General features: G+C 36.6%; 46 protein-coding genes and 1 tRNA gene (1 of these 47 cut by a window edge). 32 read left to right on the top strand and 15 right to left on the bottom strand.

All coding sequences use genetic code 11. The features are described 5' to 3' along the window. Positions 1-161 precede the first annotated feature (161 nt). Together GGR22_RS06390 and GGR22_RS06385 are read left to right on the top strand one after the other, a co-directional pair. On the top strand, positions 162-902 hold the full coding sequence (locus GGR22_RS06390; RefSeq protein ID WP_182492984.1) for a LytTR family DNA-binding domain-containing protein: 741 nt from the start codon (positions 162-164) through the stop codon (positions 900-902). A 100-nt stretch (positions 903-1002) separates the two neighbouring features. After that, complete coding sequence (locus tag GGR22_RS06385) at positions 1003-1542, top strand: hypothetical protein (protein ID WP_182492983.1); 540 nt, start codon at positions 1003-1005, stop codon at positions 1540-1542. Positions 1543-1602: 60 nt separating this feature from the next. On the opposite strand, the gene GGR22_RS06380 is transcribed toward GGR22_RS06385, so the two are convergent. Next, on the bottom strand, positions 1603-2958 hold the full coding sequence (locus tag GGR22_RS06380) for a hydroxymethylglutaryl-CoA synthase family protein (RefSeq protein ID WP_182492982.1): 1356 nt from the start codon (positions 2956-2958) through the stop codon (positions 1603-1605). 196 nt (positions 2959-3154) lie between these two features. Here GGR22_RS06380 and GGR22_RS06375 point away from each other — a divergent pair, with 196 nt between their 5' ends. The 6 genes from GGR22_RS06375 to GGR22_RS06350 all read left to right on the top strand — a co-directional run bounded on the left by GGR22_RS06375 (position 3155) and on the right by GGR22_RS06350 (position 11616). Then, positions 3155-4006, top strand: a complete 852-nt coding sequence (locus GGR22_RS06375; RefSeq protein ID WP_182492981.1) for a ChaN family lipoprotein — start codon at positions 3155-3157, stop codon at positions 4004-4006. Positions 4007-4235: 229 nt separating this feature from the next. Further along, on the top strand, positions 4236-5066 hold the full coding sequence (locus GGR22_RS06370; RefSeq protein ID WP_182492980.1) for a succinate dehydrogenase cytochrome b subunit: 831 nt from the start codon (positions 4236-4238) through the stop codon (positions 5064-5066). Between the two features lie 14 nt (positions 5067-5080). Continuing rightward, on the top strand, positions 5081-7090 hold the full coding sequence (locus GGR22_RS06365) for a fumarate reductase/succinate dehydrogenase flavoprotein subunit (protein ID WP_121375511.1): 2010 nt from the start codon (positions 5081-5083) through the stop codon (positions 7088-7090). Positions 7091-7098: 8 nt separating this feature from the next. Beyond that, complete coding sequence (locus tag GGR22_RS06360) at positions 7099-7860, top strand: succinate dehydrogenase/fumarate reductase iron-sulfur subunit (RefSeq protein WP_121375510.1); 762 nt, start codon at positions 7099-7101, stop codon at positions 7858-7860. 176 nt (positions 7861-8036) lie between these two features. Further along, positions 8037-10799 (top strand): GH92 family glycosyl hydrolase, encoded by a 2763-nt coding sequence (locus GGR22_RS06355; RefSeq protein ID WP_182492979.1) that lies wholly within the window; start codon positions 8037-8039, stop codon positions 10797-10799. A 52-nt stretch (positions 10800-10851) separates the two neighbouring features. Beyond that, the gene (locus GGR22_RS06350; protein WP_182492978.1) at positions 10852-11616 is read left to right on the top strand and encodes an amidohydrolase; all 765 of its coding nucleotides are present in this window, start codon (positions 10852-10854) and stop codon (positions 11614-11616) included. 2 nt (positions 11617-11618) lie between these two features. Here GGR22_RS06350 and GGR22_RS06345 read toward each other — a convergent pair whose 3' ends face one another. Next, positions 11619-13217 (bottom strand): Ig-like domain-containing protein, encoded by a 1599-nt coding sequence (locus GGR22_RS06345; protein WP_182492977.1) that lies wholly within the window; start codon positions 13215-13217, stop codon positions 11619-11621. A 90-nt stretch (positions 13218-13307) separates the two neighbouring features. Continuing rightward, a complete protein-coding gene (locus GGR22_RS06340; protein ID WP_182492976.1) occupies positions 13308-13988 on the bottom strand; it encodes a ComF family protein in 681 nt (226 codons plus the stop codon). A 303-nt stretch (positions 13989-14291) separates the two neighbouring features. Here GGR22_RS06340 and GGR22_RS06335 point away from each other — a divergent pair, with 303 nt between their 5' ends. From GGR22_RS06335 to GGR22_RS06310, 6 genes are all read left to right on the top strand, one after another. Further along, positions 14292-15167 (top strand): hypothetical protein, encoded by an 876-nt coding sequence (locus tag GGR22_RS06335; protein ID WP_182492975.1) that lies wholly within the window; start codon positions 14292-14294, stop codon positions 15165-15167. A gap of 63 nt (positions 15168-15230) precedes the next feature. Further along, positions 15231-16772: a glycine--tRNA ligase gene (locus GGR22_RS06330; protein ID WP_182492974.1), complete on the top strand. Its 1542-nt coding sequence runs from the start codon at positions 15231-15233 to the stop codon at positions 16770-16772. 426 nt (positions 16773-17198) lie between these two features. After that, positions 17199-18008, top strand: a complete 810-nt coding sequence (locus tag GGR22_RS06325) for a LytR/AlgR family response regulator transcription factor (RefSeq protein ID WP_121375503.1) — start codon at positions 17199-17201, stop codon at positions 18006-18008. Between the two features lie 304 nt (positions 18009-18312). Then, positions 18313-18534 (top strand): hypothetical protein, encoded by a 222-nt coding sequence (locus GGR22_RS06320; protein ID WP_182492973.1) that lies wholly within the window; start codon positions 18313-18315, stop codon positions 18532-18534. Positions 18535-18732: 198 nt separating this feature from the next. After that, on the top strand, positions 18733-20772 hold the full coding sequence (locus tag GGR22_RS06315; RefSeq protein WP_246336917.1) for an ATP-binding protein: 2040 nt from the start codon (positions 18733-18735) through the stop codon (positions 20770-20772). A gap of 4 nt (positions 20773-20776) precedes the next feature. Beyond that, positions 20777-21445 (top strand): response regulator, encoded by a 669-nt coding sequence (locus GGR22_RS06310; RefSeq protein ID WP_121375501.1) that lies wholly within the window; start codon positions 20777-20779, stop codon positions 21443-21445. Positions 21446-22582: 1137 nt separating this feature from the next. On the opposite strand, the gene thiL is transcribed toward GGR22_RS06310, so the two are convergent. Beyond that, positions 22583-23629 (bottom strand): thiamine-phosphate kinase, encoded by a 1047-nt coding sequence (gene thiL, locus GGR22_RS06305; protein ID WP_182492972.1) that lies wholly within the window; start codon positions 23627-23629, stop codon positions 22583-22585. Between the two features lie 165 nt (positions 23630-23794). Here thiL and GGR22_RS06300 point away from each other — a divergent pair, with 165 nt between their 5' ends. The 3 genes from GGR22_RS06300 to GGR22_RS06290 all read left to right on the top strand — a co-directional run bounded on the left by GGR22_RS06300 (position 23795) and on the right by GGR22_RS06290 (position 28971). Continuing rightward, positions 23795-24670 carry an ABC transporter ATP-binding protein gene (locus GGR22_RS06300; RefSeq protein ID WP_182492971.1) on the top strand — a complete coding sequence of 292 codons (876 nt, stop codon included), beginning with the start codon at positions 23795-23797 and terminating at the stop codon, positions 24668-24670. A gap of 1 nt (position 24671) precedes the next feature. Further along, positions 24672-28322 carry an ABC transporter permease/M1 family aminopeptidase gene (locus tag GGR22_RS06295; protein WP_182492970.1) on the top strand — a complete coding sequence of 1217 codons (3651 nt, stop codon included), beginning with the start codon at positions 24672-24674 and terminating at the stop codon, positions 28320-28322. Between the two features lie 157 nt (positions 28323-28479). Further along, complete coding sequence (locus GGR22_RS06290) at positions 28480-28971, top strand: DinB family protein (RefSeq protein ID WP_182492969.1); 492 nt, start codon at positions 28480-28482, stop codon at positions 28969-28971. Here the strand turns inward: GGR22_RS06290 and GGR22_RS06285 are convergent. Together GGR22_RS06285 and lepA are read right to left on the bottom strand one after the other, a co-directional pair. Further along, positions 28966-29928: a helix-turn-helix transcriptional regulator gene (locus tag GGR22_RS06285; protein WP_121375495.1), complete on the bottom strand. Its 963-nt coding sequence runs from the start codon at positions 29926-29928 to the stop codon at positions 28966-28968. The genes GGR22_RS06290 and GGR22_RS06285 overlap by 6 nt on opposite strands. Positions 29929-30023: 95 nt before the next feature. After that, positions 30024-31820 carry a translation elongation factor 4 gene (lepA, locus tag GGR22_RS06280; protein WP_121375494.1) on the bottom strand — a complete coding sequence of 599 codons (1797 nt, stop codon included), beginning with the start codon at positions 31818-31820 and terminating at the stop codon, positions 30024-30026. 350 nt (positions 31821-32170) lie between these two features. Here lepA and GGR22_RS06275 point away from each other — a divergent pair, with 350 nt between their 5' ends. The 3 genes from GGR22_RS06275 (at position 32171) to dusB (ending at position 35400) form a co-directional block, all read left to right on the top strand. Next, the gene (locus GGR22_RS06275) at positions 32171-33745 is read left to right on the top strand and encodes a L,D-transpeptidase family protein (protein WP_182492968.1); all 1575 of its coding nucleotides are present in this window, start codon (positions 32171-32173) and stop codon (positions 33743-33745) included. Positions 33746-33871: 126 nt separating this feature from the next. Beyond that, positions 33872-34321 carry a response regulator gene (locus tag GGR22_RS06270; RefSeq protein ID WP_182492967.1) on the top strand — a complete coding sequence of 150 codons (450 nt, stop codon included), beginning with the start codon at positions 33872-33874 and terminating at the stop codon, positions 34319-34321. An 86-nt stretch (positions 34322-34407) separates the two neighbouring features. Then, complete coding sequence (dusB, locus tag GGR22_RS06265) at positions 34408-35400, top strand: tRNA dihydrouridine synthase DusB (protein ID WP_182492966.1); 993 nt, start codon at positions 34408-34410, stop codon at positions 35398-35400. A gap of 54 nt (positions 35401-35454) precedes the next feature. Here the strand turns inward: dusB and GGR22_RS06260 are convergent, their stop codons facing one another. The 3 genes from GGR22_RS06260 to rbfA form a co-directional block, all read right to left on the bottom strand. Next, complete coding sequence (locus tag GGR22_RS06260; RefSeq protein WP_121375491.1) at positions 35455-36882, bottom strand: MATE family efflux transporter; 1428 nt, start codon at positions 36880-36882, stop codon at positions 35455-35457. A 162-nt stretch (positions 36883-37044) separates the two neighbouring features. Next, a complete protein-coding gene (locus tag GGR22_RS06255; protein WP_182492965.1) occupies positions 37045-38244 on the bottom strand; it encodes an ABC transporter permease in 1200 nt (399 codons plus the stop codon). Position 38245: 1 nt separating this feature from the next. Then, entirely contained in the window at positions 38246-38638 is a 393-nt protein-coding gene (gene rbfA / locus GGR22_RS06250) for a 30S ribosome-binding factor RbfA (RefSeq protein WP_121375489.1), read from the bottom strand. A 123-nt stretch (positions 38639-38761) separates the two neighbouring features. On the opposite strand from rbfA, the gene mce reads away from it, so the two are divergent. After that, complete coding sequence (gene mce, locus GGR22_RS06245) at positions 38762-39163, top strand: methylmalonyl-CoA epimerase (protein ID WP_182492964.1); 402 nt, start codon at positions 38762-38764, stop codon at positions 39161-39163. Positions 39164-39314: 151 nt separating this feature from the next. Next, positions 39315-39388, top strand: a tRNA-Ile gene (locus GGR22_RS06240). A gap of 438 nt (positions 39389-39826) precedes the next feature. On the opposite strand, the gene GGR22_RS06235 is transcribed toward GGR22_RS06240, so the two are convergent. From GGR22_RS06235 to GGR22_RS06225, 3 genes are all read right to left on the bottom strand, one after another. Next, complete coding sequence (locus tag GGR22_RS06235) at positions 39827-40096, bottom strand: hypothetical protein (protein ID WP_182492963.1); 270 nt, start codon at positions 40094-40096, stop codon at positions 39827-39829. 159 nt (positions 40097-40255) lie between these two features. Then, complete coding sequence (locus GGR22_RS06230) at positions 40256-40924, bottom strand: response regulator (RefSeq protein WP_121376237.1); 669 nt, start codon at positions 40922-40924, stop codon at positions 40256-40258. Positions 40925-40937: 13 nt separating this feature from the next. Continuing rightward, entirely contained in the window at positions 40938-42878 is a 1941-nt protein-coding gene (locus GGR22_RS06225) for a tetratricopeptide repeat-containing sensor histidine kinase (protein ID WP_182492962.1), read from the bottom strand. A gap of 574 nt (positions 42879-43452) precedes the next feature. On the opposite strand from GGR22_RS06225, the gene GGR22_RS06220 reads away from it, so the two are divergent. The 4 genes from GGR22_RS06220 (at position 43453) to GGR22_RS06205 (ending at position 48367) form a co-directional block, all read left to right on the top strand. Next, positions 43453-44340 (top strand): hypothetical protein, encoded by an 888-nt coding sequence (locus GGR22_RS06220; protein WP_121375484.1) that lies wholly within the window; start codon positions 43453-43455, stop codon positions 44338-44340. 1114 nt (positions 44341-45454) lie between these two features. Next, positions 45455-46921: a tetratricopeptide repeat protein gene (locus GGR22_RS06215; protein WP_182492961.1), complete on the top strand. Its 1467-nt coding sequence runs from the start codon at positions 45455-45457 to the stop codon at positions 46919-46921. Positions 46922-47238: 317 nt separating this feature from the next. Then, a complete protein-coding gene (gene aqpZ / locus GGR22_RS06210) occupies positions 47239-47937 on the top strand; it encodes an aquaporin Z (protein ID WP_182492960.1) in 699 nt (232 codons plus the stop codon). Between the two features lie 208 nt (positions 47938-48145). Continuing rightward, positions 48146-48367, top strand: a complete 222-nt coding sequence (locus GGR22_RS06205) for a hypothetical protein (RefSeq protein WP_182492959.1) — start codon at positions 48146-48148, stop codon at positions 48365-48367. Positions 48368-48387: 20 nt separating this feature from the next. Here the strand turns inward: GGR22_RS06205 and GGR22_RS06200 are convergent, their stop codons facing one another. After that, the gene (locus GGR22_RS06200) at positions 48388-48975 is read right to left on the bottom strand and encodes a riboflavin synthase (RefSeq protein WP_182492958.1); all 588 of its coding nucleotides are present in this window, start codon (positions 48973-48975) and stop codon (positions 48388-48390) included. Between the two features lie 60 nt (positions 48976-49035). Between GGR22_RS06200 and pdxA the strand changes: the two genes are divergently transcribed. From pdxA to accC, 6 genes are all read left to right on the top strand, one after another. Then, complete coding sequence (gene pdxA / locus GGR22_RS06195; RefSeq protein WP_182492957.1) at positions 49036-50082, top strand: 4-hydroxythreonine-4-phosphate dehydrogenase PdxA; 1047 nt, start codon at positions 49036-49038, stop codon at positions 50080-50082. 84 nt (positions 50083-50166) lie between these two features. Next, the gene (locus GGR22_RS06190) at positions 50167-50712 is read left to right on the top strand and encodes a YceD family protein (protein WP_121375478.1); all 546 of its coding nucleotides are present in this window, start codon (positions 50167-50169) and stop codon (positions 50710-50712) included. A 9-nt stretch (positions 50713-50721) separates the two neighbouring features. Then, positions 50722-50916 (top strand): 50S ribosomal protein L32, encoded by a 195-nt coding sequence (rpmF, locus tag GGR22_RS06185; RefSeq protein WP_082482157.1) that lies wholly within the window; start codon positions 50722-50724, stop codon positions 50914-50916. A 166-nt stretch (positions 50917-51082) separates the two neighbouring features. Continuing rightward, positions 51083-52081 carry a beta-ketoacyl-ACP synthase III gene (locus tag GGR22_RS06180; RefSeq protein WP_121375477.1) on the top strand — a complete coding sequence of 333 codons (999 nt, stop codon included), beginning with the start codon at positions 51083-51085 and terminating at the stop codon, positions 52079-52081. A gap of 24 nt (positions 52082-52105) precedes the next feature. Next, complete coding sequence (gene accB, locus GGR22_RS06175) at positions 52106-52597, top strand: acetyl-CoA carboxylase biotin carboxyl carrier protein (RefSeq protein ID WP_182492956.1); 492 nt, start codon at positions 52106-52108, stop codon at positions 52595-52597. A 105-nt stretch (positions 52598-52702) separates the two neighbouring features. Then, positions 52703-54049 carry an acetyl-CoA carboxylase biotin carboxylase subunit gene (gene accC, locus GGR22_RS06170; RefSeq protein WP_121375475.1) on the top strand — a complete coding sequence of 449 codons (1347 nt, stop codon included), beginning with the start codon at positions 52703-52705 and terminating at the stop codon, positions 54047-54049. A gap of 33 nt (positions 54050-54082) precedes the next feature. On the opposite strand, the gene GGR22_RS06165 is transcribed toward accC, so the two are convergent. Together GGR22_RS06165 and GGR22_RS06160 are read right to left on the bottom strand one after the other, a co-directional pair. Next, positions 54083-56632: a CHAT domain-containing protein gene (locus tag GGR22_RS06165; RefSeq protein WP_182492955.1), complete on the bottom strand. Its 2550-nt coding sequence runs from the start codon at positions 56630-56632 to the stop codon at positions 54083-54085. Then, positions 56632-57671, bottom strand: the 3' portion of a protein-coding gene (locus tag GGR22_RS06160; RefSeq protein ID WP_182492954.1) for a PKD domain-containing protein. The gene runs 973 nt beyond the window's last position; 1040 of the gene's 2013 nt are visible here — the last part of the coding sequence; its start codon lies beyond the right edge, outside the window; it ends in the stop codon at positions 56632-56634. Before GGR22_RS06160 ends, GGR22_RS06165 begins: the two co-directional genes overlap by 1 nt.

The following is a 57671-nucleotide window of genomic DNA, read 5'->3' as shown; positions in this document are numbered from 1 at the left end:
AGTTTCTTAATTGTTTTTGTATGCAGATTAAAAAAGCATTCAATTGGAATTGAACGCTATAAATTTTTTGGCGTCCTTCACGTGAATCTTGGTTTCATGAAAAAGGATTGGTTAAATTCCTCTTTTGTATATTCGTCATAGTAAAGATTCTAAATTAGAAAATGCAAAAACTAAATCCATCCATAAAATATAATCTGATAGTAGGTTTGCTACTCAGCTTATGGATTTTCATTTTTGCCTTTATCATAAAACCTTTTGATGACGGAACTTTAAATTTTCGGTCATGGATTTTAATAAGTGTTGGATTTAGCGTATTGGCTTTTTTATGTTACGGAATTCTTGCGGTGATTCAAAAAAGCATTTATGAAAGAATAGCAAAATGGAATATCGGTTTAGAAACTGGAAGTATTTTATTTTTTCATTTGATTTATTTGATTATTATTTATGCCTATTATAAAGGCCCAATTTTAAAAGGGGGATATAGTTTTGCGGTATTCTTTTCTGTAATATTTATTAAAGTTGTCTTGATCTTAACTCCAGTAATTATCTTAGCAAGAAGATATTTAATAAAACTTATTCCAATAAAAGAGGATATCTTAACCATAAAAGGAGAAAATAAATTAGATGTTTTAAAAATCAGCCAATCTGATTTAGTTTGTATTTCTAATGCGCAAAATTATGTAGAGATTTTTTATATTGAAAATGGCAAGCTTACTTCAAAATTGATTCGAAATTCGCTGAAAAAAGTGAAGGAAGATCTTGATTTTTTAATGCAAATACATCGTTCTCATTTGATAAATCCAATTCATTTTAAATCTTGGAGAAATCAAAATACAATTGTTCTTACTCAAATCGAACTTCCAGTTTCTAAAAATTATAAAGAAACTTTGTTGGCGTTATAATTTCCGTACCTAAAACAATAGGTTTTGTACCTAAGTCAATAAATCCAGTAGTTGCGCTAATTTTTCATTTTAGTTTTGTTTCAACAATTTTAAATTAATTATGAAAACAAAACATTTCTGCGTCATCGGATTATTATTTTTCTTTATCAGCTATTTATTTTTTGCTAACATTTTGCCCAGCTTTCACGAACCAATCGATTTTGCGCATTGGTTTAACTTAATTGGAGCCTGTTTGTTATTGTCATTTAATTATGTGTTTCCTAAGAATAAATTAAATTCGTTCGCTTCGATTCTAACAACTCTAGGCGTAATTGCGCATATTGGTCTTTGCACAATCGATTTTATTATGTGGAGTTTTGAGGATAATGATAATGCGAAAGCTGAATTGAATTATCAGATTAGGAATACGCCGTCTCTTTTTTATCCTTTTATTGTTATTGGTCCATCCTTGCTGTTTATGGGTTTGTCAATGCACGCTTTAAATTTTATAAAAAGTTATTTTATACTTGTTCTAATGGTTGTCCTTGGTTCGGTAGCAATAGGTTTTTCGTTTTTTGTCTTGAAAGATGGAATTTATATGTTGTTGGGTTGTCTGATTTTTGTTTTAGGGCTGGGTTTGCTTTTATATAAGAAGAAATAAGTAATACTAAGATTCTAATATAAAAATCCGAAGGCTTTTAGACTTCGGATTTGAAATAACTTATCCAATCCATTTATAATATCGAGCACCAATTAAACAGGGGATTTCTTTTTCTATCCTTTCCAAAATCCATTCATTTTTAGGAATTCTTATGCTTTGTTTTTGTTCTTTTTTGTGAAGTTTCTCATAGGTTTCAAAATCTATTTCTTGGCTTTCTTGCAAAGTTTCAAATAGCCTGACTTTTGAAATTTGCGTTTTCCATTCGGGTTGAATCGTGCCTTCAAATACTTTCGATTTGGAGCCGCTTCCGTACGCTAAAAAACCGAAAGTCTTTCCTGAAATTTCTTTCTCAGAATCGTGGAAATGTGCCAAAGTTGACAGCAGTCCCATAAAGATAGAACCCGTATACAAGTTTCCAATTAATGAAGAAGCCAGTTCTGCAGGAAGCAATTTTTGACTTACAAAGCTTTTATAGTCTTCAGACTTACTGATTTCTTTGAGTTTGTTTTGGTATTCAGAAGCAGATTCATTTCCTGATAAAACTTTAGCATCCAAGGCATAAATTTCCGAAAGCATCCTTCGCCCTTGAAAAGCATAGGGCAGGTGCATAATGATGCTTTCCCAAGAATTGTAAAGGGCTTCGTCAGTATTTTTTAATTTCTTGAACGAAAAGTAAGCATTTCGAGTTCGGTCCATATAACATTGGTTTGAATACTGTCCGTCAAAAACAGGCTGTTCCTTGTGAATTTCAATTTCGTTTTCGAGATTTTCATGCCAAGGCTCGTTGGCTGAGTTTCTGGTAATTTCTGATTTAGAAAGTGTTCTGTATGGCTTAAAAAAATCAAAAACACCTTTGCTGCTCGTTGCCCAATTATTTTCAAAAGCAATAATTTTTGGGTTGGAAGTAACCAGCATTGCCAAAGCGCCAGCTCCTTGCGTATATTCTCCCGTAGAATTCAAGTCGTATTTTGCAATATCAGTCGTAACAACTATCGCTTTCTTTTCGGGATTTAGCCGAATAAAATCAAGGCAATTCTGTAATGCATCAACGCCACCGATACAGGCAAAAGTAAAATCGACAGCATCGCATTCTGCTAGCAAATCGGCTCCGAATTTTTCTTCCATCAGAGACAACAAGAATGAAGCAATAGGTTTAGAACTGTCGATGCCGCTTTCAGTTCCGACATAAATTCGGGCTATTTCAGACAAATCAATAGCATTCTCTTGGATTAATTTGGTCAACGCATTGGCCCCAAAAACCACAGCATCTTGATACGTGTCTGGCAAGGTCATTTTAATCAGGCCCAAGCCTTTTTCTAACTTTTCAGGTTCTATATTTCTCGCGTTTGCCAGCGTTTTAATAGGCAAGTGTATTTTTGCGATGTCAAAAGCAATAGCATCAATTCCTGTTTTCATTTTAGCTTAAATTTCGGATGCTAAAATTAGAGTTCTGAATCTTAAAAAAGAGGCTTTTTGCTGTATAAAACAGGCCAAAATTTGATTTTTATCGATTTAAAAATAAACGTTTCGATAAATTAGCAATTCGATAATTTTAGTTTTGCTATCGGCTGATTTATGGCTATTTTAGCGCAAGATTTTTAAAATTCAAGAAATGAAATACTTTTTCTACATAATTGCATTTTTGGTTTCGTTTAATGGAGTTGCGCAAGACAAACTTCCGTACCAGTTATATACTAAAAGTGGAAAGAAAACGTCCTATAAAAAAATGCTTAAGGAAGCTGGAAATGCCGAAGTGATTTTGTTTGGAGAACACCATGATAATTCTATCGTGCATTGGCTTCAGTTGGAATTTACAAAAGATTTATCGGAGAAAAAACAGTTGGTTCTAGGCGCAGAAATGATCGAAGCGGATAATCAAAAACAGCTGAATCAATACTTAAAAGGCGAAATCAACCAAAAAGCATTCGATACGTTGGCAAGGCTCTGGAACAATCACAAAACGGATTATAAGCCGTTAGTAGATTTTGCAAAATCAAAAAATCTGACTTTCGTGGCGGCTAATATTCCGAGACGATATGCGAGTCTTGTGTACAAGCAAGGTGTTGAGGCATTGGATAAACTGTCTGCTGAGGAAAAAGCTTGGATAGCGCCGCTTCCGATTGCGTATGATAAAAATCTTCCAGGTTATGTGAAAATGCTGAAAATGATGGGCGACCACGCCAGCGAAAATATGCCAAAAGCGCAAGCCGTCAAAGATGCGACGATGGGGTATTTTATTGCGAAAAATTTACAGCCGAATACCATTTTTATCCACTATAACGGAACGTATCATAGCGATAATTTTGAAGGCATAAACTGGTATCTGAAACGCGAAAAGCCAAGCGTGAAAATTATGACAATCGCAACAGTTTCTCAAAAAGACATCTCAAAAATCGAAAAAGAGAACCTGAACCTTGCTGATTTTATAATCGTAGTAGACGAAGATATGACCAAAACATTCTAAGATTTGCTGTTTTTCTACTGATTTTTAGCTAATTTAAATTGTCTTTTTTAAGGTTTTATTTCTGTTTTTATAATTATTCATCAGTAAAATTATGGGTAATGAAATTTTATGCCTGATTTACTGCAAAATGCATCCACTTTATACTGATTATAAATAGTTCGAAAAGGTTGTAGTTAATTTGAATATGCCTTATTTTTGTGTGATTTTTTAAAACACACAAACAACTCTTATGGCAAAATCTGCAATCTTAAAGTCATCGCTAGCGAAAAAGTACTGGATGGCTCTAACAGGTTTATTTTTATGCTTGTTTTTGGTAGGACATTTAGCTGGAAACTTGCAATTGATTTTTAGCGATGCACTGCATTTCAATGAATATGCATTATTCATGACTACGAACCCAGTAGTAAAATTGTTGTCTTATCTGACGTACATTTCGATTCTTTTTCACGCTGTTGATGGAATTATGTTAACGGTTCAAAACAGAAAGGCAAGACCAATCAGATATGCAAAAGAAGACTCTTCAGCAAATTCAGCTTGGGCCTCAAGAAATATGGCAGTTTTGGGAACCTTGATTTTGGTTTTCATCGTAACACATATGGTGAACTTTTGGGCAGTAATGCACTTCGATAAAAACATGCCGTTGCAGTCTATTGAATTGAAAACGGAATATGGTTCACAACAATTATACGTAAAAACAGACGGAAGCTATATGCCTCTTGAAGAAATAGAAAGCGGAAAAATAGTTATAAAAGACAGGACTAATTTCTATGTGAAAGATGGCGACGTGAAAATTGGCGAAGGTTACAAAGACTTGCACAAAATTACTTTTGCATTTTTTAAAGATGCTAAATATGGCCTAATTGCAACAATACTATATGTGATTGCTATGTTTGTACTCGCATTCCACTTATTACACGGTTTTGCCAGTGCATTCCAATCTTTAGGAGCAAATAACCCAAAATATAACGGACTGATAAAAGGTTTTGGAAAAGGATTCGCGATTATTGTGCCCCTTTTGTTTGCAATTATTCCTGTTTATATTCACTTTTTTGCTAAATAACACACGAACAAGATATGAGTTTAGATTCTAAAATTCCAGAAGGACATATATCAGACAAATGGACAGACTATAAAGACCATCTTAAATTGGTGGCCCCTAATAACAGGCCTAAAATAGATATTATTGTAGTTGGAACCGGTTTGGCAGGAGCTTCGGCTGCAGCTTCTTTAGGCGAAATGGGATATAATGTTAAAGCATTTTGCTTCCAAGATTCGCCGCGACGAGCTCACTCGATTGCTGCACAAGGAGGTATCAATGCTGCTAAAAATTACCAAAACGACGGCGATAGTGTTTTTCGCTTGTTTTACGATACGATTAAAGGAGGCGACTACCGCGCTAGAGAAGCAAACGTTCACCGTCTTGCCGAAGTTTCAGGAAATATTATTGACCAATGTGTAGCGCAAGGTGTTCCTTTTGCTCGCGATTACGGCGGATTGCTTGACAACCGTTCTTTTGGTGGAACGCAAGTACAGCGTACTTTTTATGCAGCAGGACAAACAGGACAGCAATTGCTTTTGGGAGCTTATTCTGCTTTGTCAAGACAAATTGGTCTAGGTCGTGTAAAGATGTACAACCGTCACGAAATGCTTGATTTGGTGAAGGTAGACGGAAAAGCAAGAGGAATTATTGCTCGTAACCTAATTACGGGAGAAATCGAAAGACACTCAGCGCATGCTGTTATCATCGCTTCTGGAGGGTACGGAAACGTATATTTCCTTTCTACAAATGCGATGGGAAGTAACGTGACTGCTGCTTGGAAAATCCACAAACAAGGAGCTTATTTCGCAAATCCATGTTATGTGCAGATCCACCCAACATGTATTCCAGTTCACGGGACGAATCAGTCAAAACTGACGTTAATGTCAGAATCGTTGCGTAACTCAGGAAGAATCTGGGTGCCTAAAAAGAAAGAAGATGCTGAAGCTATTCGTGCCGGAAAATTAAAACCGACGCAGATTGCTGAAGAAGATAGAGATTATTACTTAGAAAGAAGATACCCTGCATTCGGAAATTTAGTGCCTCGTGACGTAGCGTCAAGAGCAGCAAAAGAACGTTGCGATGCTGGTTATGGAATTGAAGCAAACAGTACTAACGAAGGTGTTTACCTTGATTTTGCTTCCGAAATTCAAAGCAAAGGCCGTCAGACCGCTTATGCGCAAGGAAATCACAATCCTTCTGATGAAGAAGTTATCTCATTAGGAAAAAAATGGATCGAAGAAAAATACGGTAACCTTTTCCAGATGTATGAAAAAATTACAGACGAAAACCCGTATGAAACTCCAATGAAGATCTATCCTGCGGTCCACTATACAATGGGCGGTGTTTGGGTTGATTATAACTTGCAGTCTACTATTCCAGGTTGTTTCGTTGCTGGAGAAGCTAACTTCTCTGACCACGGTGCCAACCGTTTGGGTGCTTCTGCGTTGATGCAAGGTTTGGCCGACGGATATTTCGTATTGCCATATACAGTTTCAAACTATCTTGCTGATGAAATCAGAACCGGAACGATTCCTACTAATTCGCCAGAATTTGACGAAGCTGAGAAAAAAGTAAAAGACTCGATCAATTTCTTCTTGAACAATAATGGTACAAAATCAGTTGACCATTTCCACAAAGCTTTAGGAGACATCATGTGGAATAAAGTAGGAATGGGAAGAAATGAACAAGGACTTACTGAAGCCGTTGCGGAAATCGATGCTTTACGCAAAGAATTCTTTAAAGAAGTATATGTTCCTGGAAGTGCCGATGAATTGAATCCAGAGCTTGAAAAAGCACTTAGAGTGGCCGATTTCATGGAGCTTGGACAATTGATGGCGATGGATGCTTTGCAAAGAAAAGAATCATGCGGAGGACATTTCCGTGAAGAATATCAAGACGCTGAAGGTGAAACACTTCGTGACGACGAAAACTTTAAGTTTGTCGGAGCATGGGAGTATCACGGAAGCGACATCAATAAAGAAGAGCTTCACAAAGAAGAACTGAATTATGAATTCATAAAAATTGCAGCTCGTAATTACAAATAATCACAACTATGGCTTCATCAAAATTTATAAACATAAACCTGAAAATTTGGCGCCAAAAAAATGCCAAAGAAAAAGGAAAAATCGAAACCTACAGATTAGATAAAGTTTCAACAGATAGCTCATTTCTTGAAATGCTGGATCAGTTGAACGAACAATTGGTTTCAGAAAGAAAAGAACCTGTTGCCTTTGACCACGATTGCCGTGAAGGAATCTGCGGAATGTGTTCGCTGTTCATCAATGGTAGAGCGCACGGTCCAGACACTGGAATCACGACCTGTCAGTTGCACATGCGTATGTTCAAGGACAATGATACCATTTTTGTAGAACCATGGAGAAGCAAGGCTTTTCCGGTTGTAAAAGATTTGGTAGTTGATCGTAGCGCATTTGACAGAATTCAGCAAGCTGGAGGATTTGTCTCTGTAAATACTTCAGGTAACACAATTGATGCTAATGCAACGCCAGTGCCTAAACACGACGCAGATCGTGCTTTTGAAGCCGCTGCTTGTATCGGTTGCGGAGCCTGCGTAGCTACTTGTAAAAACGGCTCAGCTATGCTTTTCGTTGGAGCAAAAGTATCACAATACGCTTTGCTACCACAAGGAAAAGTAGAAGCAACACAGCGTGTCCTAAACATGGTTCGTCAAATGGACGAAGAAGGTTTCGGAAACTGCACGAATACTGGAGCTTGCGAAGTAGAATGCCCGAAAGGAATTTCCCTAGAAAACATTGCAAGAATGAATAGAGAATATTTGGTGGCAAGTATCAAATAATCATAAAATAAGCCTTATAGGCAATATAGAAAATGCATCTGTTAGTATTCAGATGCATTTTTATTTTGTGGAAATTCGTCTTTCAATCACTTGTACATTTTTTGTATAAACCGCTATAAATCTCGGTGCCATATCCCCCAAAATATTTCCTATATTTGGAAACCAAAACCAATAAAATGAAATATTTCTCCCTGCTATTTTTTATTTCGACTTTCACTTTTGCGCAAAATTACCAGCAATACGTTAACCCGATGATTGGAACGGGCGGTCACGGACACACTTTTCCTGGCGCAACAGTCCCATTCGGAATGGTACAACTTTCTCCCGACACAAGAATTGACGGAAGCTGGGACGGATGTTCAGGTTATCATTTTGACGACTCCATAATCTACGGATTTTCACACACGCACTTAAACGGAACGGGAGTCTCTGATTTTGGCGATATTATGCTGATGCCAACAATGGGCGTGCCAAGTCTTGACAATAAAAACTATCCCTCAAAATTCTCCCATAAAAATGAAAAAGTTTCTGCTGGATTTTATTCGGTGAAATTGGACAAGCATAATATTGATGTACGATTGACGACTTCAACTCGTGTTGGTTTTCACGAATACACATTCAATAATTCTGGACAAGCTAATATTATTTTAGATTTAAATCATCGCGATCATTTGTTATATGGCGATGTGAAAGTTATAGATAATAAAACAGTTGAAATCTGTCGAAGAAGCGAAGCTTGGGCCCTTAATCAATATGTTTTTGCCCGAATTGAATTTAATTTTCCGATGAAAGTTAGTAAATCGAAAGGAGATTCGAAACTTGAATTATTTTATCGAGGTTCTGAAGTTGCCGTTAGTTTTTCAAGACAAGTTAAAAAGGGAGAGAAAATCTTAGTAAAGGTATCGCTTTCGCCAACATCCTATGAAGGAGCAAAACTCAATATGTCAGAAATAAACCATTGGGATTTTAACAAAACGAAAGCCGATGCAGAGCAACTTTGGAACAAAGAGTTATCTAAAATCGAAGTCACATCTTCGGATAAAAATAAAAAAACAATATTTTACACCGCTTTGTATCACACGATGATGCAACCGAACATTGCACAAGACATAGACGGAAAATACAGAGGCAGAGACAATCAAATTCATACAGCCGAAGGGTTTGACTACTATTCCGTTTTCTCGCTTTGGGACACGTTTAGAGCCGCGCATCCGCTTTATACTTTGATCGATAAAAAACGCACGTCAGACTTTATCAATACCTTTTTAAAGCAATATGAGCAGGGCGGAAGATTGCCGGTTTGGGAACTGGCTTCCAATGAAACCGATTGTATGATCGGCTATCATTCCGTTTCTGTAATAGCAGATGCTATGGCAAAAGGAATCAAAGGCTTTGACTATGAAAAAGCATTTGAAGCCGCAAAACATTCTGCAATGCTGGATCATTTAGGATTGGATGCTTACAAAAAGAATGGTTTCATCAGTATCGATGACGAACACGAAAGTGTTTCCAAAACTGTGGAATATGCCTATGACGATTGGTGTATTGCGCAAATGGCAAAAATGTTGAACAAAAAAGCAGACTATGACTATTTTATGAAACGTTCCCAAAACTGGAAAAATATTTTTGATTGGGAAACAGGTTTCATGCGCCCAAAGAAAAATGGCGGCTGGGATAAGCCATTCGATCCAAGAGAAGTCAATAATAATTTTACCGAAGGCAATTCGTGGCAGTATTCTTTTTTCGTGCTTCAAGACATTCCGGGCATGATTGAGGCGTATGGAGGTAACGAAAAATTTGAAGCCAAACTCGATGAAATGTTCAATAGCGAAAGCAAAACTACGGGGCGTGAACAAGTCGATGTCACTGGACTAATCGGACAATATGCGCATGGAAATGAGCCGAGCCATCATATGACATACCTATATAATTATATTGGAAAGCCAGAAAAGACCCAGCAAAAAGTAGATTATATTTTGAATGAATTCTATAAAAACACGCCCGAAGGTTTGATCGGCAATGAAGACTGCGGACAGATGAGCGCTTGGTACGTTTTAAGCTCGATGGGGATCTATGCCGTAACCCCAGGAAATGCCGAATGGATTAAAATTAAGCCGCATTACGAAAAAATAAAAATCAATTTCGAAAATAAGGAATCGCTTACCATTACTAAAAGTGCACTAAAGGGCTATCTGAAAGAAGTGCTGGCAAAAGCAGAAAAAGATAATTTCACTAAAATTACGCCAGTTCCAGTGATTGAAGCACAAGGCAAATCGTTTAAAGAAAAAATGAGTGTCCGTTTTGCTTCTCCAGACAAGACTGCCAACTATTTTTACAAGGTAAACAATGGCAATTTTAAAGCTTTTACAAAAGAATTGATTTTGACCGAAACATCAGACCTACAATTTTACTCAGACAATGGGCAAGGAAGCGTAAGCGATACGATTTCAGCTACGTTCATCAAAAAGCCCAACAATTATACTGTCCAGATAAAATCAAAATACAATCCGCAATACCATGCTGGCGGTGACGAAGGCCTGATTGATGGTGTTTTTGGAAATGAAAATTGGCGCAAAGGCGATTGGCAAGGCTATCAAGGACAAGATTTCGAAGCTGTTGTAGATTTGACCAAGATGCAAAACGTAACGTCATTTTCTGCTCGATTCTTGCAAGATTCCAGAGCTTGGATTTTGATGCCGACAAAAGTAGAATTCTATACTTCAGAAGATAACCTGAATTTCAAATTAGCTAAAACAATTGACAATACGCTGGACGCTAAAAACACAGAAGTTCAAATCATCGAATTCAAGACAGTAATTCCGGCGACCAAAGCTAGATTCATAAAAATCAAAGGCTACAATTACGGCAAGCTTCCAGAATGGCACCAAGGTTTTGGCGGTGAAGCTTTTATTTTTATAGATGAAATAACAATCAAATAAATTATAACCCTTTCAGAGTTTTAAATTCTGAAAGGGTTTTTTAAACTGACAAATGAAAATAGCCTTAATCCAAGCTCCCTTGATTTGGGAAAGCCCGCAAGCCAACCGTGAGTATTTCGAAGAAAGAGTTAATTCAATCGAGCAAGAAATAGATCTGATAATTCTTCCAGAAATGTTCACGACAGGATTTACCATGAATCCAAAAAATGTGGCAGAAACAATGGAAGGCGAAACGATTTTGAAGCTAAAAGATCTCGCAAAAAATAAGAACACAGCCATTACCGGAAGCCTTATTATTATTGAAAACGAAAAGTATTACAACAGATTGATTTTTGTTTTTCCATCAGGAAAAATTGAATATTATGACAAGCGACATCTTTTTTCATTAGCAGGAGAAGAAAAAATTTATACTTCGGGAAAAGAAAAACAAATCGTAGAATATAAAGGCTGGAAAATCTGTCCTATGATCTGTTACGATCTGCGTTTTCCTGTTTTTTCCAGAAATACAGAAGACTATGATTTGCTTCTGTATGTTGCCAATTGGCCAAAACCACGTACAAATGCTTGGGATATTTTGTTAAAAGCACGTTCGGTAGAAAATATGTGCTACACGCTTGGTGTCAACAGGATTGGTTTTGATGAAAGCGGACATGAGTATATAGGGCATTCGCAAGCCATAGATTTTTTAGGCAATACCATTATAAATGCAGAAGAATCTGAAGGTGTTTTCATTGCCGATTTAGATAAAAACGCAATGCTGGAAGCCAGACATAGGTTCGGTTTCCTTAACGATAGAGATGCTTTCGAAATTGTATAGCGTCAATCGCCGAGATTTACCGTTTGGTCTACATCCCAATTGGCTCTGACATCAATAGCAGTAGGATAATAAATTACTTCTTCGGGCTGTCGTTTTTCTAGATAGCTTCCGGTATCCCAAATCTTGTTTTTATTCTCGTCATAAATTACGCGTAGCGTAAAAAGATTAGGCTGCAGTCCCATAAAATCAATGATATCCTTGCCGTCGGAATATTCAGAAGCAATAAGTTCCCCTTTGGAATTGGTAATTTCTACAATAACAGGATAGTGTCTGACATTCTGTAATCGTATTCGAAGATTCCCATATTCGGAAATATTTTGAGTCTTGAGCTTGTAATCCAAAGTGTCATTTGCTTGTTCCAAATAGTCTGTAAAAGCGCCAGGAAATGCCGTAATGGAATAGCTTTCCAAAGGCTCTTTTTCAAAATCGATTTTTACTTCCTGATTAAATTCGTCATATTCTGTCGTAAAAGGAACTGCTATCGAATCCTTATTAATCAGTTTTATTTTAGAATTGTCAATTTTGCTCAAAGGAAGGGTTGAATTGACAGTAAATCGGTCGCGGAAATGCAACGTGCCGCTTTGTAACGCTTGGAAATTCAGCGTGTCCTTTTTCTGATTCTTGATTTTTACGGTAAATTCTTTGCTAAAACTCTCCTTGTCTATTTTTAGGCTCAAAGAATCCGTTTTTATCGGATTGAACCATACTTGGAGAGAATCTTTTTTGGGCATTTGCGTAACTTTTATCGGGAGCTCCTGACTTCCATTTTTTAGCGTAAGCGTGACGTTTTTTGAATCTCCTTCATACGGAACTACAATTCTGTTGTTTGAAGCCTGATACGGCTTTAATCCTTTAAATGGCACAAGCTCATTAAACAACTCCATTTCGTAAATAGTGTTATTAGGAAGAGTAACAAACTCTTTATGGAAAGCGATCTTGTCCTTGTTCGGATTGAACTTAAAGTTATTGTTGTAGTCTTTCATCGCAATCAGCAGGTATTTTCCTTCCTTTAGGTTTTCTAGCTTGAAAGTCTTGAGGCTGTCCAAAGTATTCGTGATGTATCTCGGATTTTCTTTGTAGATGATAGAATCGGTAAACGTTTCATTTACTTCATATAACATCACCGAAACAAAATTTTCGACATCTTTTGTATATGCATCTTTGATAAAGCCTTGCAACGAAAGCGAATCGATATAGCTTCCCGTAGAAAACACATATTTGAATTGCTGGTACGGATTGTTTTCATTGTTGTCTTGGATACTGCTTCCGAAGTTAAAGCTGTAGGTTGTATTTGGCTGTAAGGTATCCTTGATTTTGATTGTAATAAATTTGCTGGCATTCGTAGGCGAAACGATAGGCGGATATTTCATCGGCGGCGAAATAATCAGCTGTTTGTTTACATCCTTGATTTTTACATATTCGTCAAAAGTAATCTTGATTTCCTTTACGTTGAAATTCGTACTGAAATTTTTTGGCGTACTATAACGAAGTACAGGAGGAAGAGTGTCTTTTAAGCCCCCGGTAATATTGCCTCTTTTTGCGCAACCCACCACCGATAGAGCTAAAATGATATATAAAAATGCAAACCGAATTCTAAACATCAGGAAATAATTTATGTACAAAATAACAATTATATTTAGAGGTAACGAAATCTTTGCGAAAATATATTTCAGCAGCTAAGGTTTTCATTGCTAATACGTATAGGCCATAGCTACAATGCTAATTTTTGCTCCTGGAATTTTTAGCAACGCTTTGGCACACGCTTCAATCGTAGTGCCACTGGTGATGACGTCGTCGATCAATAAAAAATGCTTGTTGTAGTGTGCCTCTGTGAAGGTTACGTCGAATAAATCTTTCTTGATTTCTGTCCGTCCGAAAAAACTTTTCTTAGTCTGTGTTTTGGTATGGAAATTCCGATGCAAGATAGTGCCGTCATATTCAATAGCCAAGATGGATGCTAATGCCCTGCCGAACTCTTCTACTTGATTGTAGCCTCGTTCCTTGAGCCGTTTCTTATGCAAAGGCACAGGGATTATAACATCAAAATTTTTTGCAATTTCTAAAGTTTTTAAATCTTCAGCGTACCATTGTCCCAGCATCTTGCCGATTTCCTGATGGCTTCGGTATTTTAGATTATGAATTAGCTCTTGCACGATTCCTCTTTTATGGAAATAAATCATGGCCGCACCAAATTCAATAGGAATCCTGCCGTAAAACTTTTTGATTATTTCATTTTCGGTCTCAAGATGATGATTGGTCAAGGGCAATTCATGTCGGCAAGAAGTACAAATTACATTTTCATTCGACTGAATAAACGAACCGCAGCCTAAGCATAATTGCGGGAAGAAGAGGTTGAATAGGCTTTTAAACATTTTTAATTGGTTTGTATAGAGTAGCTTAAAAGTATAAAATTTTTAAATAAATAAGACGTATAGTTTCAGTTTTTCGGATGATTATAAAGTCTAATTTACATTCTGTAAAGTTGTTTGATTAATTGCTTTGTGTTTTAAGTATTTGATATGGTGTTGTTTAAGAATTTTTTAAGAAATATAAAGAAGTGATTTAGGATGCAATAGTGTTAAAGACTGTTAGTTAAGCCCTTTTATTAACTGTTAGTCGATTATTTTTTGAAAGCATACGCTGTTGGTTTAATTTCACGAAAATTTTTAGAAACCATGCCTTTCAAGCCTGCTTTGTCTTTTGTAACTATAACCGCCACAATATCCATCCTGACGGTAGCTATCCTTGCCGTAAAATTATGTGACATGAAGACAGAAAAAGAGAGCTTATCGCATAATATGGCTATTGATAAAAAAGCACATAATAATGAGATTAGTGAAATTTTAGTGCGTTATGACGCAGTACTGCAGCAAAACGAGCGATTGGAAGCAGAAATTGAAAAACTAAAAAATCAAACCTTGCAAATTGATGATTCCGTCAAAAGCAGCTACCAATCTTCGCTGAATATCCTTAAAAGCAACATTTCCACGCTGACCAAAGAAACTGACACCAAAAGCACACAACTAGAGACATTGAATTCGATCTTGAAGCTAAAACAGCAAGATTTTGAAAACAACAAAAGAGAAATCGAAAAGCTCAATGCCAAGATAAACCAGTTAGAATTGGAAATTACGGCAAGTCCTGACTCAAAAGCAGAAAAAAGAAAGCTCAAGGCTTCCAATGTAAGCGCAGTAGGAATAAGGATGGTTTCTGAAAAAATTCTGGAAACCAAAAAAACCAAAAACACAGAACAGATTAAAGTCTGTTTTACGCTTGGAGAAAATACTGCAATCGAAAAAGGCGCAAAAGAAATATTTATCCAGATCATTAATCCGAAAGCCAATATCGTAAGCAAAAATAAAGCCTCTGTCGAAATCAAGAACAAGACACTTTTTTATAGCGCAAAAACAAGTGTCAACTACGAAAAAGATGATGTCGATGTTTGTGTTTTTATTGAAGCAGGCAAGCAGCATCTTATAAAAGGAAATTACAATATCAATATATTTTCTGGCGCAAATCTTATAGGAAATACGAATCTTCTCCTCCTTTAAACTTTCTAGTTTAAAAAATTAACAATTCCCGCAATTTTCATTCTCTTTTTATATTTTTGCACTATGGCAAAACAAGACGATTTATTTAAAAATGTAGTTTCGCATGCAAAAGAATACGGATATATTTTTCCGTCAAGCGAAATTTACGATGGTTTAAGCGCAGTGTATGACTACGCACAAAACGGTGTTGAACTAAAAAAGAATATCCGCGAATATTGGTGGAAAGCAATGGTGCAAATGCACGAAAACATTGTAGGAATTGATGCTGCAATTTTAATGCATCCAACTACATGGAAAGCTTCGGGCCACGTAGATGCCTTCAACGACCCGTTGATTGATAACAAAGATTCAAAGAAAAGATACCGTGCCGATGTTTTAATTGAGGATTATGCCGAAAAATTAAACCAAAAAGCACAAAAAGAAATCGAAAAAGCAAAAGCCCGTTATGGTGATGCTTTTAACGAACAAGAATTTATTGCTACAAACGCAAGAGTTGTAGAATATAAAGCAAAGCAAAGAGAAATCCTTGAAAGAATGGCGCGTTCTCTTGAAACTGAAAACCTAGAGGACGTGAAAGCCCTGATTGAAGAGCTTGAAATTGCTGATCCAGAAACAGGTTCCAGAAACTGGACCGACGTAAAGCAGTTCAACTTGATGTTTGGAACGAAATTGGGAGCTTCTGCAGAAAGCGCGATGGATTTATACCTTCGCCCGGAAACTGCACAAGGAATTTTTGTAAACTTTCAAAATGTTCAAAAAACAGGAAGGATGAAAATACCTTTCGGAATCGCTCAGACTGGAAAAGCATTCAGAAATGAGATTGTAGCCAGACAGTTTATATTCAGGATGAGAGAATTCGAGCAGATGGAAATGCAATTTTTCGTGAAGCCAGGTGAAGAAATGAAATGGTACGAATATTGGAAAACGACACGTCTAAATTGGCATCTATCTCTTGGCTTAGGACAAGAAAATTATCGTTTCCATGACCATGAAAAATTAGCGCATTATGCCAATGCGGCGGCGGATATCGAATTTAATTTCCCTTTTGGATTTAAAGAGCTAGAAGGAATCCATTCCAGAACCGATTTTGACTTAAAAGCGCACGAACAACATTCAGGCAGAAAGTTGCAGTATTTTGATACGGAAACCAACCAGAACTATGTTCCTTATGTAGTGGAAACCTCTGTTGGGTTAGACAGGATGTTTTTGGCAGTTTTCTCGAACTCGCTAAAAGAAGAAACTCTCGAAGACGGATCGACCCGAACTGTTTTGAGATTGCCGTCTGTTTTGGCACCGACAAAAGCGGCTGTTTTGCCGTTGGTTAAAAAAGACGGACTTCCAGAATTGGCACAAGAAATTATAGAAGACCTGAAGTGGGATTTCAATGTTGCCTATGACGAGAAAGACGCTGTGGGAAGACGCTATAGAAGGCAAGATGCACTTGGAACGCCATTCTGTATTACAGTAGACCATCAGACTTTAGAAGATAACACGGTAACTATCCGTCATAGAGATTCTATGAAACAAGACAGGGTGAAAATTTCTGAACTAAAAGATATCATCAATAGAGAAGTCTCGATGAAGACTTGGCTTATGAAAATGTAAAAACTCACTATTTTAAAAATAAAAGAGGCTGACCTTTATTGGAAAGCCTTTTTATTTTCCTAAATTTTTATTTTACATAATAAATCGATTTCGCTGTGCAGGCGGCTAAAAAGACGTACTTTATCGGATTTTTTAAGCCGTTAAAGTATTATATCAACAATAATTAAGAATGTATTAACAACAACTCTATTTTTGCACCAAATAGATTAAATTAGTTGATGATTTTATGTTATAAAATAATGAAAATGATTCTTTTAAATTAAAATCCAGTTGATAAAGAACCGTTTTTAAGTTAATATAGTCCCCAAAACTACTATTCCCATCCGGTTTAAATTTATTTTACTGACTTAATCACGATGCTCTGACAAAATAAGCAACCATTTAATGGATTGCTTTTCCAAAAACAAATTTTGTTACCAGCAATTGATGAGTTATTCGTACGTTATCATTAACGATAATCAAGAGAATGTTTTGAGCATCCAAGGTATGGCCGATGGATTCCAAAGCCTTCACTTTGCTGCATCTGCGAATAATTATGACGATGGCTTGAATGCCATTTTGGAATATCAGCCCCAATTGGTTTTTTTAGAAATCGATCCAAAAGATAAAGCAAGCAAGCTTTCGCTTTCGCTGATTAATGAATTATACCGTTATCTCAAGACAATTCCCAAAATTGTCGTTACTGCCAAAAATGGCAATCTAGCCTTGGAAGCAATAAAGCACGAGGTTTTTGATTATCTGGTAGCCCCATTCGAATTGAATGATTTCCGAAAGACGGTATTGAAATTTGAAAAGAGCATTTCTTTACCAGTTTCGAATGTTCCGACTGAAACAATACAAAAGCCGCTTGTCATAGATAATGACCAGTCCTTAAAAGCGGAACCAGAACAACTGACCATCTGCATAAAATCTTACGGAGACTACCGATTTATTGACGCAAAAGATATTCTTTATTTCCAGGCAGATAATAATTCTACCGACATCCATCTAAACAATGGCGAAATGATTACGGCATTCAAGACGCTAAAACATTTTGAAAATGTCCTGCCATCGCAATTTTATAGAATACACAACAGCTATATTGTAAATATAAATTACGTTTCCAGAATCCACACCGGAAACACGGTCTGCTATATTAAAAATACTACTACAAAGCTTCCGTTCTCTAAATCCTACAAAGCAAATGTCGATCAAATTATTGCGGTCATCTCCAGCTCAAATTATCTGGAAATCTAAAAGAGCGGCAAACTAATTTTTTCTTTATTCTCCTTTTTTATTTCGTAATCCCGCTATTTATAAGGTTTTAGGGCTTTTTTTAAGGCTATTTATTGCTTGAAAAACAGCAAACTCTTGAAAATGGGTCATTCACTCTCAAATTGGTATCATCTACTCACAAACGGCCTCATTCTACAATAGAGGCTAGCAATTACTACAATAACTGTCAGATGCTCAGTAGTTTTACACCGTGAAAGTCAAACATCACACCCTAATTTCAAGAACAAATCTTACACATATTCATTAAACCACAAATGAAAACATTATGAAAAAAGCGATTTTAACATTCGGATTATTCTCTTTTACTTTTTTATTATCAGGACAAGGTAATACTGATACAGGAAATCAAGGAGCAGGAGGAAATAAAAAATTAGATGGTATAACTGCAGTGAACAAAGAGCTGTCGGCTAATGCGAAATTGAACTTAACTCTTTCAATTGATACAGGAAATCAAGGAGCAGGAGGAAATAAAAAATTAGATTACTAAACTACTAGTAGTTCTTTAAAATAAAAAAAACCAACACAAAGTGTTGGTTTTTTTTATTTCTAAACTGCAAAAACTATTATAAGTTTTTGCTTTTGAACATTAAAATGATTTATAAAAAGAAACAATCATGTAATTTATTCAATTGTGATATTTTTATGTCAATAGTTTTATTATTTTTGGGAACAAACTTTCCGACTATTGAAAAAAAATACCTACTTGTTTTTCATGCTTGGTCTCTTGCTTTTTGGATGCTCAAAGACGAAAGATAATTTTTCCGAAAAAAGCGTTTCAGATACTCTTGATTCTTATTTACGTTTAGCAAATGAAGACACATTGCCTTATGAGAGTAGGTTTGACTACAATAAAAAAGCATTTGCAATTATAATTAACCAAGATAACGATTCTATTAGCCGGAAAAATTTATTTAAGGTTGCGAATCGATATTTCAATATGAATAATATTGAAGAGTATCAAAAAATTTCAAAAATCATAATAGAAAAATCCAAACAAGGTAATGATACGCTGAGTATAGCTAAAGCATATAGTTATCTTGGAGATTATTTTGGATTCAAATCTATTTCAGATAGTGCGTTTTTATATTATTCTAAAGCTGAAAAATTATATAATAAAATAGGGAGTAACCCTAATATTGCTAAGATACAGCTTAATAAGGCTATTTTACAGTATAACGAAAATGAATTTTTAGGTAGTGAAATTTCTGTATTTCAAGCCATAAAATCCTTAAAAGGAGAAAATAATGATGAATTGCTGTATGAAGCCAATAACCTTTTAGGTATTCTTTATAATGAGTTAAATGAATTTGATAAATCGATAGAATATCATAATAAGGCACTAGAGATATTAAAATCAAATGCCGTACCAGCAGAATACCAATCCAAGGCCACTTCTTTAAATAACTTAGGAGTCGTATATCAAAAACTGCAAAACGACAAAAAAGCCATTGTTTATTTTGAAAGTGCTTTAAAAGAAAAGAATCTATTTCAAGAAAAACCTTTTATATATGCTATGTTATTGGACAATATTGCATATTCAAAATTTAGGTTGAATGAGTTTGATGAACTCCCCGGGATGTTTTATAAAGCGTTGAAAATTAGAGATAGTCTGGATGTTACCTCCGGAATTATAATTAACAAAATACATCTTTCCGAATATTATGCTGAAAAGAATGATACTGTAAACTCTAGAAAATATGCAAGAGAAGCATTAAAGCTGTCAAAATCATCTAATAGGCAACGTGATGTGCTAAGCTCATTAAAGCAGCTTTCAAATGTAGAGCCATTAAAGAGCTCCCTGTATTCTAAAGAATATATTAGAATAAACGATAGCCTTCAGCAAACTGAAAGAAAAGTCAAGGATAAATTTACGAGAATTGAATTCGAAACGGATGAAATTATCCAGCAAAATGATAAGCTAGCCGAACAAAACAGAAACATACTTTTCTTTTTCGGATTGGTTGTCATGATCGGAGTTCTTCTTTTTGTAATTAAAAATCAGCGGTCAAAAACTAAGGAGCTGATGCTCAAGCAAGCGCAGCAAAAAGCCAATGAAGATATCTATAATCTGATGTTGTTCCAGCAGAATAGGATAGAAGAAGGACGAGCTAATGAAAAGATAAGGATCGCTCAAGAACTTCACGATGGAATTTTAGGAAGGTTGTTTGGTGCTCGCCTAAATTTGGACAGCTTGAATAAAAGGCAAGATGCTGAAGCAATTGTCAGCAGAAACAATTATCTGGTAGAACTTAAAAATATAGAGCAAGACATCCGAGAAATATCACACGACCTGAATCGTGAAAAACATGCGCTTAATAATAATTTTATCGGCATCGTCAACAATCTTATCGAACAGCAAGAAACGGTTTCTCAAGCCAAAGTTTCTTTTGTTGTCGATATGGAAATCGAGTGGGAAAAAATAGAAAACTATGTTAAGATCAACTTGTATAGGATCCTTCAAGAAGCCTTGTTGAATATAAATAAGTATTCCCAAGCAGAAAATGTTAAGATTGAAATAGTAAAGCATGAAAAGACCCTGAGATTAATAGTGTCTGATGATGGTGTCGGATTTTCAGTAAGCAAAAAGAGCAAAGGCATTGGCTTACAGAATATGCTTTCAAGAGCGAATGCCTGTGAAGGTACTTTTGATGTGAAATCAAAACTAGGAAAAGGAACTATTATTAACGTCACATTCCCAATGGAAACCAATCAAAAAATAACATAACCCTATGGCAAAAAAACTAAATATTCTGATTGTCGATGATCACCCCTTTATTATCGAGGCCTATAAAAATACGATTGCAGGATTTCATCCGTCTGAGTTTGAGTTTAATATAACCCAAGCAAACGACTGCAAGTCTGCGTATGAAATCTTGACAAGCCCGACGATGATTCCGTATGATGTTGCTTTTTTTGATATCAGCATGCCACCTTATCAAGAAAAAAATATCCTATCAGGGGAAGATCTGGCCAAATTGATGAAAACGGTATTGCCGACTTGCCGCGTCATACTGCTCACGATGCATACAGAATCGCTAAAAATAAACAATATCATTAAGACTATAAATCCCAACGGGCTTATTATCAAAAATGATCTGACTTTTGACGAATTACTGACGGCATTCGATAAAATATTAAAAAACGAAAACTATTACAGTCAAACGGTTGTCAAGTTCGTAAGCCAGCAATCCAGCGATAGCAATCTTATTGATGAATACGATCGCCAGATACTCTACCACCTGTCAAGAGGTGTAAAGACAAAAAACATTCCTTTGCATACGCCACTATCGTTAAGCGCCGTTGAAAAAAGAAAGCTAAATCTTAAAGACCTGTTCAAAATCAAAGGAGGGAATGATGAAGACTTGATCAATGAGGCGAGAATCAGAGGCTTTATTTAAAATTATCTCTTTGACTTTAAAATAATTATACGGTTTAACCGTAAAACAAATGCGGGAAAACCGCAAACAATCTGCTTCAATTAGCAGTAATTTAGCAATGTAATTTTGAGTTAGAATAAATTAGGCCGAACCTCCTAGTTTGATTCCTTAAGAAAAAAAGCTGTCTTTTAGATGATAAAAGGCAGCTTTTCTGTTTTATTATATTAAGAGGTTTTTTTAAAACTGTTGTACGGAAATGTTTACGGGAAAACCGTAAAACAAATGCGGGAAAACCGCAAACAACTTTATTTCGTAATTGTTAGTTTTACAATGTAATCAAAACAAAAGATTTTTTTAAAAAAGTTAAAAGCCTAAGAACGGACCAAGCAGCAGAATAATACATAATACCACCCTTTTGTCAGCCCCCAAAATTGACTTAACCTACAAATTTTATCAGCTAGCTTGCAATTTCCAAAAAAAAATAAAAATGCGGTAACTCCCCAAAGTGCCGCTTTTTTTATGCCTTTTGAAGTTACGGCTAAACCGTAAAACAAAAACTGGAAAACCGTAAAATATATGCGGGAAAACCGCAAACATGATAAACGCCTGTTCGATAATTTAGCGTTCAATACAAAGTGAGAATTCGATGAAGATTAAAACCGTAATCATTATAGCCACATTTACAGTTTTGTTATGCTGTAAAAATGAGACAAATATTAAAAATAGTTCTATGCGTACAGCAAAGACCCATGAAGCCAAAGATTCTTCAGAACAGAAGAAAGTAGCCATCATAAAAAACAATGAATATTTCTTATTGAACGATAAGAAAATGGATCAATGATTTGATTGTTAGAATGATAAGTTTGAAATAAAGAGCTTTTACGGGAAAACCGTAAAACAAATGCGGGAAAACCGTAAACAACTTATGAGTTCCTGATGTAGTTTTACAGTGTAATAAAGTATAAGTTTTTTCATTAAAGAGATTAAAAGTAAAACCCAAGAACGTAATAAGCAGGAAAGACCAGTAATACCACCCTTTTGTCAGCCCCCAAAATTGACTTAACCTACAAATTTACTGCTTATCCAATTGGAAAAATAAAAAAAGCGATGATCCCCAACCATCGCTTTTTTTTATTTTATAACGTTCTATTCCAAATCTTAATTATCTAAAGCATTCCAGCCTCTAGCTTTTAAAGGTATTTTGGTGTTTGCTCTGGTTATCAGATGAATGCCTTCGCTTTCTTCAACCATGTGTCCGATAACAGTAAAATTTGGATTTCCTTTAATTTTATCAAAATCATTCATAGAAATGGTAAAGAGCAGTTCGTAATCTTCTCCGCCATTGATAGCAACTGTCGTGCTGTCGATGTTGAATTCTTCGCAAACACTGATTAACTGCGGATCTAAAGGCAGTTTTTCTTCGTATAAATTGCATCCAATTCCAGATTGCTTGCACAGATGAATGATTTCTGAAGATAATCCATCCGAAATGTCAATCATCGAAGTCGGTTTTATTTCTAAGGCATGTAGCAGCGTTCGGATGTCTTTTCTGGCTTCCGGCTTTAACTGCCTTTCGATAATATAGGTATACGCATCTAAATCAGGCTGGTTGTTTGGATTCACTTGAAATACTTGCTTTTCTCTTTCCAAAACCTGCAATCCCATATAAGCCGCTCCAAGATCGCCCGTAACGACAAGAAGATCGTTTGATTTAGCTCCATTTCTGTAGGTAAGCTCGGCCTCGTCGGCTTCACCAATAGCAGTAATGCTGATGATTAATCCTTTTTGAGAAGAAGTCGTATCACCGCCGATGACGTCTACATTGTATTCTTTTGCGGCCAAAGTTATCCCGTCAAATAATTCTTCAAGAGCTTCTAGCGGAAAACGATTCGAAACAGCGACTGAAACCGTAATCTGTGTAGGCTTTGCATTCATGGCATAAATATCAGACACATTCACAACGACGGATTTGTATCCTAAATGTTTCAAGGGCATATAAGCCAAATCAAAATGCACGCCTTCAATAAGCAAGTCGGTTGAAATAACAGCCTTTTTATCTTTAAAATCTAAAACAGCAGCATCGTCTCCAATTCCTTTTAGGGTAGACGATTGATTGATTTCGAAATTTTTTGTCAGGTGTTTAATAAGTCCGAATTCTCCTAAATCGGATAAACTTGTGCGTTGCGGATTTTTATCTTCAATCATTATAATATATCTATGAATTTAAATGCAAAGGTACAAAGTTTGGTTGTGAGAGTGCATTTTAAAATTTATACGAAGGTTCTTCTTTTTAAAAAGAAGTTTCAAAAGAGTAACAAAATCATTCTTTCCCCGTCTAACTGATATAATCAACCAAAATACTTACAAATTATGAAGCTTAAAATTAACAACTTAAGTAAGACGTATAAAAACGGCGTTAAGGCTTTAGATAACTTAAATCTAGAAATTGGTTCTGGAATGTTTGGCCTTTTAGGACCGAATGGAGCAGGAAAATCATCATTGATGAGAACTATAGCCACTTTGCAGAAACCAGATTCTGGAACGATTGAATTTGAAGGAATCAATGTTCTGGAAGATAACATCGCTTTAAGGAAAATTTTAGGCTATCTGCCTCAAGAATTTGGCGTTTATCCAAATATGTCGGCAGAGAAATTGTTGGATTATTTTGCAAGATTGAAAGGCATTTCTTCAAAAACAGAAAGAAAAGAATTGGTAAAAAAAGTGTTGGAAGTAACCAATCTTTATGACCAGAGAAGCAAATACGTAAGCGGCTATTCAGGTGGTATGAAACAGCGTTTCGGAATTGCACAATTGCTTTTGAATAACCCTAAATTAATCATCGTTGATGAACCTACAGCTGGATTGGATCCTGCCGAACGTCACCGTTTCTTGAATGTATTGAGAGAAATCGGAACCAACCATACCGTTATTTTTTCTACTCACATTGTTGACGACGTAAAAGAATTATGCCACGAAATGGCCATCCTAAACGGTGGAAAAATCTTGGCTCAAGGCACTCCAGAACAAGCCGAAGAAAACCTAAAAGGTCAAATCTGGACGAAAATAATTACACGTGAAGAATTAGAAAGTTACGAGCGTGATTTTAATGTAATTTCTTCAAAATATAACCAAGACAATACCTTGAATATTAAAGTCTATAGCGCAGAAAAACCTAACGAGACTTTCGTAGCGGCAACGCCGCAGTTAGAAGATGTATATTTTGTAGCACTTAAATCAGACCAATAATATGTTTTCTACGATATTTAATTTTGAATTAAAACGATGGTTCAGAAACCCTTCGTTTTATATATTCGTAATACTGTTTTTTGGAATGTCTTTCCTTTTTGCAGCTGCGAGTTTTGGTGTTTTTGATAGTGTGACCGCGGCCAGAAGCTCTAATGCTTATGCCAATTCGCCTACAGCTTTGAACGGTTTTATCAATAGGATGAATATTCTTATTTATTTCTTGTTGCCCATAATTGTAGGTTCTTCTGTATATAGAGACTTTAGGTTCAATATGCACACGATATTGTTCTCTTATCCTTTTACGAAACTAGATTACATCGCAGGAAAATTTTTAAGTTCCTTGTTTGTTGTTATTCTAATCACATTGACCATTATTTTAGGAATTGTTGCTGCATCATTCCTGCCGTGGGCGAATCAAGATTTGCTATTGCCTTTCAATACGGTGGCTTATGCTCAAATTTATCTGATTTATGTTATTCCGAACTTGCTTTTTATCGGAGTTATTATTTTTGCTTTAGTCACGATTACTCGAAATATTTCTATAGGATTTATTGGAATCATCCTAATTTTATTATTGCAGGTAGTGCTTTCTAGTTTTACACAAAACATCGATAATAGATATGTCGTAGCTTTATGGGAACCTTTTGGAATGGAAGCTGCGTCCTATTATACGAAGTATTGGACCATTTCAGAACAGAATGACAACCTATTGCCGTTTGAAGGCGTAATCATTTACAACAGATTGATCTGGATGGGCATTTCAGTTCTTATTTTAGGATTGCTCTACTATTATTTCTCATTCAGCCAAACCGCTCTGACTATCGGCAAGAGCAAAAAGAATGAAAGAGTTATAAAAAATAATTTTGGTGGAATAACCAAAATCGAATTGCCGGTTGTGAAATTTGATTATTCGAATTGGCAGAATTTAAAGACAGCCTGGAGCTTGTCTAGTGTTGATTTTAGATTTATACTGAAAAACTGGGCATTCATTGTTATTTCGATTGTTGGCCTTCTCTTTTTATTGCTGGTATCAATTTCTACAGGTAACATTTTTGGAACAGAGACTTATCCTGTTACTTGGCAGATGTTAGAGATTTCAGGTGGTTCTTTCACGCTTTTTATCAACGTACTCACATTTTTGTTTGCAGGTATATTAATTCACAGAGCTGATACAACTAGGATGAGCCATCTGATTGATGTCACGCCGATTCCGAATTGGGTTTTGCTGTTCTCGAAATTCATAGCGGTCGTAAAAATGCAGATTTCACTTTTGTTGCTAATATTGGTAGCAGGAGTGCTGATTCAGTCATATCACGGCTATTATAATTTTGAAATCGGACATTATCTCTTCGAATTATACGGTATAAAAATCTTTAATTTTATGGCTTGGGCCTTATTGGCCGTATTCGTACAGACGATCTTCAAGAACTATCTTTTAGGGTTCTTTGTCCTGATGCTTCTTTCTATAGGATTGCAGTTTTTACCGCTATTAGGTGTTGAGCAGGATATCTTCCAATTTAATTCAGATACAGGCTATGCCTATTCAGACATGAACGGCTACGGACATCAATTAAAAGGATACTATCTCTATAAATTCTATTGGATTTTGCTCGGAATTGTCTTGTTCTGCACAGCATTGCTGTTTTGGAGAAGAGGAATCCCAATGTCGACAAAAGAAAAATTTGCGAACGCAAGAAAACGTTTTTCTCCAAGATTGGCAATTCCGATGATTGTAGCATTAGTAGGTTTCTTGGCCATAGGAAGCGCTATTTATTATGAAAATAATATTACGAATCCATATTATTCCCAAAAAGAAAGCGAAAAGCAAGCTGTCGAGTGGGAAAAGAAATATAAGAAATACCAGCATTATGCACAGCCAAGAATCACAGACATCAATGTCGCGATGGATATTTATCCAAAAAGTAGGGATTTCAAGGCAAAAGGCTATTATTTCCTAAAGAATAAATCAAAAGAAAGCATCGATTCTATATTCCTGAATTATAACGGATACGAAAGCAAATTCAAGTTCAATAAGGAAGCACAGTTAGTTTCAAAGGATACGCTTTATCATTTTAACATCTATAGGCTGAAATCTCCTCTAGCGCCAGGTGATTCTATAAAACTGGATTTTGAAGTGTATAACAAGCCTAATACCTTTATAACAGACCACTCTCCCGTTTTGGAAAATGGTACATTTATCAATAATATGTACTTCCCATCTATTGGATATTCTGAAGATGCAGAGCTTGTGGATGATGAAACAAGAGCAAAATATGGCTTGAAGCCTAAAGACAGAATGGCTAAGGCTACAGATAGTATCGCTAGGCAGAATACCTATATCTCGAACGACGCTGACTGGGTAAATTTTGAGACAACAGTCAGCACTTCTGACGACCAGATTGCTATTGCGCCAGGGTATCTTGAAAAACAATGGAAAGAGAACGGCAGAAATTATTTCCATTACAAGATGGACCAAAAAATGCTAAATTTTTATGCCTATCAATCAGCAAGATATGAAGTGAAAAAGGACAAATGGAAAGACGTAAATATTGAAATCTATTATCAGAAAGGACACGAATACAATATCGACCGAATGATAAAAGGAATCAAAAAATCGTTAGAATATTACACCGAAAATTTCGGGCCATACCAGCACAAGCAGGCAAGGATTATTGAATTCCCAAGAACCGGAGGCGGTTTTGCCCAATCTTTTGCCAATACGATTCCTTATTCCGAAGCCGTTGGTTTCATAGCCCATGTTGATGATGAAAACGAAAATGCAGTCGATTATCCATTTTCTATAACTTCGCATGAAATGGCGCACCAATGGTGGGCGCATCAAGTTATCGGAGCGAATGTGCAAGGTGCAACGCTGATGTCCGAAAGTTTATCAGAATACAGCTCGCTAAAAGTGCTAGAGCATGAGTACGGAAAATCACAGATGCGCATGTTCCTAAAAGAGGCGTTGGATAGTTATTTACAAGGAAGAACCTTTGAAAACAAAAAGGAACAACCTCTGATGTTTAACGAAAACCAGCAGTACATTCATTACAACAAAGGATCTTTGGTTTTATACACCCTTAGCGATTATATCGGGGAGAAGAACATGAACAATGCCTTGAAAAAATACATCCAGAAAGTAGCCTATCAAGAAGCTCCTTACACGAATTCTATCGAGTTTGTATCGTATTTGAACGAGGCGACTCCGGATTCTCTGAAATACATGATTAAGGACATGTTTGAGACCATCACGCTTTATGATAACCGTGTCAAAGGCTTCTCTTCTAAAAAATTGCCGAACGGCAAATACGAAGTGACGATTGATGCGCAGGTAAGCAAATATCGTTCTGACGAAAAAGGAAAAAGATCCTTTAAAGACGAAAACGGCAAAACGCTTACCTATAAAGCAAAAGGAGAGAAATATGCAGTAGAATCCTATCCGCTTAATGATTATGTTGAGGTCGGAATATTTGGCGAGAAAACCGTAAAAGGCAAGATCAAAGAAAAAGAACTTTATCTCAAAAAGCATAAGATTACCAAAATAGATAATAAGTTCGTTATCGTTGTTGACGAAAAGCCTGTTGAGGTTGGAATCGATCCTTACAATAAACTCATCGATACTGATTCAAACGATAATAGGAGGAAGCTTTAAAAAGTAATTTCTTCAGTAATAATAAGGCCTGCAGCTCATTTGACTGCGGGCTTTTTTATGCAAATTAAAATTTTTTAAAATTTGAAAATACTGCTGACAAACTGTTGTCACAAGCCCTGTTTAACTTTGTCATGTAAACAATAAAAAACAAGAAATTATGAATGCAACAGCTCTAGGACCACAGGTAATTACGAAAGAAAATTTATTAAAACATTGGCAAGGACACCGTGCCTTAACTCGTCGTGTCATTGAAGCTTTTCCAGAAAAAGACTTTTTTGAGTTCTCAATAGGAGGAATGAGAACCTTTGCACAGCTAACTTCGGAACTTTTGGCAATCGGTGCTCCAGCGATGAAAGGAATCGTGAATCGCGATGTAAAACCGTATGCAGAAAAATTAGATATCGGAACCACAAAAGCTGATTATTTGAGCAAATGGGATGAAGCGACCGAAGAAATCAATACGTACTGGAATATGCTGGATGTTGCAGATTTCAGCCAAAAATTCAACCTTTTTGGACAGTATGAATTTCCAATTATTGATAATATTTTTTATTTTATCGATAACGAAATTCACCACAGAGGACAAGGCTACGTTTATCTAAGAGCCTTGAATATCCAACCGCCATTTTTTTGGGAAAGAGAACTATAGTCTAGATCGGGTTTTGGAAATTAATTCCAGAACCCGTTCTTTTAATCTTTCGGGTTCAAGTATCGTTCCATAATCGCCAAACATCATATACCATCTCGGAAAGCCTTCTTCGATATCGCGTGACATAAAGGTCATTTCTACTTTTCCGTCTTCTACTTCTTTCTGCGAGACAAATCCATAATGTTTTTTCTGCGAAGAAATATACCTTGATATTTTTCTCGGAACCAAAATCCTTACTTGGGTTGTGCTGAATTTTTGCTGATCCTTTTGCATGTACGTTTCTAAATCAGGATGCTCAAGCGTGAAAGGCTTGTCAGTCGTCTTGATTTGATGAATTCGGTCTGCCCTGAACTGTCTGTAATCTTTGCGCAAATGGCAAAAGCCGAGCGTATACCAATTGTCATTTTCGTGAAAGACTCCAACAGGTTCTATAAGCCTTTCAGTCGTGTCGTCAGCTTCTATTGCTTGGTATAATAATATGATTTGAGTTTTTTCTGCAATACTTTTAAAAAGTACTGCCAGTGTATTCGGAACTTTTTCATTAAATAATTTTCCAGTAGGCTGCATCAAGACATTCGACTCAATTGTTGAAACCCAGTCTTTGTCAGAACTTTGTAATACGGCCTTTAGCTTGAATGCCGCTGAGGTGTAATGGCTTCGCAATTCCTTGTCCGTAAATTTTTCCATAAGCTTTTCAGCCGCTATAAAACTGCTGGCTTCTTCTCTCGTAAACATTACGGGTGGCAATCGGTAGCCTTCCAACAAAGAATAGCCAACGCCAGCTTCGCTATATATCGGAACTCCAGAAGCTTCTAAAGTGCGGATATCGCGATAAATGGTGCGCAGGCTCACTTCAAAGCGATCTGCCAGTTCATGCGCCTTGATGATTTTTTTGGATTGCAGTTGGATAAGAATCGCTACAATCCTGTCAAACCTTTTTGGAGACTCGTCCATCATAATTGAAAACTATTTGCCAAATCAAATATACGCCAAAACAAAAAACCTCGGCAACTTTCGCTGTCGAGGTTTCTCTCTTTTTTTTATTTTTAGAACTAGTCGTTTAGTTTTAAAACCGCCATAAAAGCTTCTTGCGGAATTTCAACGTTACCAACCTGTCTCATACGTTTTTTACCTTTTTTCTGTTTCTCCAATAGCTTACGTTTACGAGAAATATCTCCACCGTAACATTTTGCAGTAACGTCTTTTCTTAAGGCTTTGATTGTTTCACGGGCAATAATCTTAGCACCAATCGCAGCTTGGATCGGAATGTCAAACTGCTGTCTTGGAATCAGTTCACGTAGCTTTTCGGTCATTTTCTTACCGATATTATAAGCATTGTCTTCGTGGATCAAAGCAGAAAGCGCATCAACACCCTGTGCATTCAATAAAATATCCAGTTTTACCAACTTAGAAGTACGCATTCCGATTGGAGAATAGTCAAACGAAGCATATCCTTTTGAAACCGTTTTCAAACGGTCATAAAAATCAAATACGATTTCGGCCAATGGCATATCAAATGTCAATTCAACACGATCTGTCGTCAAATAGGTTTGGTTCGTGATAATACCGCGTTTTTCAATACATAGCGACATTACGTTTCCGACAAAGTCAGATTTTGTAATAATTGTAGCCTTGATGAACGGTTCTTCAACACGATCCAGCCTTGAAGGCTCAGGAAGGTCGGAAGGATTGTTTACTATAAAACCAGTTTCTGGGTCTTTTTTGGTATACGCCAGATACGAAACGTTAGGAACCGTAGTAATTACGGTCATGTCGAATTCACGTTCCAATCGTTCTTGGATAATTTCCATGTGAAGCATTCCTAAGAATCCGCAACGGAAACCGAATCCTAATGCTGCAGAGCTTTCAGGAACAAATACTAAAGAAGCATCGTTCAGCTGCAGTTTCTCCATCGAAGCTCTCAAGTCTTCATAATCTTCCGTATCTACAGGATAAATTCCAGCGAAAACCATCGGTTTTACATCTTCGAATCCTGTAATCATATTGGTTGTCGGCGTTTTCGCATCGGTTAGCGTATCACCAACTTTTACCTCCTTAGCTTCTTTAATTCCAGAAATCAGATAACCAACATCACCTGCAGAAATCACCTGTTTTGGAACTTGGTTTAGCTTAAGCGTGCCAATTTCATCGGCAAAATATTCATTGCCAGTAGCCATAAATTTGATTTTCTGGCCTTTTTTGATCTGTCCGTTGATAACCCTAAAGATTACCTCAATCCCTCTAAAAGGATTATAAACCGAGTCAAAAATCAATGCTTGAAGCGGTTCTTCAGGATCTCCTTTTGGAGGAGGAATTCGCTCAATAATTGCCGACAAGATGTTTTCAACTCCAAATCCGGTTTTTCCAGAGGCATGGATAATCTCTTCTAATTTACATCCTAACAAATCCACGATATCATCGCTGACTTCTTCCGGATTAGCACTTGGCAAATCTACTTTATTCAAAACAGGAATAATTTCCAAGTCGTTTTCCAAAGCCAGGTATAGATTAGAAATAGTCTGTGCCTGGATGCTTTGTGCGGCATCAACAATCAAAAGCGCGCCTTCGCAAGCCGCAATCGAACGAGAAACTTCATACGAAAAATCGACGTGTCCCGGAGTATCGATCAAGTTTAGGATATAATCTTCACCTTTATAACGGTATTCCATTTGAATCGCGTGGCTCTTGATAGTAATGCCTCGCTCGCGCTCCAAGTCCATGTTGTCAAGCAATTGGGCTTTTTCTTCACGAGCCGTGACAGTTTGTGTTGCTCCAAGCAAACGGTCAGCAAGCGTACTTTTTCCGTGGTCGATATGTGCAATAATGCAAAAATTCCTAATATGTTTCATCTTCGTTTTATATCAAATTTAATTTGGGCGTGACCTCAAGGGTCAGGCTTTCCCTCCAATCTTTTTCTTTTTTAAGAAAAAAAGAAAAAGGATTTTCGTCCAATCCTTCACGCATTCACGAAAAAACAAATGCTCAAAAACAAGCTCTTTTCTTCGCTTACCGCTTTATTTCCTTAAAGGTAAGGATTTAATCGGCAAATATAGTTTTTTAGTTGTTAAGTTGAAAGGGGAATTTTTAGCAAGAATCGGAGCCAAGATTTATCAAATTTGAGTTAAAATCAGGCTTGTTTGGGCACAAAGGTTTTAATCCAAAGATAAATTTCCTATATTTAGTAAAAAGAACAAACCTCATGAAAAAAGTAATTTCAATAATAGCCTTTAGTTTAGCCTGCCTGCTTTCGGTAACATCCTGCAAGAAGAAAGACAAGGATCTTTCCGGCATTGATGTCCACGCAGAAGAAAATGCAATTCATTTTGACAGTACCAAAATAGCTGGATTTTTTTCAAAATATCCTGATTTTAAAGAATTTCAGCCCGAAATAAACGAGCTATATAAAAAACACGATTACCATTATATCTGGTACGATCGTGATGGGCTTATCGAATTTGCCGAAGTCTTGTTTGATAAAGTCAATCAGATAAAATCAGAAGGAGTGCAGAATCAAATTCCCTACAAGGAACAGATAAATGATCTTTTTTACGAAGCCAAAGAAAAAAGCGATCCAGATTTGTCTTCGGAGTTGCTGATTTCGTCTATGTATTTTTTCTATGCTAAAAATGTTCTTCATGGCATAGATCCAAAAGAAAGCAGGGAGACCGGTTGGTATCTGCCACGTGAAAAAGGCTCGTATGTTTCTTACCTAGACACGCTTATGAAAGACCCGAATCTTCTCAAAAAAGATGATTCAGAATTAATGCCGCTTTACTACAACCTAAAAAAAGGTTTGCAGCACTATAGAGAAATTGAAAAAAAAGGCGGCTGGGGAACAATCGAGATGGAAGCAGGCGTCAAGTCGCTTAAGCCTGGTGACAGCTCTAAGACTATCGCACAGGTTAGGAAAAGGCTTTTTGTTTCAGGCGATTTAAGTAAAGATTCTGGAAAAAGCCAATTTGACGAGGAACTTTTGCAAGGACTCACAAGCTATAAAAAAAGAAATGCCCGCGAAATGGACAATCTTATCACGCCAGATTTGATCAAGCATTTGAATGTTTCTGTCCAAGACAGAATTAAATCTATTGTGGTAAATATGGAACGTTGCCGTTGGATTTCTACGGATTATACTAAAGATGGCGAGTACATTGCCGTGAACATTCCTTCCTACAGAGTACGCTATTTCAAAGACGGAAAGGTAAAGTTAGAATCGAATGTTGTCGTTGGAAAAGAAATGAATAAGACAGTTGTCTTCAGCGGCCAGATGAGCTATCTCGTTTTTAGCCCTTATTGGAATATTCCGAAAAGTATCATTGAAAAAGAAATAAAGCCCGGAATGGCAAAAGACAAAAATTACCTCGCAAATCATAACATGGAATGGAATAATGGAAAAGTACGTCAAAAGCCAGGTGATAAAAACTCTCTTGGATTGGTGAAATTTATGTTTCCGAATTCAAACAATATCTACCTACATGATAGTCCTGCAAAAAGTCTATTCAATAAAGAAAGCAGGGCTTTTAGCCACGGTTGTGTACGTGTTGAAAAAGCAAGAGATTTAGCCGTAGCAATTCTGGAAGGCGATAAAAATTGGACACCTCAAAAAATAGACAAAGCAATGCATGCTGGAAAAGAGAACAGTTATGCGCTGAAAAAGAAAATTCCTGTTTATATAGCCTATTTTACAGCTTCAGCCGATGAAGAAGGCAACGTGAGCTTTTTTGACGATGTCTACAACAGAGATAGTCGATTAGCTTCTTTGCTCTATAAGCAATAAACCATAAAAAAATGTAGAAAAAAGACTGTGCAACGGCACGGTCTTTTTTTTGCTGTAATGAAACAAGAAACGAGTTTTTTGCTAACTTTACATGCCACATTTATGCCCCACATAAATAACCTACTTATGAAAAAAGACAAATTAGCCATCGCTCTCTTGGACGATGACCACGAAGAGCACCTGCTTTTTAAGGAAGTTGCCGATGATTTCAGCGAAATAAAATCGGTGCTTTCGTTTGCCAAAGGAAAAGAAATGCTTGACTATCTTACAGGAGAAGACAAAAGCATACTTCCCGACATCTTGTTTTTGGATTTAAATATGCCGCTATTATCAGGTTTAGACTGTCTTATCGAAATCAGGAAGAACGAAAAGTATAAAAATCTTCCCGTGGTGATCTATTCAACGTCCAGTTCAGAAAAAGACAAGGAAGTCACCTATCAAAATGGCGCCAATCTTTATGTCAATAAGCCAGTCGAATTTTCAGATATGAGAAAAATTTTCAATGAAGTCCTCAAGATTAATTGGAAAGAACACTCAGGTGCATTCAATTTCCAGAAATTTTTCCTAGCAATTTGATACTAAGTTTTTGTTGCTAGAATGCCGAAAATGAGGTTGGGTTTCATTAAATCAAAATTTCGTAATTTTGCAGCAAAATGAAGAAGATGGTCAAGATTGGCAAAATAGAATTACCTGATTTCCCTTTACTTTTAGCGCCTATGGAAGACGTAAGCGATCCGCCGTTCCGCAGATTGTGCAAGCTTCATGGCGCGGATTTGATGTACAGCGAATTTATTTCTTCTGAAGGCCTAATCCGTGACGCCATGAAAAGCCGTCAGAAACTCGATATTTTTGACTACGAAAGGCCAGTAGGAATCCAGATTTTTGGTGGCGACGAAGAAGCAATGGCGCTTTCTGCCAAAATAGTAGAAACAGTCAATCCTGATTTGGTGGATATTAATTTCGGATGCCCTGTCAAAAAGGTAGTCTGTAAAGGAGCTGGAGCCGGAGTCTTGAAAGATGTAGATTTGATGGTTCGTCTGACCAAAGCTGTAATCAAAAGCACACACCTGCCAGTAACTGTAAAAACAAGGCTGGGTTGGGATGAAAATTCCATTAATATTGATGAAGTTGCCGAAAGATTACAAGATGTTGGGGTACAGGCTTTAACGGTACATGCTCGAACAAGAGCCCAGATGTATAAAGGCCATTCCGATTGGACACATATTGAACGAATCAAAAATAATCCTAGAATTACCATGCCTATCTTTGGCAATGGCGATATTGATTCTCCAGAAAAAGCACTAGAATATAAAAATAGATTTGGTCTTGACGGTATGATGATTGGCCGTGCGGCTATTGGATATCCTTGGATTTTTAACGAAATTAAGCATTATTTCAAGACAGGTGAAAAACTAGCGCAACCGACTATGGAAGATAGGGTCGAGGCTGCAAGGAACCATCTTACTTGGTCTATGGATTGGAAAGGAGAAAGAGTTGGAATTGTAGAAATGAGAAGGCATTATACTAATTATTTCAAAGGTATTCCCGGTTTCAAGGAATACAAGCAAAAATTAGTCACAACCGATGATGCCGAAGGTTTGTTTAGAACATTGTATGAAATCCAAGAAGTTTTTGGCGGTTACAAATTCGTATAAAATTATATAAATAAGAAGGCCTCAGGATTCATAACCCTGAGGCCTTTATTGTTTTTAGACTTCAATGCGTTTCCACTTTCCTCTTTTGAAAAGAATATAACCTGCAATGGTGATGGCCGTTTCTGCAATCGGCACAGCCATAAATACTCCTGTTGGTCCCATTCCCAGTTTTTTAGCCAATACATAAGCCAATGGTATTTGGAAAAGCCAGAATCCGAAGAAATTAATCCAAGTCGGTGTCCATGTGTCTCCGGCACCATTAAAAGTATTGATCAAAACCATTCCGATTCCGTAGAAAATATAGCCAAGACTCATGATTCTGATAGCCTCTACCGCGATTTCTTTCACTCCTTGGTCATTAGTGAAGAACCCAGCAATATATTCGGCTCCCAAAAGCGTAATCACCATGATGGTTGCCATGAAAATGACATTGTATTTTGCAGTCTGCATTACCGATTTTTCAGCCCTCTCAATCTGCTTAGCACCTAGATTTTGTCCGACCAAAGTCGCAGCAGCATTACTTAGTCCCCAAGCTGGAAGAATAAAGAACATCATGATTCGTAAAGCGGTCTGATATCCAGCTGAACCATGGTCTCCGCCTGTTACGGCAACAAGATTCGCTAGAAAAATCCAGCTACAAGATGCGATGACAAACTGTAAAACTCCAGGAGCCGCTACTTTGATTATCGCTTTGATTTGTTTCCAGTCTGGAATAAGATAAGAAGCGACAATTTTTAAAATGCCTTTTCCATTAAATAAATGATACAGCTGATATAGTACGCCGATGCTTCTTCCCGCAGTTGTTGCTATTGCTGCGCCAGTTAAGCCAAAGGCAGGAATAGGTCCGAAGCCATTGATCAAAATAGGACAAAAGATAATATTGCAGATGTTGGCAATCCAAAGGCTTTTCATTGCTATGGCAGCATTTCCAGCTCCTCTGAATATTCCGTTTATAAGAAACAACAATACGATGCAGAGGCTTCCGCCCATCATTATTCTTGTAAAATTTGTACCATGGAGTGCTGCTTCTGGAGAAGCTCCCATGAGCATTAATATTTCTGTAGCGTATAAAAATCCGAAAATGCTAATGACAGTATTGATGGCAACTGCTATTACAACAGCTTGCATTCCAGCTTTGGATGCGGCTACAGGATCTTTTTCACCAATCCTTCTGGCGACTACAGCCGTCGCGGCCATACTTAAACCGATGGCTAAGGAGTAGATAACTGTCAAGACAGATTCTGTAAGGCCAACAGTCTGGATGGCAAAGCTGCTGTTTTCGAGATGGCCGACAAAATACAAATCGACCAAGGCAAAAACAGATTCCATCATCATTTCCAAGACCATAGGAATGGCCAATAGGATAACTGCTTTGCGGATATTCCCGGAGGTATAATCGAAATCTGCCTCTCCTTTTAGAGATTGCTTAATTGTAATAAATATGCGAGATAAAAAACTTTGTTTTTGTTCTGATTGTGTCATGATTATTTAATATGATAGTGAACGACACCTTGTTTTTAAGGCGACGGAAAAAATTATTAATCAAGGCGGCCTAAAAAGTGGTTAGGCCAAAACAAACACAATCATAGTTTTAAGTATTGGATTACAAATGTATGATTATTTTTTTAAGGAAGAAATGTTTTTTTAGCCAAGCAGTTTTTTAGTTACTCGGCTGGATGCTATGAGTGAAGAAATAAAGCCAAGCGAAAAGATTGTCGCCAAAACAATAACCAAATTCTCTATGTTGAAAATTACGGGATAGGGCATGGAAGGTGTAACCATGACAAGATTATATTTTTGCTGTAGAAGCACAATAATGATTCCGAGAATTAAGCCGATACTGCCGCCTGTAAGTGTCAAGATAGAACCTTGAAATAGGAAAATTCTCCTTAGGTTTTTGACTTCGACACCCAAATTATATAAGGTCGTAAGATTGCTTTTTTTATCGATAATCAGCATGATAATAGCTCCTGCCAAGGTAAAAAGCGTAAGTATGATTACCAACGTAAAAATAAGATAAAGAGCGGTCTGCTCTGTGTTTAGCATCTTATACAGCGAGTCATTTAGTTGTGCTCTGTTTTTTACGGTTAATTTATTGTTGAAGATGGTTTGGAGTTGCTCAGAAATAACAGCTTCATCAGCTCCAGGCTTAAGCTTGAATTCTATTCCTGTTACTTGATTGGGCTTGAATTCTAAAAGCTCTTGAGCCAGATTCAAATCGGCGAAAACATATTTTTCATCCAATTCTTCACTGACGGCATATACGCCTACGGGAAGAATAGCAGATTTGTTAAAAGCTTGTTCGGCATTATTAATAGTACCTTTGCCTGGTTTTGGCACATAAACTTCTAACTGATTGCTGTAACTTAATAATCCGAGTGAAAGTTTTTGGTAAATTCCATAGCCTACAACAACTTGCGGTGTTTTAGGTTCCAGCCATTCACCTATATTCAGGCTTTTTTCGACGTTATTGACTTTAGAATAAATGCTGTCGACACCTTTAAGATATGTCACGACCTCTTTTCCTTCATATAAAAAAAGAACGCGTTCTTCAATGATGCGGCTCTTTGTAGCAATTCCGTTGATTTTTTCGATTTTTTTCTCTTGTTCTGGGGAAATAAAAAAAGATTTTCCTAAAGCGCTCGTGATTTTAAAGTCTGGGTCAAAATCGTTTGAAAAGGAAAGGCTGAAGTCTTTTAGGCCGCTAAAAACAGAAAGCACCACAAACAAAGCGCCGGCACCTACGATAATTCCTAGAGAAGCAATGCCGGTAATGATATTGATGGCGCTGCTTTTACTAAAGCTTACAGTGTAACGTCGGGCTATGTAAAAAGGAAAATTCAAGCTATGATTTTTTTCTTTTTTCTAACAGGTCACGGTTTTCTATTGGATTTTCTTTGCCAGCTAGGGCTTTGTCTATTTTTTCGATGTAATCTAACGAATCGTCAATAAAAAAAGTAAGGTTAGGTACTTTTCGCAATTGCAAGCGTACTCTTTGAGATAAGTCGTGCTTGATTAATGGCGTATTTGTTTTTATAGCAGCCAATAATTCAGGTGCTTTTTCCGGTGGGAAAATGCTTAAATGTACGGTTGCTACTGATAAATCTGAGGTTACGCTAACTTTAGAAACAGAAATCACTAAATTCGGGATTCCATTTTTTCTCACTTCGCCTTGAAGGATGTCTACCAAATCTTTTTGGAGAACGCTTCCTATTTTTTTCTGTCTGTTTGTTTCCATCCTGCAAAAATACGATTAATTTTAGAGTGGCAAAGGTTCTGAGTAACAAAGGTAAAAGATTGAAGCGGCAGGAAAGGGAATAAGTTTTTATATTTGCCGATATCAAGACTAATAAGACAAACAATGAGAAAAATAGAGCATATTGGCATTGCAGTAAAAAACTTAGAAGAATCGAATCTTCTTTTTGAAAAGCTTTTTGGTGCTCCTCCTTATAAAATGGAAGAGGTAGCGAGCGAAGGCGTGAAGACTTCTTTTTTTATGAATGGCCCCAATAAGATAGAGCTCTTGAAAGCTACCAATCCTGAAAGTCCGATTGCTAAATTTTTAGAAAAAAAAGGCGAAGGTATCCATCATATTGCTTTTGATGTTGAGGATATTGTTTCAGAAATAAAAAGATTACAATCGGAGGGTTTTACGGTTTTGAATGAGATTCCGAAAAAAGGAGCAGATAACAAGCTGGTCGCTTTTTTACACCCAAAAGGTACAAATGGAGTGCTGATCGAATTGTGCCAAGAAATAAGATAAGCAAGCTTTTAAATCAGAAAAAGTGTTGTTCTTAAAAAGAATGAAGCAAAAGCAAAGATTCAGCTTGTTTTTTACACCTTAAAAAAGCGAGTTTCCTGCTAAATTATTTGCAACATATTAAATTTAGTAGTAATATTGCAACCTCTTAACCGGTCCTATAGCTCAGCTGGTTAGAGCACCTGACTCATAATCAGGTGGTCCCTGGTTCGAGCCCAGGTGGGACCACGAAAACCCTTCCAATTTTATTGGAAGGGTTTTTTGTTTTTTTAGAAAAATATAATCTACTGATTTTTAGAAGCAAAATACAATCAAAATTCATAAGTAGCAGATTTTTATTTCCTAATTATTTTTGTAAGTTGTTGAAATTTTATATCTTCCGTTTTTAAAAAATAACCACTACTTCAAAACCCCACTATTTTGAAAAATTTTTTAACTTCTGTTTCTATGGTCGTTGAAGAGGAATCAAGGATTTCATTTCGACTGTTAAAAGTGTTTTTGATTACCCTATCAATTATTTGTATGGTATTGCTGACGTTTTATAACTTCAAGGTATTTGCTAATGGAGGCAGTAGTAACGGTTTAGACTTTTTACTTCGGATTGCCTATAGCTTGTATTAGTCTGGAATGATTTTTTGTTCTTCTAAGTTGGAGTAGATTTCTGCTTCAGCAGCTTTTTACTACGAGCTGTATATCCAATTGCATGGCATATTCCATTCGTTTGACACCGCTGATTTTTTTTGCTTTCTTCAGGTCATTTTCTATAGCTTCAATAGCTCCTCCGCGTGACCAGTTTTGATTAAATGATATTTCCCAAGCCATATTCAGATTCTTGATCTTGAACCATAGCTCTTTTGATAAGACGTTATTAAAAATATTTTTTTGTTCCTCAGTGGCATCGGGCATCTCTAAAATGACTAAAGCTTTGTATCCCATGATTCATAAAATTAGGCAGATTGGTACCCAAATTTACTGTTGGTCAGGCCCATTTCCTTACGGTTTTCCGTAAAGGCGTTTTTTTAAGTTTTTTTTAGCATCTCAAAATAAAAAAACCGACAGGGATGTCGGTTGAGAAATAGCAGGCTTGGGGTGCTGTTATATGAGTCCTAGATCTTTTGCATTGCTGATCAGATGGATGGTGTTCTTTGCCTTGAAATAGAGCTTGAGTTTGTTTATCCTCTTCTCAATGCTGCTGTTGCTGGAGGGCACATTGCCTTGCTTCTTGAATTTGGCGCCTATTTCGTCTTGCGTCAAGCCGATGGACAAGTATTTGATAAGCTTGAGGTCATATTCCTCAATTTCAATGATATTATTGGCCTGAAATATATTAGAAAGTGGGGCCGCGACGTAATTTTCGGTGCTTCCGGCTAAGGCTAATACGGCTTTTTCCAGTTCTTTCGATCCTTCGCGTCCTTTGGATACATATCCGTTTATGCCGCATTCTTCAAATAATGCTTTTATTTTATAGGAACGATCTTCTATGGAGTAGGCTATGACCTTTAATTCTGGCTGTGTTTCCTTGACGCTCCTGATAAGATCTTCCCCGGATTCTAGCACAGTGTCTCGATGGTCTTGCTTAAAAGAAAGATCTGTTATGAGCAAATCATAAGGTTCTTCATCTAACAGTGCTTTTTTGACTTTTAGATACGCCTCGTCACAGTATTTAGCATGATGAATTTCAGCATGTGTCAGCTGGTCGAGCTGTGAAATTACCGAAGTCTGTATACTGTCAATGTCTTCTGCAATCAAAATTTTTTTAAACATAGTCTTAAATTTTTTAAACAGGATAGCCAAAAGAAAGCTTTACTCCTCTGTTTGTCTGTATGTCAAAAATAAGCGTTCCTCGGATGCTTTTTATACGGTTTTCCACATTCTGAAGGCCATTTTTTAAAATAGTTTTTCCAAGTGGCATTCCAATGCCATTGTCCGAATATTGGACGTTAATTTTTTTATCAGCAGTCGAAAAATCAATAACAGCTAGGGTGGCTTGGCTGTGCTTTTTCATGTTGACCATTAATTCTTGGAGAACTCGGTAGGTTACCAATTTCTTGTTTTCATCTATTTTTATCCAATCGACAGCATCAATACCTTTAATCAACACATTGAGCGATTCTGTCTGGTATTCAGAAAGCATTTCTTTTAACTGTCTTGAGAAATTTTCACCCAATTCGACAGGGCTGTTTTCTCTTGAGATATCCCGGGTTCTTAAATATACGCTATCAAGCGAGTGTATAAGCGCTTCTTTTTTTTCTGGTTTCTCTAAGTTTTGTGTCGAGGCAAATGTCATGACATTATAAACGTCATTTGCAAGCTCGTCGTGTACTTTTTTTGCAATTCGTGTTTCGGTATTGTAAGCCTCTTGAAACTTTTCTTTTTCATGCCTGGATTTCAATAGTCTGTATAGCAACGTTCCAACGAGCACAAGAAATGATATCGTTAGTAATAAGAGCTCATTTCTGCGTTTTGCTTTTTCTGCTTTTAACTTGTTTTCTGCATTTTCTGCTTGATATTTTAGCGATTCTTCTTCAACTTGTTTGGAATCGTAACGAATTTTCGCAAACTGATTTTTTGCTTTCTGACGGACGATTTTTATACTATCGTTCAACTTCGTATATTCAGAAAACAGTTTGTCGGCTTCTTGTTTTGAATTCGATGTCTTGGAAATAAATTTAATAGCGTCAAGCTTATCGTCGGTATTTTTTAGTCTGTTTGCTAGGCTATAGGCTCTTTCTGCGTAATTTCTTGATAATGCAGGATTGCTTTGGAGATAGTATTCCGAAAGATGTAGGCAGCTTGCTGACAAACCAAATTCATCATGAATAGAATCTTTTATTTTTAAAGCTTCTAGCATATAAGTGATTCCTCTTTTATCATTTGACATAAAATAAGAATATCCCAAGTTGTCCATTGCTTTTGCTTTGAGTTCTGTATTTGAGCTTGAACTTTTTTTAGAGATAAGAACCTTAAGGATTGCTATTGCCTTTGCATATTCTTTCTTGTCCATATAGACTAAGGCAATATTGTTCATTACTGCGTCTTTTGATATAGGGTCTTCAGTGTTTTTATACGCTTTATCATAATAAAACAAGGCATTCTCATAATTGAAAAGCTGCTTGTAAGACATACCTAGGAAATTATAAGCGGCTACGAGATAGGACGTATTTCCTGTGTTTTTTAGGCATTCTAAAGCATTTGTTGCTGTCGTTTCAGCGCCATAATAATCAGAAGAAATTCGCTGCAGGTCGGTCATCATCAATAAGCTATATCCAGCTCTCAGGCTATCTTTTGCTTTCAGGTATTCCGTTTTTGAACGATCATAATAGGCAAAGCTGCTGTCAACATTTATTGCTGAAAAATACGAAGCATAGAGATAGTAATACCCGCCGAGATACGTTTTGCTTTTTGTCTTGAGTGCCAGATGTTTCAGTCTCGTGAGATAATATCTAGAACTGTCCTTTCCATAAAGAAGATCGTGTTCTATCTTATTGTATAAACTCTTGTATTGAGAAGAGTCATTTTTAGAAGCAACGCCTATGCGGTAGGCCTTATTGCTGTAGTCAAGCTGTTTTTCTTCTGAAAATCTATTGTCATAAGACAGCTTCATATAATGCTCGAGACTGTCAGTGATAGAACTTCCTTTTTTTACGGGCATGCTTTCTCCGCATGAAATGAGTATCAATGTTATAAAAAAAAGCAAAATCGGGGAGTAATGCTTCATAGAAGAATCTTTCCCCGAAAATACTAAAACTGTTTTACAAAAACTTTTTTTATTTATACTTTTTGGCCTATGGTGTTAAAACAGGAGGCGGTGGAGGTGGTTTTGTAGAAGTGTTTGTGTTATTACCGCCGCTATCGTCTGCTTGCTGGCTCATTCCATTGACTTCATCTGTCGTGTCATCTGCTGTGCAGGAGATAAACAGGGTGCTAGAGGCTATGATAGCCAGAGCTAGAATTAATTTTCTCATCTTTTTAGTATTAAAGTTTGACAAAGAGGATTGTATTTCGATACTGTTTTTCGAAATTTTAATCCGTCGTTTTTAATGGGTGGTGGCCCTTTTTTTGGGAAGTTCAGCATGCTAAAACAGAAGAGAAGATCATACTTCCCGAATGGTCATTCCATCCTGTTTAGCAACACTGAGGTAAAATCAGTTTTGTACATTTGTCCCAAATGCATGTTAGGACAGGAACTGATTTCTGAGGCAAAGTAAATCTGGTTTTTGCTAGTGATAGCAAGGGAATTCCGATGATTCCGATAATTCCGAACGATTCCAATTAATTCTGAATTTATAAATATGAAAAATAATTTTGAAGAATATAAAAAGGCCATCATAACCCGGTATGAAGAAGAAAAAATGGGAAAATATTCAGATTTGCTTTTAGATCCCACTCCCGCAAATCTTAAAAGATTATGCCTTCTTATCAGCGAAGAAGAAATGAGATTTTCTGATCTTGCTACTTTTCGTCATTTCTTTTGTTTTAAGACTGAAGATGATATTGCAAAGTGGATTAAAAATTTCGATACCGAAAAATTCAAGCCCTTAAGTACCTTCTTGAAGTTAGGAACCAATCTCAAGGATTACCGAAGCGCAAATTTGATTGCGGTCTTGGTAGATTTTAAGCAGAGGCCCTATACGAAGTTTTTAGATCCCAATCATCCTGTAAATGCCGATGACCATAGAAGCAATAATGGAAGTTGGACATCGCCTTCGAGAGATTACTTTTCTGAAAGAATGGCTATCTCAAAACCGGATGAAAACAACCATCAGTTGATGATAAAACCTCCTATGTCAAAAAAGGTGGTGCTGACATTGAGTCTCTTGGGCGGAATTCTTTTTTCTGCTTTTGTTTTAAAAGACGTTTTTGATGATAAATGCATGATTTGGAAAGGAGACCACTATGAAAAGTTTGATTGTGACGAAAATCGAGCATTTGGTGAAATGAGCTATGATAATGTGGTTGCCTTGAATAAGGATGTATTAGAAAATTTCAGAAAGATAGAAATTAGTGATACGACCACTTTTTTTATCAATGATCGGCCGATGGTCTGGTATATAAAGCAAGATGGAAAATGTGAGTTTTTTTCATGCAGTGGCATTCATCCTATTACTAGAAAGCAACTCCGGCCTATTACAAAACATATGGTTGAAAAACATATCCTAAAGGTTCACAATAAGAAATAATTTGGGGAAGTTTTCTTAAGGATTTTGTAGTGTTCTGTCGTTAGTACTGCAGTTAACGTCGATGCATACATTTGTCTTTTTTTGTGTATCGCAATATCTTATGACGAAAAACCGTCGTGATTGTAAAAATGAACAACTCTTAATGATGTTTTTTTCTACTCATGACGGTTCTTTTTTTAATTTTTTACTACTCGTTTTAAGTTAAATTGTTTTTTAATTTATTTATATTCAAATAATTAAATATTTTTTTTGACTGTGAGTAGATGTGAGTATGCATTTTTTTTCATAATTTAAATTTCCGCCTTTTATTTGTCCTGTTACTTTTTATCAGAGCACTTCTTTTTTAGAAGCCTACTCTTGTTAAAACTTAATATTCTTTGAGATCCCAAATCTGCAGAAAGAACAACTTACCAATTCTATAAATGTGTTTGATTAATTGTATGGAAATCTTTGTAAAGATTTTGCGTATTCTGTTTGGCTTTGAATAATAGCATTGCTATGAATTAGATAACTATATCTTGGACTTCTGTGTTTAAGATTAAAATAAATTACCAACTAAAGCTATTGCTTTAACATTGATTGGTGGTAGGTCAATGCGGTAGTTTTTGAGAGGAGGGTGACCCGTAGTGTTATTTTAGGGGAAAATATGTTCTTGGTTTATGTCGCCCTCCTTATTTTTACTTCTCTATTTTTTTTCAAACTATTAAAACGGACTGAATAATTTTTCCTTTAAAAGGCAAAATACGCTGTTTTTTTATTTTGTAAAGCTTATGATACTATAAGCTTGATCTTTGGCTTTTTTGCAAGCTATTTTTCCAACATGCTTTTATATTTTTATGCTGTTTCTTTCATTTATAAAGAAATAAGTGGTGTTAAAATTATTTTTTCACAAGAAAAATGGTTTCGTTTTTGAATATATTGCAACTTTATAAGATGGAAAATATAATTTCTGTTTTAAAAGCCCCTAATTGTCAAATATTTATCGGTTATTGTATTGTTTTTTTATGAAAATGTGTTTTTTATGATGTGATAAATATTTATTTATTTTGCCTGCCCTAAAAATATAGATAGATTGTAAACTAAAACTTCATAATATAAGTGCCTTTCTGTATTTATGAAAAAGAACAAGTATTTCCTATTCTTTATTTTTTTCCTATCACTTGGTAAAAGTTTTAGTCAGAATTTTAATCAAGCTCAAATCGATAGCCTCTTATCTGTTGCCGAACAGCTGGAAAGCAAAAATGCGGCCTATGGAGTTACTCTGAGTCTGAAAGCTTATGATGACTCGAAAAAGCTAGGATATAAAAAAGGCATGGCTCAAGGATTGCTCATTGCCAGCAGAAAGCAACATGAATTATCAAAATATGAAGATGTTCTGAAAAATGCATCAGCAGCAGAGAAACTTGCGGTTGAAATTTCAGATTCTAAATTAATTTCAGATGCTCTTCGATTAAAAGGAATTGGATACACAGGCTTAAGAGATTATGAAAACGGGCTAAAGCAGTTCAGAAAAGCGCTTTCTTTTGCGCAAAATCTTCCTGACAAAGAAATTAAAAGTTCAAGACTAGGAGTGCTTTACAATGACATTGCCTTTAACCTGGATGAGAAAGGCGGCACCACCGATTCGGTTGCTTTTTATTATAGGAAAGGATACCAGGAATTTGAGAAAATGGTGCTGAATAATCCACTGCGGAATAAGACACTTTCCTTGGCATGTTCCAACGTCGGTTCTAGTTTTTTAAGGGCAAAAGAACTTGATTCTGCAGAGTTTTATCTTGACAGAGCATTGCAACTAGCCAATTCTGTCAATCATGAATCTGTAAAAGCCAATACGCTAAGCGATTTAGGAAGCCTTAATTATTTTAGGAAAAAATACAAACTGTCCATCGATTATTTCAAAAAAGGAATTGAAGTAGCAAAATCTATCAACGATGCCTATGCGTTAAAGTCTACGTATCTTGGACTGTCAAAATCGTATGAAGCAATTCGTGATGATGCAAACGCCGAAAAATATCTTTCAGAATATAATGCTATCAACGATAGTCTTAAAAATGTTCCGGGAGAAAATACGTCGGTTCAGACTGCATCAATGGGAGAAAATACTCTTGTTAAGAATGTAGACGATGACTTTAATCGGACCATTATATTTACTGCGGTATTTGTTTTATTGCTGATTGTAATATTAGTCCATATTTATGGGAAATTCCAGAAAGAAAAAGCGAACAATGCCCGCCTTCTGGCTGAGGTTCAAGATACCGCCAATATGTTTGTACTGTTGCAAAAAGATGAAGCCCATCTAAAGAAAATGCTTTATCTGGCAAGTACTAATGATCCTTCCTTTTTGATGATTTTTAAGGAAACCTACCCGGATTTTTATAAGAAGCTAAACAAAATAAATTCAGGACTAATTGCCGGCGAACAAAAGCTGTGTGCTTTTTTAAAACTGGATCTTTCCACTAAAGAAATCGCCCAATACACAAATTCATCAATTCGAGCTGTCGAAGCGAAAAAATACAGGCTTCGGAAAAAACTTTCAATACCCTCCGAAGAAGACATAAATGTATGGATGATGAATCTATAACAATTTTATTTTTTCCACATCAATTAATCCTTGTCGAAGCAAGGATTTTTTATTTATACAATTTTCACCATTTAGAAGTAGAACAATAATATAAAAAGCAGTATTTTTCTTAACTTATAATTACTATTTTTCGCGTAGATAGTGCTTAATTACTACTCATAATCTTCTTTCTTTTTCATATCTCTGAAAAATAATTTATTGATAATCAGTATGAAAATAAAATGTTTATTGCTGAGTAGATGTGAGTAGTAGTTTTTTTGCAGAAATATTGTGTCTGTATTTTCTTTGCCCGCAAACAGTATAAATAATTGAATACAATGACGCGAAAATTAATAGCAGAATTTATTGGCACGCTTTGGTTGGTTTTAGGAGGTTGCGGAAGCGCTGTATTGGCAGCTTCAGTTCCTGATTTGGGTATTGGATATATAGGTGTTTCGCTGGCCTTCGGTCTGTCGGTCCTTACTATGGTTTACACAATCGGCACTATTTCTGGTTGTCATCTGAATCCTGCTGTGACAATCGGACTGTGGATTGCAGGAAGAACCGAAAGAAGAGAAGTTTTCCCTTATATTATGGCGCAAGTTTTAGGAGGGATTTTTGGTGCCCTTATTCTATATCTTATAGCAAGCGGACAGCCAAATTTTGAACTGGGAAATTTTGCTGCAAACGGTTTTGGAGAACATTCTCCAAACCAATACGATATTTTCTCGGTTCTTACTACCGAAGTAATCATGACTTTTATCTTCATGCTCATCATTCTCGGATCTACCCATAGCTCCGCTCCAAAAGGATTTGCCGGGATTTCAATCGGTCTTGGACTTACTTTGATCCATTTGATGAGTATTCCAGTTTCCAATACTTCGGTAAACCCTGCAAGAAGTACAAGCCAAGCTCTATTTGTCGGAGGATGGGCTTTAGAACAGCTATGGCTTTTCTGGTTGGCTCCAATTGCGGGAGCAATTTTAGCAGGAATCTTTTACGAGTATCTGTCTTCTCAAATTGACGAGGTAGAATAGCTTGGAAAAGAAGAGAAGCTAATTATACCCTTATGGTTTATTAAATTCTTACAAACGAAAATAATAAATTTTATTGATTTATTAATTTTTGATAACAATTACATAGCATTTGAGAAATTTTATAGTGTAATTTTGGCGGATATTCATTTGAATATTTTATTTTACAAAATATTTTGACAAAAAGATTTTTTATTTACTTTTACAACCTATGAGGATTGTCCCAAATACAATAATAAATCTTGCAGTGGTTCTGTTTTCTGTAGCTAATTGCTTTGCTGATAATGAGCCTCCTGCGCCGCCACCGCCTACAGGTCCAACGCCAATCGGTCTTCCTATCGATAATGGAATTCTTCTTTTGTTGGTGATAGGGTTGGTTTTTGCTTTTTTACAATTTAAGATGTCAACTAAAGATAAAAAAACTCCGATGTAAGTCGGAGTTTTTATTTTTGGCTATCTAAGCTGGTGCAATCGCGAAACATATTTTCCAATGACATCAAACTCCAGGTTGATTTTTGTTCCGATTTCAAAATTCTTGAAATTGGTGTGCTCATGCGTGTAAGGAATAATCGCAACACTGAACTCGTTCTTTTTAGAATTTACAACAGTCAGGCTTACTCCGTTCACGGTAATCGAGCCTTTTTCAATGGTGATATTGCTTAAGGCTGGGTCGTATTCAAAAGTATAATACCAGCTTCCGTCAGCTTCTTCAATAGATTTGCAGATTCCTATTTGGTCTACATGACCTTGCACAATATGCCCGTCTAGCCTGTCTCCTAGCTTCATGCCGCGCTCCAAGTTAAGCAGGTCGCCTATTTTCCAGTCGCCTATATTTGTTTTGTCGATAGATTCCTTAATTGCCGTAACCGTATATTGGTCGTCCAAAATTCCCACAACTGTAAGACACACGCCATTATGCGAAACACTTTGGTCAATTTTAAGCTCATTAGTGATCGACGAGGACACGGTTATGTGTATATTTTCTCCCTCTTTGCGTAAATCTTTGACCGCTCCAAGGGTTTCTATTATTCCTGTAAACATTCTTGTTTTATTTTACTAAATTTGCACTTCAAAATTAGCAATAAATAAGGAGCAAGTAGTATGAAAAAAGCAGAAAATATAATAGTTGGAATTTCAATAGGAGATTTGAACGGTATTGGAAGCGAGGTAATCCTGAAAACTTTCGAAGACCCGCGGATGCTTGAGCTGTGCACGCCAGTTATTTTTGCCAATGTGAAAATACTCTCTTTTGCTAAGAAAAACCTTGATGCCACGATTGCGCTTCATGGAATTGACAAGATTGATCAGTTCCTTCCGGGAAAAATCAATGTTTTAAATGTTTGGAAAGAAGGTGTCAATGTAGAATACGGAGCCAATGATGAGAATATCGGGAAGTATGCCATAAAATCATTTACCGCAGCTACAGCAGCTTTGAAAGAAGGGCAGATAGATGTTTTGGTTACGGCGCCAATTAATAAATACAACATACAGTCCGAAGATTTTAAATTCCCAGGACATACTGATTATCTGGATCAAGAGCTGGAAGGGAATGCTTTGATGCTTATGGTGCAAGATGATTTGCGCGTGGGCTTGATTACAGATCATATACCTGTAAATGAAGTCGCTTCACATCTTACAGAAGCACTTATCAAGAGCAAAATCGAAACCGTTAAAAAATCGCTCATCCAAGATTTTAGCATAAACAAGCCTAAGATCGCCGTTCTAGGATTGAATCCTCATGCGGGTGATGGAGGCGTAATCGGTAAAGAAGACGACGAAATCCTAAGACCTACAATCAAAAAGCTGTTTGAAGGTGGAACCTTAGTTTTTGGGCCGTATGCGGCCGACGGTTTTTTCGGAAGCGGCCAATATGAAAAATTCGATGCTGTGATAGCGACGTATCACGATCAAGGTTTGATTCCTTTTAAGACGCTTTCTTTTGGAAAAGGCGTGAATTATACGGCGGGATTGAATAAAATCAGAACATCGCCAGATCACGGAACGGCCTATGAGATTGCAGGAAAAGGAATTGCAGATCCCAATTCATTTAAGGAAGCGGTTTATTTGGCTATCGATATCTATCATTCCAGAAATGAATATGCGATTATTACCGAAAAACCCCTAAAAATAAAAGAAAAACACTTATAAACAAAAAAATGTTTATAACGCTTTTGGAATTGTAATTATTTTATATCTTTGCACTCCCGAAGTTTAGGGCAAATTGTTGTTAAGATGAAAGTAACCAATGAGTTTTTAATTCCTTTTATAGGATTAAAGTTAGGAAAACATCAGTTTGAATATCAAATAAATAAAAAGTTCTTTGAAGACTTTAGTTATGACGAGTTTGAAAGCTGTGATATCAAAGTCAATGTAGTTTTAGAGAAAAAAAGCACCATGCTTGAACTTCAGTTCAAACATAAAGGAACGATTTATGTTCCGTGTGATTTGACCAGTGAAATGTTTGATTTGCCGATTAAAGGGAAAATCAAGCTTATCGTTCAGTTTGGAGAAGCTTTTAATGATGATAATGAAGAATTGCTCATTTTGCCTCACGGCGAACATCAAGTGGATATTTCACAATACATCTATGAGATGATTGCGCTTTCCATTCCTCTAAAAAGAATTCATCCAGGCGTGAAAGACGGTACGTTAAAAACAGACGCTCTTGATAAACTGAATGAATTGCAAGTCAATGCGAAAGAACAAAAAGCTGATGCAAAAGAAGAAGAGACAGATCCACGTTGGGATCAATTAAAAAAACTATTAACGGATAAATAATATAGTAAAATGGCACATCCAAAGAGAAAGACCTCGAAAACAAGAAGAGATAAAAGAAGAACACATTATAAAGCATCTGTTCCTCAAATCGCTACATGTCCAGTGACTGGAGAGGCGCATTTATACCACAGAGCTTACTGGCATGAAGGTAAAATGTACTACAGAGGTCAAGTAGTAATTGATAAGCAAGAAGCTGTTGCTTAATACAATTTTGCAGTAAAAAATCGAACTCTCACGTTGTGGGAGTTTTTTTGTTATTTATAATTTATTGATAAATAACGCTTTGCAAAAAGGTATGTTTTAGATTTTTTTTGTAATTTCCACCTCTTTTCGGAACTATATTTTTCGAGAAGAAATTATTAAAAATAGTATGAATACAATCACAGCCGCAATTACCGCAGTTGGAGCCTATGTGCCTGATTTTGTGCTTTCTAATAAAGTACTTGAAACGTTGGTTGACACCAATGATGAGTGGATTACTACTCGTACTGGGATTAAAGAAAGACGCATTTTAAAAGATGATACGAAAGGAACATCTTTTCTTGCCATTAAAGCTGCAGAGAATTTGATTGCGAAAAACAATATCAACCCAGCAGAAATCGATCTAGTACTGCTAGGAACTACAACTCCAGACATGCCCGTTGCCGCGACAGCTGTTTATGTTGCCTCACAAATTGGTGCTGTCAATGCTTTTGCTTACGATTTGCAAGCTGCCTGTTCTAGCTTTTTATACGGAATGTCTACCGCAGCTGCTTACATTGAATCGGGCAGATATAAAAAGATTTTATTGATCGGAGCCGACAAGATGTCTTCCATAATCGATTATACAGATAGAGCCACGTGCATTATCTTTGGTGATGGAGCCGGTGCTGTCTTGTTCGAGCCGAATCATGAAGGTCTTGGATTTCAAGACGAATTTTTAAGAAGCGATGGCGTTGGCCGCGAGTTCTTGAAGATTGAAGCCGGAGGTTCCTTGCTTCCTGCGTCAAAAGAAACCGTCGAGAACAAACAACATTATGTTTTTCAAGATGGTAAAACCGTTTTCAAATATGCTGTTTCAGGAATGGCTGATGTCAGCGAAAAAATAATGCAACGCAACAACCTTACTAAAGAGGATGTGAATTGGCTGGTAGCTCATCAAGCAAACAAAAGAATTATTGATGCTACGGCAAACAGAATGGGTCTGGATGAATCCAAAGTACTCGTTAATATTCAAAAATATGGCAATACTACTTCAGCAACATTGCCATTGCTTCTGAATGATTTTGAGAAGCAATTCAAAAAAGGAGATAATTTAATATTTGCCGCATTTGGAGGTGGATTCACTTGGGGATCGATCTACATGAAATGGGCATACGACAAACAATAAAACTAAAACCTAAATTCGAATATCATGGATATTAGAGAAATTCAAAACTTAATCAAGTTTGTAGCAAAATCAGGAGCTACTGAAGTAAAATTGGAGATGGATGATTTCAAAATCACAATCAAAACTACTGACGGAGCGTCATCTGAAACTACTACTTACATCCAACAGGCACCAATAAGCCACGCATTGCCACAAGCTGCTATGCCGCAGCCAACGGCTCCAACGGCTCCTTCAACACCAGTTGCGGCTTCTGCAGCAGGTGAGGACAACTCAAAATACGTTACGATCAAATCTCCAATTATTGGAACATTATACAGAAAACCTTCTCCAGACAAAGCGCCATTCGTAGAAGTAGGCAGCTCAATCTCAAAAGGAGATGTAGTTTGCGTTATCGAAGCAATGAAGCTTTTCAACGAGATCGAATCTGAGGTTTCTGGAAAAATCGTAAAAGTATTGGTAGATGATTCATCTCCAGTAGAATTTGACCAGCCATTATTCTTAGTAGACCCGTCATAATTTAGATTTTAGATTGCAGATGTTTAGATTGCAGATTTTACTAAAATCTCCAGCCTGTCTAATCGTCTAAGTATCCAAATTGTCTAATTATCTAATTTAAATACGATGTTTAAAAAAATACTAATAGCAAACAGGGGAGAAATAGCGCTTCGCGTTATCAGAACCTGTAGAGAAATGGGTATCAAAACGGTAGCCGTTTACTCAACTGCAGATGCAGAAAGCCTTCACGTTCGCTTTGCGGATGAAGCTGTTTGTATCGGCCCGCCGCCAAGTAATTTATCTTACTTGAAAATGTCTAACATTATTGCTGCTGCAGAAATTACAAATGCAGATGCAATCCACCCTGGATATGGCTTCCTTTCTGAAAATGCTAAATTTTCAAAAATCTGTCAGGAACATGGTATCAAATTTATTGGTGCTTCTCCTGAAATGATTGACAGAATGGGAGACAAGGCTTCTGCAAAAGCTACAATGAAAGCGGCAGGAGTTCCTACGATTCCAGGTTCAGAAGGTTTGTTAGAATCTTACGAGCAAACTAAAAAACTGGCGAAAGAATTCGGTTATCCAGTAATGCTTAAGGCTACGGCTGGAGGCGGTGGAAAAGGAATGAGAGCCGTTTGGAAAGAAGACGAACTTCAAAAAGCTTGGGAAAGCGCTCGTCAAGAAGCTGCTGCTGCATTCGGTAACGACGGAATGTACATGGAAAAATTGATCGAAGAGCCTCGTCATATTGAAATTCAAGTGGTAGGTGATGCTTACGGTAAAGCATGCCACCTTTCTGAAAGAGATTGCTCAGTTCAAAGACGCCACCAAAAACTGACAGAAGAAACGCCTTCTCCATTCATGACAGACGAGCTTCGTCAGAAGATGGGTGAAGCTGCTGTAAAAGCGGCAGAATATATCAAATATGAAGGTGCTGGAACCGTAGAATTTTTGGTTGACAAACACAGAAATTTCTATTTCATGGAGATGAATACTCGTATCCAAGTAGAGCACCCGATTACAGAACAAGTTATCGATTATGACTTGATCCGTGAGCAAATTTTAGTTGCTGCTGGTGTGCCGATTTCTGGTAAAAACTATTTGCCACAGTTGCATGCTATCGAATGCCGAATCAATGCGGAAGATCCATACAATGATTTCCGTCCGTCACCGGGAAAAATCACGACGTTGCATACGCCAGGAGGACACGGAGTTCGTCTAGATACTCACGTTTATTCTGGATATACGATTCCGCCGAACTACGATTCCATGATTGCAAAATTGATTACTACGGCTCAAACAAGAGAAGAAGCAATCAGCAAGATGAAACGTGCTTTGGATGAGTTCGTAATCGAAGGTGTAAAAACAACCATTCCTTTCCACAGACAATTGATGGATGATCCGGCTTATGTAGCGGGTGATTATACCACTAAATTTATGGAAAGCTTCAAAATGGAAGATCCTAAATAAAATAGAAATCCCAGCTGAAAGGTTGGGATTTTTTTATTGCTTGCTTTTTTGTTTTTGAACTACTACCAAACAGAGAACAATGATGGCAAGTCCGCCAAATAAGTACCAATAATTGCAAGTAGAATCCTCCGAAATATCGCCATAAAAAACAAAGGCACTCCAAAAATAAGGCGACTTTTTGCTGTTTGGAATACTTTTGTCTTGTAAAAAGTCCATCTTTGCTTGATGATTAGCCCTAAAATACATCTCGTCTTTTTCGCAGCTTTGATAAAAATTCTTCATTAAAACAGAAGTCGTATAATCATTCACTTTCCATAACGAAAACAACAAGTTTTCAGCACCTGCATTCTGAAACCCGCGTGCAATGCTTAAGGCGCCTTCGCCGCGATACAACTTCCCAATACCCGTTTCGCAAGCGCTCAGGACAACCAAATCCGGATGAATATCTAAAGAATACAAATTGCCGTACAAAACATCTTGATCGTAAAAAGAAATTGCAGCGGGAATTTCCGTATTTCCGGAAGATGCATGGGTAGAAAGGTGAAGTATAGAATAATGTCGGATGTCTTTCAAAAAATTAGCATAGGTTGCCTGATTTTTTTCCAAATAAGTTCCGCCATACAGCTGCTTGATGGATTTTAGCTCTTCTATAGAAAAAGCCAGGCCTCTATTGCTGTTTTCAAAAACAGGAAATACACCTAACACAGATTGATTTTTATAACTAGGTTTTTTATTGTTCAAGTAAAACTCGGCAGAAGTTGCATAGCTTATGATTTCCTCGTTCATCAGATAAGGCAGTTTCGAAAAATCAGTGCTTTTCGATGCCTTGGTAAGCAACGACTCAAAAGAAATAAAACAAAGCAATCCATCTGGAAGTATCAGGTGCTTTTTTGTTGTTATTTTCTTTAACTGAAGCAGATTATAGAGCTTATGGCTCTGTTGTTTGTATCCCGCAAGATTATTTGAAATGGCAGACGATTCGGCGAAATAATCTAAGTAATCGGTGATTATTTTTTTATTTAGAGAAGAAGTAAGAAAAGAAGTAAGCTGTATCTGAGAATCAGATACATTAAAAACATAAACTTTTTCTTTCCCATAAAAATAAGCCGTTAATGTTGCATCGTCGTTTTTTAATTTATGATAGAGCCTGTCAAAATCCAATTGTGATGGGCCATTGAATTTGTCTTTTTCAAAGCTTTTTTTCAATGCCGCTATCTTTTCATTCTGAAGCGCCAAAGCAGTATTGATAGCTTCCAGATTGGCTTTTTCACCTTTTTCTTGTTCTTTGATGACAGTATTAGAGAGTTCGTGAATTTTATATAAAATTTCTTTTTGGCTTTTGTTTCCCGATTTTTTTGCGAGCGTAATATAGTTTTTCAATGCGCTAGATTTTGTTGTTTCTTGTAGCGCGAAAGCTTGTTCTAAAAACACAGGGTCTTTTGATTCTTGATAGCGCTTTTCATACATTCCAATTGCTTTTTCCACTCGATTTTGGATGCTCGAGCTGTGGATAAGCGAAGTTTCTTCGTAAAACAAAAAAGAGGAAAACTGTGCATCAATCGCAAAAGTAAGGTTGTAACAGTCAATCGCTTTTTGATAGTTTTTTTGCTCCGCATACGTTGAAGCCAATACATCCAATGCATCAATCAAGAGTCCTTCTGGATAAAGCATTTTCTGCGTAGGAAGAAGGTTACTCGGATTATAATTTGGAATCAATTCTTTGAAAATTTCCTGAATTGCTTTTTGGCTTTCTTTTATCTTTTTTTGGTTCAGCAATAGTTGTGCTTCTTCCAGATAAAGCTGTGAAATGTCACGCTTGGAATTGCCAGAGAGTTCTAATTTTGCTTTTTTAATATAATCTTCCGCTTTTTTATAGTTTTTTTGGTGTCTGTAAACCGTAGCAAGATTTTTATAAAGAAGGAAACTTGGAGCAATAATTTCTGCTTTTTCAAAAACCTTTTGTGCTTTGTCAAGCTCATTTTTTGCCAGATAATTTTCTCCAAGAAGGGAAAGAATAATAGCTTTTCTCTCATCTGAAAGCTTCTCTGAAACATAGATATTTTCTAGCAAATCAATAGCTTCTTGATTTTTTCCGATGCTTTTATAAACGGCAGAAAGATTAATTACGGCACTTGCTTTCTGCGACAAATTGTTGTTTTTGATGGCGAGATACAGATAGTGCTTAATGGTATTTTCAGCACTTGTATAATCTCCAGTCATCGTATAGAGATTTCCCAAAGGCTTTAAGCAATATTCGACAATATCATAATCCGAAAGTTGGTTTTTTTGAAACAGTCCTAATGCGTTTTCATAGGAATGAATTGCTTCAAAATAATGGCCAAATTGTTTTTGATAGAAAGCCTTATTGCAGTTTAAGATGACAATAGCCAGCTTTTCATTTTTAGATTTTGGCTTTGGGTCTTTCCAAAACTGTTTTTCTGTTTCTTCCAGATTTTTTATTCTAGCTAAGGTCGGATGAGCGATAAAATTATCCAATGCTGCGTAGATATGATTTTCAGCAATCGTCTGTTTTTGTGCGAAAGCAAATTGTGCAAATAGTATAAAGAAAATAACCTTTTTCATCAAAATTTCCAGATTGCATAGAATTGCCAATGACTGAAATCATTTTCAAAGCTCCATAAATAACGAATTCCGAGACTTGGTCCTATTCGGGCAAAGCCAAAAGTAATGTCTGCAAAAACATTGGTTTGCAATTTTTCAAATGCTTTTGTAGTTGTCTTTTCGCTCTGGCTTTGTCGGGCACTGGTAATTTCTTCGCCTTGCCGTGGGGGATTCGGGTCATTAAATACGGGCTGAAAATATCGTGTTGTGGTTTCATTTTCGAAAGTCTCATCCAATGCGACAGAAAATTGCGGTCCGAAACCAAATCCAATATAATTATTCAGGCTGTAGCGAAGCGACACGGGAACCACTTCGGCCAGATTCCGTACCGTTTTTTGCTTGTTTTCTGTCTGAACATAGGCTATGTCTAAAACTGTTCCGTTGCTTAATACTAAAGGCGGATTCAGCTGTCTTAATGTCGGATTTGTGCTGGTGGAAGACCCGCTTTCCATGTAATTATAATACAATTCAGCCTGTAAGTACCATCTGTACGATTTATAAGGCGAAATTGTGGCACCTAGAAAATAGCTCTTCGGATTTTCTTGATCTGGAAAATAATTATATCCTGTCCGTATGCCAATAGAAATTCCCGGACTGAAACGCGTGACGGCATAATTGGTAATAATCGGTTCATTTTTGTCAAAGATAATCGCAGTACGGCTTTTGGTTTTTACCTTATGGAAATCTTTGCCAAACTTCAAGCTATATTTTACAAAGCCCTTTGTGCTGTCTTTTTCCATCACATTTTTTTGGTTGCTTCCAGGAAGGTAAATGTTCTTGAAGGTAAAATGTATCTGATTCTTCAAGACAATCGTATCAAGACAGCTATAGTTTACCTCTTCGTTTTTCGGACAGATTTCGCACTTCGGATACATATCGACAATTTTTAAGGTTGATTTGTCAAAAATATCGGGAATATCTGTTTCGAGTTTTATTTTTCGAGCCGGGCCTTCGCCATCATTTTGAAAGCGAGTCTTGAAATTCAATGTCTTAAATCGGA

Source organism: Flavobacterium gossypii, assembly GCF_014138495.1.
GTDB classification, from domain to species: Bacteria; Bacteroidota; Bacteroidia; order Flavobacteriales; family Flavobacteriaceae; genus Flavobacterium; species Flavobacterium endophyticum.
This window is presented reverse-complemented; position numbering and strand designations above follow the sequence as displayed.

Coding starts and splice junctions, on each gene's coding strand:
- GGR22_RS06390 (WP_182492984.1), top strand. CDS start 162: ATGCAAAAACTAAATCCATCCATAAAATATAATCTGATAGTAGGTTTG.
- GGR22_RS06385 (WP_182492983.1), top strand. CDS start 1,003: ATGAAAACAAAACATTTCTGCGTCATCGGATTATTATTTTTCTTTATC.
- GGR22_RS06380 (WP_182492982.1), bottom strand. CDS start 2,958: ATGAAAACAGGAATTGATGCTATTGCTTTTGACATCGCAAAAATACAC.
- GGR22_RS06375 (WP_182492981.1), top strand. CDS start 3,155: ATGAAATACTTTTTCTACATAATTGCATTTTTGGTTTCGTTTAATGGA.
- GGR22_RS06370 (WP_182492980.1), top strand. CDS start 4,236: ATGGCAAAATCTGCAATCTTAAAGTCATCGCTAGCGAAAAAGTACTGG.
- GGR22_RS06365 (WP_121375511.1), top strand. CDS start 5,081: ATGAGTTTAGATTCTAAAATTCCAGAAGGACATATATCAGACAAATGG.
- GGR22_RS06360 (WP_121375510.1), top strand. CDS start 7,099: ATGGCTTCATCAAAATTTATAAACATAAACCTGAAAATTTGGCGCCAA.
- GGR22_RS06355 (WP_182492979.1), top strand. CDS start 8,037: ATGAAATATTTCTCCCTGCTATTTTTTATTTCGACTTTCACTTTTGCG.
- GGR22_RS06350 (WP_182492978.1), top strand. CDS start 10,852: ATGAAAATAGCCTTAATCCAAGCTCCCTTGATTTGGGAAAGCCCGCAA.
- GGR22_RS06345 (WP_182492977.1), bottom strand. CDS start 13,217: ATGTTTAGAATTCGGTTTGCATTTTTATATATCATTTTAGCTCTATCG.
- GGR22_RS06340 (WP_182492976.1), bottom strand. CDS start 13,988: ATGTTTAAAAGCCTATTCAACCTCTTCTTCCCGCAATTATGCTTAGGC.
- GGR22_RS06335 (WP_182492975.1), top strand. CDS start 14,292: ATGCCTTTCAAGCCTGCTTTGTCTTTTGTAACTATAACCGCCACAATA.
- GGR22_RS06330 (WP_182492974.1), top strand. CDS start 15,231: ATGGCAAAACAAGACGATTTATTTAAAAATGTAGTTTCGCATGCAAAA.
- GGR22_RS06325 (WP_121375503.1), top strand. CDS start 17,199: ATGAGTTATTCGTACGTTATCATTAACGATAATCAAGAGAATGTTTTG.
- GGR22_RS06320 (WP_182492973.1), top strand. CDS start 18,313: ATGAAAAAAGCGATTTTAACATTCGGATTATTCTCTTTTACTTTTTTA.
- GGR22_RS06310 (WP_121375501.1), top strand. CDS start 20,777: ATGGCAAAAAAACTAAATATTCTGATTGTCGATGATCACCCCTTTATT.
- thiL (WP_182492972.1), bottom strand. CDS start 23,629: ATGATTGAAGATAAAAATCCGCAACGCACAAGTTTATCCGATTTAGGA.
- GGR22_RS06300 (WP_182492971.1), top strand. CDS start 23,795: ATGAAGCTTAAAATTAACAACTTAAGTAAGACGTATAAAAACGGCGTT.
- GGR22_RS06295 (WP_182492970.1), top strand. CDS start 24,672: ATGTTTTCTACGATATTTAATTTTGAATTAAAACGATGGTTCAGAAAC.
- GGR22_RS06290 (WP_182492969.1), top strand. CDS start 28,480: ATGAATGCAACAGCTCTAGGACCACAGGTAATTACGAAAGAAAATTTA.
- GGR22_RS06285 (WP_121375495.1), bottom strand. CDS start 29,928: ATGATGGACGAGTCTCCAAAAAGGTTTGACAGGATTGTAGCGATTCTT.
- lepA (WP_121375494.1), bottom strand. CDS start 31,820: ATGAAACATATTAGGAATTTTTGCATTATTGCACATATCGACCACGGA.
- GGR22_RS06275 (WP_182492968.1), top strand. CDS start 32,171: ATGAAAAAAGTAATTTCAATAATAGCCTTTAGTTTAGCCTGCCTGCTT.
- GGR22_RS06270 (WP_182492967.1), top strand. CDS start 33,872: ATGAAAAAAGACAAATTAGCCATCGCTCTCTTGGACGATGACCACGAA.
- dusB (WP_182492966.1), top strand. CDS start 34,408: ATGGTCAAGATTGGCAAAATAGAATTACCTGATTTCCCTTTACTTTTA.
- GGR22_RS06260 (WP_121375491.1), bottom strand. CDS start 36,882: ATGACACAATCAGAACAAAAACAAAGTTTTTTATCTCGCATATTTATT.
- rbfA (WP_121375489.1), bottom strand. CDS start 38,638: ATGGAAACAAACAGACAGAAAAAAATAGGAAGCGTTCTCCAAAAAGAT.
- mce (WP_182492964.1), top strand. CDS start 38,762: ATGAGAAAAATAGAGCATATTGGCATTGCAGTAAAAAACTTAGAAGAA.
- GGR22_RS06235 (WP_182492963.1), bottom strand. CDS start 40,096: ATGGGATACAAAGCTTTAGTCATTTTAGAGATGCCCGATGCCACTGAG.
- GGR22_RS06230 (WP_121376237.1), bottom strand. CDS start 40,924: ATGTTTAAAAAAATTTTGATTGCAGAAGACATTGACAGTATACAGACT.
- GGR22_RS06225 (WP_182492962.1), bottom strand. CDS start 42,878: ATGAAGCATTACTCCCCGATTTTGCTTTTTTTTATAACATTGATACTC.
- GGR22_RS06220 (WP_121375484.1), top strand. CDS start 43,453: ATGAAAAATAATTTTGAAGAATATAAAAAGGCCATCATAACCCGGTAT.
- GGR22_RS06215 (WP_182492961.1), top strand. CDS start 45,455: ATGAAAAAGAACAAGTATTTCCTATTCTTTATTTTTTTCCTATCACTT.
- aqpZ (WP_182492960.1), top strand. CDS start 47,239: ATGACGCGAAAATTAATAGCAGAATTTATTGGCACGCTTTGGTTGGTT.
- GGR22_RS06205 (WP_182492959.1), top strand. CDS start 48,146: ATGAGGATTGTCCCAAATACAATAATAAATCTTGCAGTGGTTCTGTTT.
- GGR22_RS06200 (WP_182492958.1), bottom strand. CDS start 48,975: ATGTTTACAGGAATAATAGAAACCCTTGGAGCGGTCAAAGATTTACGC.
- pdxA (WP_182492957.1), top strand. CDS start 49,036: ATGAAAAAAGCAGAAAATATAATAGTTGGAATTTCAATAGGAGATTTG.
- GGR22_RS06190 (WP_121375478.1), top strand. CDS start 50,167: ATGAAAGTAACCAATGAGTTTTTAATTCCTTTTATAGGATTAAAGTTA.
- rpmF (WP_082482157.1), top strand. CDS start 50,722: ATGGCACATCCAAAGAGAAAGACCTCGAAAACAAGAAGAGATAAAAGA.
- GGR22_RS06180 (WP_121375477.1), top strand. CDS start 51,083: ATGAATACAATCACAGCCGCAATTACCGCAGTTGGAGCCTATGTGCCT.
- accB (WP_182492956.1), top strand. CDS start 52,106: ATGGATATTAGAGAAATTCAAAACTTAATCAAGTTTGTAGCAAAATCA.
- accC (WP_121375475.1), top strand. CDS start 52,703: ATGTTTAAAAAAATACTAATAGCAAACAGGGGAGAAATAGCGCTTCGC.
- GGR22_RS06165 (WP_182492955.1), bottom strand. CDS start 56,632: ATGAAAAAGGTTATTTTCTTTATACTATTTGCACAATTTGCTTTCGCA.